Consider the following 56,084-nt stretch of genomic DNA (forward strand, 5'->3'; position numbering starts at 1 on the left):
AGCCCTGGACCTCGACGCGGCCGACGTTTGGCCGCCCTGATGTCCCTGATGTGTTTCGCCCTGGCCGCGCCGCTGATCGCCCAGGGTGCGGCTGCCGGCTCCGCACCGCTGAGCCCTCCCGCGCGTCCGGACAATCGCGCCTGTCTGCGCTGTCATGCCATGGCAACCCTGGCCTACCGGGATGGCGATACGGGCAAACTGGTCGATCTGTTTATCGATCCGCGCGATTTGGCGGAATCGGTCCATGGCCAACTGCCGTGCGTCAAGTGTCACGCGCAGGACTACCGGTACTATCCCCACCCGCAAACCGCCACCAGTGAGCAACTCGATTGCGTCGGTTGCCACACGCAGGACCCCACACGCAGCGACTACCCGTTTCAGGCCATCGCCGCACAATACGCCAAGAGCATCCACGCCAACTCGGACGACCCACAGGCGCGCGGCTTCGGCTGTTACTCCTGTCACGACCCGCACGGTTTTCGCGTCTCCACGGTCGGCAAACCGCTCAGCGAGATCGTCCAGGACGATAACCGGGTCTGCCTGTCCTGTCACGAGCAGGTCCGCGATCCGTTGAGCGATCTCCACCGCTGGCTGCCCAACCGCGAGGCCCATTGGCTGGCCGTGCGCTGTGTCGAGTGCCATACGCCGCCGGCGGTGGGCGCGGATGAGACGCAACGGGTGTCGCACCAGATCCTGCCGGCCAAGGAGAGCAATCTGACCTGCGTCAACTGTCATTCCGGGAATCAGCGTCTGCTCAGTCGGCTCTACGCCTATCGTTCCAGGGAGGACCTGGCCCGCGACGGGCTGTTCGCCAAGGCGGTGTTCAACGAGGCCTATGTGGTCGGCCTGAGCCGCAGTCCGCTGATCGACGCACTGGGCCTGGTCGTTATCGGCTTGACCGCGCTGGGGCTGATGGCCCATGGCGTCGGTCGTTATCGCGCCCATCAACGCTCAGGGGAGAGGCAACCATGAGTGCCGTTTATCTGTATCCGCGCTGGCTGCGACTCTGGCACTGGCTCAGCGCCCTGCTGTTTCTGGTGCTGATCGTCTCCGGTGCCAGTATGCACTATGCCGGCACCCCCTGGCTGCTGAGCTTCAAACGGGCGGTGCCGATCCACAATGCCGCCGGCATCGCACTGACGCTCGGCTGGATCGGCTTCGTCGTCGGTAATCTGGTGACCGCTAACGGCCGCCACTATCGCGTGCAGTGGCGCGGTCTGGCGGGACGGCTCAGCGCGCAGGTCCGCTACTATGGTTACGGCATCTTCCACGGTGCGCCGCATCCCTTCGCGGTGACTGCCGCGATGAAGTTCAACGTCCTGCAGCAACTGAGCTATCTGGGTGTGATGTATCTGCTGATGCCCTTGCTGATCCTCAGCGGCTGGGCCTTCCTGTTTGCAGCCTACCTGCCCGAGACACTGTTCGGAATCGGCGCCGTCTGGATCATTGCCATGACCCACCTGACGGTCGCCTATGGCCTGGTACTCTTTCTGATGGTGCATGTCTATATCATCACCACCGGGGAGACGCCCCTCACCAATCCGCGGGCGATGTTGACCGGTTGGCACCGTGAGACCGAGGCGCCGACGCACCGATGATCCGTCCGTCACCAGCCGCGGCCTTGCCGAAGGGGCCGCCGGGGATCGCACCATGACTACCTCCATGTACCGCTTGCGCCATTTCGCGACCAGCCGCCGCCTGCGCTTCGCCATCATCGCGTTGATCGGGCTGGCGCTGGCCTACCAGTTCATCTATCCGCCGCTGTTCGATGCCTATGTCGGCAAGACCAATGCCCTCCTGACCTATGCGAGCAGTCAGACGCTGACTGAACCGCAGTTCGAGGCCCTGGCCCGCGACCTCAGCCGGAAGGCGCGCTACGCCAGGGCCGCGGCCATCGTCGACGCCGATCAGGCGCCGCTCGCCCGCCAGGTCAAGATCGAGATGCTGATGAATACGCAGTCGCTCATCCGGGACACCCAGCCCCGGCATATCGACTATTTTCGCGATGCCGGCATCCGCCGTTACGAGGGGCCGCGCACCTGTCTGGGCTGCCACGCCACCATGACGGTGCGCGGGCCTGATGGCCGCCGGCGTACGGTCGACACCCTCGATAACCTGGTCAATACCGTCCATTTCAAGTTCCAGAGCGATTCCGGCGGCTTCTCGACCTATGGCTATGATGGACGCCAGGTCAACGCCGGGGGCTCGCGCAAGATCCCGGTCGGCAAGATCGACCGCGCCTGCGGTATCCCCGGCAGTTTCACCTGGACCGGCTGGGCCGCGCTGGTCGCCAGCCGTCCCGCGGCGGCGGGCGGCGCGGTCGAACTGCGCAGCGAGGGCTGCGGTCAATGCCATATCGGCGGCAATTATCAACCAGCCACCGAGAAGATGATGCCGATCGGCGACGTGCCGGACGACGCCAAGGACGGGATCGACTGTCTGATCTGTCATTCGACCGAGTACGACATGAATCAGCGCCATGTCATCCGCGACGCGCATGGTCAGCGGTGGAACCAGGATCGCAGTCTGCGCGCGGCGCTGGCGGTGGGACCGATTCGCAACGACCACTGTCTGCGCTGTCATCAGCACAACATGGGCGGCGATGCCTATCTGCACAATCAGGCCGCCCAGGCGCTCGGCACTGAGCATCAGCGGATCGTGCACCGCGGCGCCAAGCGCGGCAATCCCTTCAGCCCCCAGGATGATGTCCATGCCGCGGCACAGGTCCAGTGCACGGATTGTCATGTGCCCGAGGGGCACCGGATTCCCCGCGGGCGACTGGGCGTGGATCTGGTCGCCAACGACCTGCCCGACCGGGAGGTATCCTGTCGGACCTGTCACAGCCGCGCCCCGCACAACAGCTCGAAAGACAAGGCATTACTCAATGGCCATGTGGCCCGCCTGGCCTGCGAGACCTGTCATATCCAGGAGCTGCAGGCGAGCAATGTGGTGTTGCGTGATTGGGTTCATCCGACCTGGAACGCCGATGAGGGGATCTTCGAACCAACCGATATCTATCGCTCCGGGGCGGTCGGCAAGGGCTTCACCTTCCTCTGGTTCAACGGCAATGGGACCTTCCTGGCCAATGCGCTCGGCAACAATCCGAACGGGACGACCAACTACGATCCACTGATGCAGCAGATGGCACGCATTACGGACCCTGAGGTCATCGCCGCGGTGCGTGCGGCGGCGCTGACACTCAAGCAGACCTATCCCGATATCGAGGTCGAGTCGTACGTCAGGACCGCAACCGATCCACTGTCGCAACTGTCCCCGGCGATGCTTGAGCGGCGCCGCCAGATGATCGACCGGAATCTGCGCACGGCGATGACGACGGGGGACAGTCGGATCTATCCCTTCAAACTCTTCAACGCCATGATGTACGAGGACATGGGTAATCAGGGGCCGTTCGGCGCCATGATCCTGCCGTTCGACTATCCGGTGTATTATGAAACCGGCGACCCCCGGGCGGCGGTCGCGCAGGCGGTGCGTGATCCCATCATCCAGCGCATGTACCAGACGCCCTTCAAGCTGTACATGATGGACGAGTTCATGTCCTATTTCGGGGTGACCGGAGGCTGGCAGACCAAGTATCCGCTGGTGGACGGCAAGCTGGTGAACGTCGAGCCGCACTGGATGCGCCAGATGGGGACCCTCATGGTCAACCACGGCATCCAGCGCCGCGGCCGCGCCTGCCGGGACTGTCATGCGCGCGACGGCATCATGGACTTCAAAGGGCTGGGATATCCGCCCGAGCGGGTCGCCGAGTTGGAGACGTTGGAACAACTCGAAGCCCCGCCGCCGGCTGATGCGGGTGAGACGGGACCCGCCATGGCCCCATCGGTCTCACGCGCAGACCCATAGCGCGGGTGAAAGAACGCTCATCCATGAAGAGGAACGACCAATGACCAGGATAACCAACTACCTGGATTTCAAGAACCGCCTCGGTGCCCTACCGCTGCGGGCCCAGCGTCAACTGGCGGCGACATTTATCGGTGAGGTGCTGGATCTCGCGAAAGATCCGCGTATCCGCCACGCGGTGGAGGTAGCGGCCAAGGGTGACGCCACGGCGGAGGAACTGGCCGCGACCCATCACGCCGTTCATGCCATCTATGTGGAGAGCAATCCGCAGTCGGACCTGCTGGAGATGGACTTCGCGCGCCAGGCCGCCCACTTCGTGACGGCGGCCTGTCTGGTCAGCCTGTCCCCCGCCGACAGCAAGGCCGCGCCCGCCCACCTGGCGCAAAAGGTCGCCATGTACTGCCGCATGGCGAGGACCTGTTCGAGCATGCGCCACGACGACGACACGCCGGACTTTTCCGCCCTTGGGTCGGTCGTGGAGCGACTCGTGGAGGGGCAATATCGGCAGGCCGAGGCGTTTGAAGCGGCTCAGAACCTGGGCTTGGGCGTGTCCTTGGTCTCCACCGGAAGGATCGGGTAAGGCACCTGGGGCTGCTGGCCGGTGAGCGCGGTCAGGAAGGTGGCGATCAGCCCGGTGTCCTGCGCCGACATCTCGCTGCCGAGTTGGGCGGTGGACATGATGGCGACCGCCTGCTGCAGGTCCCAGACCTGACCCGAATGAAAGTAGGGAGCGGTGAGCGCGATGTTGCGCAGTGGGGCGGCGCGGAAGACGTATTCATCGGAGGCGGTCTTGGTCACGGCAAAGCGCCCCTTGTCGCCGGGCGGCAGGATGTCGGCGCCAGGCTTCTTGATCAGACCGAACGGGAAATAGGCCTGACCGCCGACGTTCACCCCGCTATGGCAGGCGGTGCAGCCCTTGCCGATGAAGAGCGCCAGGCCTTGCTTCTGTTCGTCGCTCAGGGCGGCATCGTCACCTTCGAGCCAGGTGTCGAAGGGCGCGGACGGGGTCACCAGGGTCGCCTCGAAGGCCTCGACGGCCTTGGCCACATTGTCGAAGGTCACGGGGTCCGGCTCACCGGGGAAGGAGCGGTGGAAGCGCTCCACATACTCCGGCATGCTCTTCAGCGTCTTGACCACCGCCTCCGGCTGGTTGGCCATTTCAACCCCCGCCTGGATCGGCCCCTTGGCCTGGGCCTTGAGGTCCGCGGCGCGACCATCCCAGAACTGGGCCTTGTTGTAGACCGCGTTCAGCACCGTGGGGGCATTGCGCGGACCCTTCTGCCAGCCGTGCCCGACGGAGGTCGGCAGATTGTCGTCGCCGCCGGTGCCCAGGTTGTGACAGGTGTTGCAACTGATCAGACCGCTGGCGGACAGGCGGGGATCGAAGAACAGCATGGCACCCAGGTCGATCTTCTCATGAATCAAGGGATTGTTCTCCACCTTACCGGCCCCGAAGGGTAAGGCCGCGAGTCCCGCCCCCTTGGCCTGGTCGCGCAGGGTGGTATCGTCGGCCAAGGCCGGGGCCACGGCAAGCAGCGCGGCGGAACAAGCGACGGCGATGAGGCGCAGTTTCATGGATCGACTCCCCAAGAGGTGTGAACGGGCGGGGGCAGATTAGCGGGCCGGGCGGGGAAGGTAAATGCGCTTTGGCAAGCCCTGAGGCAGACGGGGGGCCTGAACGATTACAGACGCTTACCAGGTGCTTACCCTTTCAGTCGCCAACCGAGAGCGTAACGCACTAATACTTAAGCGTTGTCGTCCGACTCGGGAAAGCCCTGAGGGGTGTGGGAGTGTGACCGGGTCGGCACTTTCCGAAACCCAGATTGACGTTTATTTGGTTATATACTAATATATTAACAATTCCCGTGACCGACCCATCGAGGGTCCCGAAGTCGGGTTTAAGACAGACCGCGCCCGTCGGGCGTCATCCTCCACAACATACAGGCAAGCCGCAATGAGATATCTGCTTAAGATGAAGGAACTGACGATCAGCGAGCTGCTGTCGATCGCCATCGTGTTTACCGCACCGTTCCTGATCCTCTACAACATCGTGACCTGAGACCGCGCCGCGGAGCCCCCGGCTTCCAGCATCAGGTCCCGCTCCACCAGCCCCCTCGGTCCCCTGACGACCGATCCCGAGGCGCCCCGTCGCCGACATGCCGTCGGCCGGGGACCTCGTCGGCGATCCTCCCGCACCGCCCTGTTACCAGACAACGGCCATCCTGCGCGTCCAGACCCCAAGGCTGAGGTCGCCCCCCCGAAAATCCGGTCGGCCAAGGTGCGAGAGCAGTTGGTCAGTCGCTTGCCACCGACAATTCCGCTCGCTGCCATTCCGGCCAGCCGTCGCGCAAACGACGCGCGGAGAATCCCGCCTCACGCAGCCGCGCCACCGCCTCGAACGAGAGCACGCACCAGGGACCGCGGCAGTAGGCAACGACCTCGCGATCCGGCGGCAGGTCTTGGAGCCGCGCCTGCAATTGATCCAGCGGAATGTTCAACGCACCGGCCACATGGCCTTGGGCGTACTCCTCGGGCGGGCGCACATCGAGCACCGTCACGAGCCCGTCGCGCACCGATGTCACCTGGAACGCACTGCGCCTGGCCGACACCCTGGTCGACGACGGACAGGCGGTGCGCTGCTTCTTGATGAACGATGCGGTCGACCTGGCCCGCGATGCCTGCCGTCCGCCTGAGGGCTACGACCAGGATCTTTCGCAGATGCTCAAGTCCTTGATCGGACGCGGCGTGGTAGTGAAGGTTTGCGGCACTTGCATGACGCGCTGCGGCCTTTACAGGAACCATCCCTATTTCGACGGCGCCGAGCACTCGACCATGAAGGCGCTGGCGCAGTGGGTCATCGACAGCGACAGGGTTCTGACCTTCTGAACCCATCCCTGGGCAGGGCCGCAAGCCTGGTGACCCGGCCCTGCCCCTCACAGCCACCAACGCGACGGTGCGCGATGCCATCGCTGTCGTTGCTGCCCCCCTCCCCTCCCCTCCCCTCCCCTGCCACGCGTTCGACTCACGGATCGACGCGCACTCCACCATATATAAGTAATTTATCATTTAGCTAGATAATTAATTAAGTTAATGATTCATTACTTGCATAAGATCCACTCGTTTTTCCAATAGCTCGTGCGCGCACTATGAGAAATAGCCGATGGCGCCGTATTTGGCCATTCACCTGACCTGGCTCAACCCAATCCGGCAATTTTTTCTGCTAGTATCGACCCGCAACGGCACCGTAACGAAACGATCCACCGAACTGACCGCCGGACACCCGTCCGGGCGACCACCAACCACGAACGCGGAGGCGCCTATTGCCAACGATTGCGAATTGTCAATTACTGTGACTTTGGCCGGTCACCACTCACCGGGCACGGCGCCGACGGCGCCGCGAGCGCAGGCCCCGCCTGCCGACGCCCGGTGAGAACATACTAATATAAGACGAGGAGGAACTCCTATGGCCCACAACTCCACCCTTGGCGAACTGCTGCGCAGCCAAGGGGTCAGTCGTCGTGCCTTTCTCAAATTCTGCACCACCACCGCCTCGGTGATGGCCCTGCCGGCGACCCTGGTGCCGGTGATGGCGGACGCCCTGGAGCAGGTCCGGCGCCCGTCCGTGATTTGGCTCTCTTTTCAAGAGTGTACCGGCTGCACCGAGGCCCTGACCCGGTCCCATGCGCCGACGCTGGAGAACCTGATCTTCAACTTCATCTCGCTGGACTACCATCACGCCCTGCAGGCGGCCTCCGGTCGGGCGGCCGAGGCGGCGCGCGAGGAGGCGATGCGCGAGAACGCGGGAAAGTACCTGTTGCTGGTCGACGGCTCCATCCCGACGGTGAAGGCCTATTCAACCATCGCCGGCATCAGCAACCTGGACATGCTGATGGACTCCGCCCCCAATGCCGCCGCCATCATCGCCGTGGGCACCTGTGCCGCCTATGGCGGACTGCCGATGGCCGCCCCCAATCCGACCAGCGCGGTCAGCGTCTCGGACCTGATCAAGGACAAGCCGATCATCAATATCCCGGGCTGTCCGCCGATTCCGCTGGCGATGACCGGGGTGCTCGCCCATTACCTTACCCTGGGCACCCTGCCGGCGCTCGACGCGCTGGGCCGCCCGCTCGCCTTCTACGGCGACACCATCCACGACCGCTGTTACCGCCGACCTTTCTATGACCGCGGGCTCTTTGCCAAGACCTTCGATGACGAGGGGGCGCGCAAAGGCTGGTGCCTCTATAAGCTGGGCTGCAAGGGCCCGGTCGCCTACAACGCCTGTGCCAACGTGAAATGGAATCAGGGGGTGAGCTTCCCGATCCAGTCCGGTCACGGCTGCATCGGCTGCTGCGAGCCCGGTTTCTGGGACAACGGCGGGATCTATGAGTCCATCGCCCGCGGTCAGTTCGGCACCGGCCCGACGATGGGCGTCGCGGCCATGGTCGGTGCCGGCGTCGGTGCCGGGGCGGCCTTGGCCGCCCGTTCCAAGAAGGAGCAGGCCGCGGCCGCACACCGGGCCGCGGAATAGCAAGACGACTGAAACCAAGACAAAAATAAAGAATCCACAGGAGGATTCCCGCTATGAATCTGTTGGAGTTCGCGCGCGGCCCGGTGATCCACTGGGCACTCATCATCCTCGTGGCCGGCACCATCTGGCGCCTGCTCGGGGTTCTCATTCTGACCCGCGGGGCCGACCTGTCCCGGCCGCGGGATGCCTTCGGAAACTTCAAAGGCTATCGCACCGTGTTCAGCCGCGCCTGGCCCAGCGGTGAGTTCACCGTCGCCACCCGCTATCAGACGATCATGGCCTATTTCTTCCATTTCGCCACCCTGATCGTCGTCATCGGCATCACCCCGCACATCGAGTTCATCACCAGCCTGACCGGGTATTCCTGGCCCGCGCTGCCCAATGCCGTCGGGGTGGCCGTCGGCACCATCGCCCTGGTCTCGCTGATCGCCCTGATCGGTCGGCGCCTGTCCATGCCCAAGATCTATTGCTCCAACATCGGCGACTACGTCACCTGGGTCCTGGTCGCCACGCCCCTGATCACCGGACTCCTGGCCTTCGCCCACCTCGGGGCCCGCTACGAGACCATGCTGGCGATCCATATCCTGAGCGTCGCCGCGCTGTTCGTGTGGTTCCCGTTCAGCAAGCTGATGCACTCCTTCTGGTTTATCTTCTCACGGGCCCAAAGCGGCCTGTCCTACGCCCACAAGGGGGTCCGGATATGAGCACACCAGCCACGATCACACCGATCTTTCCAACCTTTGAACAGGTCTGCCAGGGCTTCGGCAGCCAGATCGGGATGCTGCGCGAGATGGCGCCCAAGCCGACCCACAGCGCCGAGGTGCGCGTCGCGCGCGCCATCGATACCCTGATCGCCGAGACCAACGCAGACGAGGCGGTCTGGCTGGAGAGCTGCATCCACTGCGGCCAATGCACCACCGCCTGTCACTTCTTCCAGGCGACCGGGGAGACCAAGTACGCCCCGATGCGCAAGATGGAACTGTATCGGCGCATCTATCAGCGCGAGATCGGCCCCTTCCGCTGGTGGTACCAACTGATCACCAGCCCGATCAAGCTCCAGGACCTGGAAGACCTGCAGGAATTGGTCTATGACTCCTGCTCCGAGTGCGGACGCTGCACCATGGTCTGCCCCATGGGCATCGACACCGCCTCCCTGGTCCACCACCTGCGCAGCGCCCTGGTGGCCGCCGAACTGGTGCCGCCCGAACTCTCGGCCCTGCGCGAGGAACAGCGTCACCGGGGCACCGTCTTCGGCGCTTCCTCGGACACGCTGCTGCAGATGGTCAAGACCATCAGCGAGCACTACGGGGTCGCGATCCCGGTGGACAAGGCCAGTGCCGAGGTCATGGTGCTCAGTTCCGCGGTCGACCTGGTGGCCAACGGCAACGGGTTGCTCGCGACCGCCAAGGTGATGAACCACCTGGGGGTTGACTGGACGGTCTGCACCGACGGCTTCGAGAGCGCCAACTTCGGCCTCCTGTCCGGCGATATGACCCTGTGGCGCCAGCAGGTCGAACCCATCGTCGCCGCGGCCCAACGCATCGGCGCCAAGACCCTGGTCATCGCCGAGTGCGGTCACGCCTACCCGGCCCTGCGCTGGAACCCGATGCTCAAGAGCGAAGACCTGCCCTTCGACATGGTCTTCATGTCCGAGTACATGGGGCGCATGGCGAAGGAGGGACGCCTGCGCCTCTCGCCGCTCAAGGGCAAGATCACCTTTCACGACCCCTGCAAGACCGGGCGGCGCGGCGGCGCCTTCGATGAACCGCGGGCGGTGCTCAAGGCCATGGACGCGGACCTGGTGGAACTGCCCGCCAACCGGGAATACAACTGGTGCTGCGGCGGCGGGGCCGGCATCTTCCTGCTGGAGCGGGCCACCCGGCTGCGCGACGAATCCTTCAAGATCAAGCTCAATCAGGTCAATGCGACCGGGGCCAGTATGGTAGTGGTGTCCTGCGCGAGCTGCCGACTCAACTTCGAGGTCGGGCGCGTGAAGAACCATTGGGACAAAGAGGTAGCGAGCCTGGTGGAGTTGGTGGCCGACCACCTGATCGAGCCGCCGGCCGCGGCCACCGCGGGAGCACACGCATGAGCCAACGTATCGTCGTCGACCCCATCACCCGCATCGAGGGCCACCTGCGCATCGAGGCGCAGATGGAGGGGGGCGTCATCCAGTCCGCCTATTCCTCGGGCACCATGGTGCGCGGGATCGAGAACATCGTGCGCGGGCGCGACCCGCGCGACGCCTGGGCCTTCGTGCAGCGCATCTGCGGCGTCTGTACCCTGGTCCACGGCATGGCCGGGGTCCGGGCGGTGGAGGACGCCCTCCAGTACCCGATCCCGCCCAACGCCCAATTGATCCGCAACCTGATGATCGGGGCCCAGTATGTCCATGACCATGTCATGCACTTCTATCATCTGCATGCCCTGGACTGGGTGGACCTGATCTCGTCCCTGAACGCCGACCCCAAGGCGACCTCGGCGCTGGCCCAATCCATCAGCAGCTATCCGCGCTCATCCCCGGGCTATTTCGCCGACGTGCAAAAGAAGCTCAAGGGCTTTGTCGCTGCCGGGCAACTCGGGATCTTCGCCAACGGCTATTGGGGGCACCCCGGCTACAAGCTGCCGCCGGAGGCCAATCTGATGGCGGTGGCCCATTACCTGGACGCCCTGGCCTGGCAGCGCGATGTGGTCACCCTCCACACCATCTTCGGCGGCAAGAACCCCCATCCGAACCTGGTGGTGGGGGGAATGCCCTGCGCCATCAGCCTGGCCTCCGGCGCTCAGGCCGGTACGGCCCTCGATGTCGTGGGTCTGGAGTTGGTCAGCAACGTCATCACGAAGATGCGCGACTTTGTGGACCAGGTCTATGTGCCGGATACGCTCGCCATCGCCGGCTATTACAAGGACTGGTTCAAGCAGGGCGAAGGGGTGGGCAACTTCATGTGCTACGGTGACTTCCCGGCCAAGGGCTTCGGCGACCCGGACAGTTACCTGGTCCCGGCCGGCGTCATCCTCAACCGCGACCTCTCCCATATCGAACCGGTGGACCTGCACGACGAGGAGGAGATTCAGGAATTCGTCTCCCGCGCCTGGTACGACTACCAGGCCGGCAAGAACGCCGGGTTGCACCCCTACAAGGGCGAAACCAGCTTCGCCTTCACCGGCCCCGAGCCGCCCTACGAGCACCTCAATGTCGAGCAGGAGTACTCCTGGCTCAAGTCCCCGCGCTGGCACGGAAAACCGGTGGAGGTGGGACCCCTGGCGCGGGTGCTCATGCTCTACACCACCGGCCATGAACAGACCAAAGACCTGGTGGACTCGACCCTGAAGACCCTCGACCTGCCGATGGATGCGTTGTATTCCACGATGGGCCGCACCGCCGCCCGCACCCTGGAGACCAAGGTCATGGTGGACGCCATGGGCGGCTGGTACGCGCAATTGATCGCCAACATCCGCGCCGGCGACAGCCGCACCTTCAACGAGGCCCTGTGGGACCCCAAGACCTGGCCGCGCAAATGCCAGGGCGTCGGGCATCTGGAGGCCCCGCGCGGGGCGCTCGCCCACTGGATCGTGATCGAGGACGGCAAGATCGCCAACTATCAGGCGGTGGTCCCCAGCACCTGGAACGCCGGCCCTCGCGACCCCCAGAACCAGCGCGGACCCTACGAGGCCGCCCTGGAGGGCCACACCCTGCACGACCCCGAGCAACCGCTGGAGATCCTGCGCACGGTCCACAGCTTCGACCCCTGCATCGCCTGCGCAGTCCACCTGACCGACCCCAACGGAGAGGAGATGTTGCGGGTCAAGGTCCAATAGCCCGAGCGCGGCCACCCGGGACTCCGCCGCGCTCGCGACACCGCTCCAGCGGTGTCGGCCTTGATCGTCGTTCCGGCCACTGGAGGTCGAGGCTTTTGCCGGTCCGGTGTGCAGACGCCACGGATTTCTTCGGGCCGGACGGGGCATTCGCCCCGTCCGTCACGTATAATTCGCCACCGGCTAAAATCTGCGGCAAGCGACATCGCTGGAGGCCATGCACGAGCGCGTACTGCCGCTGCAGGCCGGTATCGAGCGGGCCCGCCAGTTGACCGAGCAACTCTTGAACCTCGCCAGGGCGCAGGCGGGCGGGGTGCCCATCTCCGAGGTGGATATCCCGGCGCTGGCCCGCGAGTTGATCGCGGACTATCTGCCGATGGCGGAGGCGAAAGGCATCGACCTTGGTCTCGATGAGGTCGCCTCGGTGCGGATCGAGGCCGCGCCGGAGACCCTGCGGCTGGTGCTCAAGAACGGGCTGGAGAATGCGCTTAAATTTACCCCCGCAGGCGGCGAGGTCACGCTCCGGCTCGCGGCGGATGACACGAGCGCCATCATCGACATCATCGATAACGGCCCCGGCCTGCCGGACTGCGAGTACGAGCGCGTGCTCGACCCCTTCTACCGCCTGCCGGGCGCCCTTGGCGAGGGCAGTGGACTCGGGCTCGCGATCGCCAGGGAGGCCGCCGCCGCTCAGGGTGGCAGCCTACGCCTTCATGCCCGGCCGCAAGGTTCCGGGCTGGTCTTCCACTATCGGCAACCGCGCAAGGTATGAGGGTCAACTCACGCGACGGAGAATATCGTAGATGGCACCAAGAGCGCCGGTGTGGCGATTGCCGTGTCGGCGGGTGAGTATCTGCACCACGTGTGTCCCTCGACCTGCACCTGGAGTTGCGGCTCCTGTGCCAGGAGGGCGGCCAATTGTTTCAAGCGGGCGGGCCCTGGGCTGGGCAGGGTACCCTTGCGTTGCGATCTCGCATCGCCGCGTCCCCGCGTTCGGGTTAAGATCGCCGACGGTCCACTTCGAGACCGTCGGCCCGCTCCTTCTAACTCACTGTCGCTTCTTGGGAAACCGCCATGCTGGACAGCACCATGATCGAGTTGTCGCGCTGGCAGTTCGCCGGCACGGCCCTGTACCACTTTCTGTTTGTGCCCCTGACCCTGGGCCTGTCCTGGATCCTGGTGATCATGGAGACGGTCTATGTCATGACCGGCCGGACCATCTACCGGGACATGACGAAGTTCTGGGGCAAGCTGTTCGGCATCAACTTCGCGCTCGGGGTAACCACTGGGCTGACCATGGAGTTTCAGTTCGGCACCAACTGGGCCTACTACAGCCACTATGTGGGCGACGTCTTCGGTGCGCCCCTGGCCATCGAGGGGCTCATGGCCTTTTTCCTCGAGTCCACCTTCATCGGGCTCTTTTTCCTGGGCTGGGAGCGCCTGACCAAGGTCCAGCATCTGGGGGTGACCTTCCTCACCGCCCTGGCCTCCAACCTCTCGGCGCTGTGGATCCTGATCGCCAACGGCTGGATGCAGAATCCGGTCGGCTCGGAGTTCAGCTTTGAGACCATGCGCATGGAGATGGTGAGTTTTTCGGCGCTGCTGCTGAACCCGGTGGCGCAGGTCAAGTTCGTACATACGGTCGCGGCGGGCTATGTCACCGGGTCCATATTCGTGCTGGGGTTGAGCGCCTGGTACATGCTCAAAGGGCGGGACCTGGCCTTCGCCAAGCGGTCCTTTGCCGTGGCGGTGGGCTTCGGGATGGCCGCGATCCTGTCGGTCATCCTGCTGGGCGACGAGTCCGGCTACGAGATCGGCGAGATACAGAAGGTCAAGTTGGCGGCGATCGAGGCGGAGTGGGAGACCGAACCGGCCCCGGCCGCCTTCACCGTCTACGGCATCCCGAGCAACGAGGATGCGGAGACCGCCGATGCGATCAAGATCCCCTATTTGCTGGGCCTGATCGCCACCCGCTCCCTGGATACCGAGGTGATGGGGCTCAAAGACCTGATGAAGGGGCACGAGGTGCGCATCCGCAACGGCATGATCGCCTACGGCTACCTCCAGCAGTTGCGCACCGGCGCCGACACCCCCGAGAACCGTGCGCGCTTCGCCGAACACAAGGCGGACCTGGGCTACGGCCTGCTCCTGAAGCGCTACACCGAGAACCCGGCGGCGGCGACGGAGGAACAGATCCAGTTGGCGACCAAGGACTCGATCCCCGAGGTGGCGCCGATCTTTTGGGCCTTCCGGGTCATGGTGGGTGCCGGGGTCTGGATGCTGCTGCTGATGGTCCTGGGCTTCTGGTTCAATGCCCGGCGTACCATCCAGAACCACCGCTGGCTGCTGTGGCTCTTCGTGCTCAGTATCCCGGTCCCCTGGCTGGCGGTGGAGACCGGCTGGTTCGTCGCCGAGTTCGGCCGCCAACCCTGGGCCATCGGCGAGGTGCTGCCCACCGCCATCGCCGCCTCCAGCCTGACCGCGACCGACCTGCGGATCAGCCTCGGCGGCTTCCTGGTCTTCTACACCATCCTGTTCCTCATCGAGATGTTCCTGATGTTCAAGTTCGGACGCATGGGACCGAGCGCCCTGCATACCGGCAAGTATCACCATGAGCGCCCGGCCGCGGGCCCGGACGAGGGGCGCGATGGTCCGCGCGGCGGCCATGGCGGCGGCACGGTACCGGCCACGGCACCCCAGCGTAATGAACCCTGAAGTGAAAGGCGGCACATCATGATTTTCGACTACGAGACACTGAAGTTCATCTGGTGGGTGCTGGTGGGCGTACTGTTGATCGGCTTCGCCGTCACCGACGGCATGGACATGGGCGTGGGTACCCTCTTGCCCTTCCTGGGTAAGAACGACCTGGAGCGGCGGGTCATCATCAACACCGTCGGTCCCCATTGGGACGGCAATCAGGTGTGGCTGATCACCGCCGGCGGGGCCATCTTCGCCGCCTGGCCCCTGGTCTATGCGACGGCCTTTTCCGGCTTTTATTTCGCTATGCTGTTGGCGCTCTTCGCCCTGTTCTTCCGGCCCGTGGGCTTCGACTACCGCAGCAAGATCGAGAACCCGCACTGGCGCAGCGCCTGGGACTGGGGGCTCTTCGTGGGCGGGGCCGTGCCCGCCCTGGTCTTCGGCATCGCCTTCGGCAACCTGTTGCAGGGCGTGCCCTTTCAATTGGACGAGTTCCTGCGGCCGTCCTATACGGGCGGCTTCTTCGGGCTGCTAAATCCCTTCGCCCTGTTGGCGGGGGTCGTGAGCCTGGGGATGCTGACGATGCACGGGGCGGTCTGGCTGCAATTGCGCACGGCGGAGCCGATCGCCTCCCGGGCCGCGGTCTGGGTCCGGCGCACGGGACTCGCGACCATCGGCGCCTTTGCGCTCGCGGGGGTCTGGCTGACCCTGGGGATCGACGGCTTCCGGGTGGTCGCGATGCCGGCCCTGGACGCGGTGGCGAACCCGCTCGGCAAGACGGTGGAGATCGCCGCCTGGGCCTGGCTCGGCAACTACAGTCAGTATCCCTGGACGCTCGTCTTCCCCCTCCTGGGCTTCGCCGGTCTGGGGTTGGCCGTCCTGCTGTCCGGGGCCAACCGGGCGGGCTGGGCACTGGGCGCGAGTGCGCTGGCGCTGACCGGGATCATCATGACGGCCGGGGCGGCCATGTTCCCCTTCATCATGCCGTCGAGTACGCACCCGGGGCACAGCCTGATTGCCTGGGATGCGGTCTCCAGCCGTCTCACCCTGACGGTGATGTTCTGGGCGACGGCCATCTTCATTCCGCTCATCCTGGGCTATACCGCCTGGACCTATACCAAGATGTGGCGGCGGGTGACGGTGGAGGAGATCCGCGAGCAGGAGCATTTGGCGTATTGAGGCGCGGCCTTGATCGTATACCCGGTCGACGACGCGATGCCGTAGGGTCCGCTGTGCGGACCAGCAACCTCGCGGCCGGCAGCGTGGCCGGTGTTATGCTCAATGCCCTTAGGTATCGTCGGTCCGCACAGCGGACCCTACGCATCGGTCCGCACCGCGGACCCGACAAAACGGGCCGCGGGGCGGCCCGCTGGGGAGTAACGAGAATGTGGTATTTCGCCTGGCTGCTGGGCGTGCTGTTGGCGGTGGCCTTCGGCATCATCAATGTCATGTGGTATGAGTCGGAGCAGTGCTTCGGCCAGGCCGACGACGAGGGGCTGTCCGCCTGAGCGTCACGCGTGGCCGTGTCACCGGGCCGCGCGGACCGCGGCGGGCGCTCTGACCGGCCCTGCCCCAGTGTCTGCCAAGGCCTGGCTCAAGGCACAACGGCCACTGGCCGGGCACTGGCTGACGCTCGCCGTCGCTTGCGCGGCAGCGGGCGGGTTGTTGACCATCCTCCAGGCCTGGCTCCTGGCGAACTGCGTCGATGCAGCGATCTTCCGCGGCGCGGACCTGCGGCAGGCGCAGGTCTGGCTCTGGCCGCTGCTCGGGGTCTTCGCGGCACGCGCGGTGCTCGCCTGGTGCGCCGAACTGACCGCGGTGCAGGGTGCGGGGCGGGTGAAGGTGGCCCTGCGCGCGCGGCTCTTCGCCCATATCCAGGCACTCGGCCCCCGCTGGCTGACGGGTGAGCGCAGCGGCGCCCTGGCCGAGGACCTGACGACGGGCATCGAGGGGCTGACCGCCTACTTCGCCCGCTACCTGCCCGCGCTGGCCCTGACCGCGACCCTGCCGGTCGCGATCCTGGTGTTCGTCTTCCCCCTGGACTGGGTCTCGGGGCTCGTGCTGCTGCTGACGGCGCCGCTGATCCCGTTTTTCATGCTGCTGATCGGAAAAAGCGCGGAGCATCTCAACCAACGGCACTGGCAGGAGTTGGCCCGGATGGGCGGGCATTTTCTGGATACCATCCAGGGGTTGACCACGCTCAAACTCTTCAACGCCAGCCGCCGCGAGGCGCAGGTCATCGCGCGTATCTCGGACGACTACCGGATGAGCGCCATGCGGGTGCTGCGGGTCGCCTTCCTCTCCTCGGCGGTGCTGGAACTGTTCGCGAGCCTGGGGATTGCCATCGTGGCCGTCTTCATCGGGTTCCGCCTCTATCACTTGAACCTGCCGCTACCCGACTGGGCCGCTCTGCCACAGATCGGTTTCCTGCACGGATTCGTCATCCTGCTACTGGCCCCTGAGTTCTATCAGCCGTTACGCAATCTGGGCACCCATTACCACGGGCGCATGCAGGCGGTGACGGCCGCCGAGCGGCTGCTGCTGATCCTGGCCACGCCTCTGCCTGAGCCCCTGCGCGAACAGGGCGCGGCGTCGCTCGGACTCGACCCCAAGGCGCCACTGCACATCCGCTTCAGCGCCGTCCACTTTGCCTACGAACCCGGTCGGCCGGCACTCGCCGGTGCCGACTTTGAGATCTGCCCCGGGGAGCGGGTCGCCCTGGTCGGCGCGAGCGGTGCGGGCAAGACCACGGTGCTCAACCTGCTGCTCGGGTTCATCCGGCCGGATGAGGGCGCGGTGCTGGTCAACGGACTCGACCTGGCCGGGTTGGACCTGGCCGACTGGCGCCGTCGCCTGGCCTGGGTGCCCCAGTCCCCGCGATTGCTGCGCGGCACCATCCTGGACAACATCCGGCTCGGCGCCCCGGAGGCTCCCATGACGGCGGTGCAGGAGGCCGCACGCCGCGCCGAGGCGGCGGACTTCATCGAGACGCTCCCCCTGGGCTATCTCACGCCGCTCGGGGAGCGCGGCGCCGGGCTCTCCGGCGGCCAGATTCAGCGCATCGCCCTGGCCCGGGCCTTTCTGCGCGACGCCCCCCTGGCGCTCCTGGACGAGGCCACCGCGAGCCTGGACCCCGCCAGCGAAGCCGCGGTGCAACAGGGCATCGAGGCCCTGGCCCGCGACCGCACCCTGCTGGTGGTAGCCCACCGGCTGAACACGGTCGAGCGGGCCGACCGCATCCTGGTGCTGGAGCACGGACTGGTGGTCGAATCCGGCCGTCATGCCGAGTTGCTGGCGCGGGACGGGCCCTACCGGCGGATGATCGCGGCCTATCGGGGAGCCTCATGAACCCGGGACCTGCGGGCGATCTGCGCACCCTGGCCCGGCTGCTGGGTCTCTTCGCACCCTATTCGGGTTGGGTCCTGCTGGGGTTCGGCGCGGCGCTCGTGACCCTGCTCGCTAACGTCTGCCTGCTGGCGGTCTCCGGCTGGTTCATCGCCGCCATGGCCTGGGCCGGCGCCGCCGGGGCGGCCATCAATTATTTCACCCCCGCCGCCCTGATCCGCGGCAGTGCTATGGTCCGCACCGGCGGGCGCTACCTGGAGCGGCTCGTCACCCACGAGGCGACCCTGCGCCTGCTCTCCCACCTGCGGGTCTGGTTCTACCGCCACCTGGAGCCCCTGGCCCCGGCGCGGCTCCAGCAGTTGCACAGCGCCGACCTGTTCAGCCGCATCCGTTCGGACATCGACTCACTGGAGCAACTCTATGTCCGCAGCCTGGTACCCCTGCTCACCGCGCTGGCCGGCGCGACGCTGCTGACCCTCTTCCTGGCCCATTACGACACGACACTGGCACTGACGGTGCTTGCCTTCCTCGCGGCCGGGGGCCTGCTGGTGCCGCTCTGGAGCGCGCGCGTCGGCGCCGCCCCCGGGCGCCGCCTGGTGGAGACCGAGTCCGCGCTGCGCGAGGCGGTGGTGGATGGTGTCCAGGCATTGCCCGAACTCCTGGTCTACGGCGCGGCCGCGGGCCAGGCACAGCGGCTCAACGCCGTGAGCGCGGACCTGACCGCCGCGCAGTTGCGCCTGGGGGGCTACGCGGGCGTCGCCCAAGGGGCGCTCGGCCTGTGCGCCAACCTGGCCCTCTGGTGCGCCCTGTGGCTCGCGATCCCGCTGGTACGCGAGGGGCGCATCGCCCCGCCCGACCTGGCCATGCTGGCGCTCCTGGCGCTGGCCGCCTTCGAGTCCGTCGCCCCCCTGCCCGCGGCCTTCCAGCAGTTAGGGGCGGCCCTGACCGCGGCCCGGCGGCTGTTCGCCATCGTGGATGCCCCGCCCGCGGTGACCGAGCCGCCGGGGCCCTCACCGCGGCCCATGGGCTTCGCGCTGCGCCTGCGCGGGGTGCGTTTTACCTATCCGGGGGCGGGGCGCCCGGCACTGGACGGGATCGATCTGGAGCTGCCGGCCGGGCGGCGGATCGCGGTGATCGGGCCCAGCGGGTCCGGCAAGAGCACCCTCTTCAACCTGCTCCTGCGCTTCTGGGCATCCGAGGCCGGGGAGATTCGACTGGGCGGCCACGCCCTCGCCGACTACGCGGGCGAGGAGGTGCGCCGGCAGTTCGCCCTGGTCTCCCAGCAGACCCACCTGTTCAACACCAGCATCCGGGATAACCTGCTGCTGGCCCGGCCGGATGCATCGCAGACGGAAATCGAGGCCGCCTGCCGGGCGGCCCAGGTCCACGATTTCATCGGTGCCCTGCCCGCCGGCTATGACACCTGGGTCGGCGAGACCGGTGTGCGCCTGTCCGGCGGCGAGGCGCGCCGCATCGCGGTCGCCCGGGCGGTGCTCAAAGACGCACCGATCCTGCTCCTGGACGAGCCCACCGAGGGCTTGGACGCCCCCGCCGAACGGGCGCTGCTCCAGGCCGTCGACCGCCTGATGGCGGGACGCACCGTACTGCTCGTCACCCACCGCCCCTGGGGCCTCGAGGCCATGGACGAGATCCTCGTGCTCGACGCCGGCCGGATCACGGCGCGCGGGACCTATGCCGAACTCATCGCGGGAGGCTGGCTCGCACCGGCCCCAAAGCGTCTGACACTCACAAGTCCGGGCCCGTGTGCTGCCGTACAGACCGCCCATCGTCAGCCGGCTATCCTCTCGGCAGGTTGCGATAGGGAGTCGGGCGCTCGGGATTGACACCGTCGCTTAGTTTCCCTGGCCTCGATCATCGTTCCCGCCACCGCGGTGTGTCGGTCGGCCTTCAGGCCGACCGACTGGGAGCGCCGCACCCCAGTGCGGCCCGGCCTGTCCGCAGCACGCAACGCCGCGGTCGCCAGCGAGATCGCGCCGCACTGGGGTGCGGCGCTCCCAGTGGCCGGGACTATGATCGAGGCCGTTTCCCGCTACTCACGCGCTGCCGATCAGCACCGATCGATCGGCAACGCGGCAAGGCCTGATGGTCGTCAACGCCCATTCCGACCATAAAACGCGACCTCTGACCCATGGTATTGCGCTATGAAGACCTACCTCGACTGCTATCCCTGTTTCCTGCGTCAGGCGTTGAGCGCGGCGCGCCACGCCGGGGCCTCGGTGGAACTGCAACGTCACATCCTGCTGGAGACCATGGAGCAGCTGCGCACCTTACCGGCGCAAGCCACGCCGCCCGTGATGGCGGAACTGATCCATCGGATGGTCCGGCGCGAGACCCACACCGCCGATCCCTATGCCCAAAGCAAGCGCGACGCCACCGCGCAGGCAATGACCCTGCTGCCCGCATTGCGCGAGCGTGTGCGGACCGCCCCTGATCCGCTGGAGACCGCCGTGCGCATCGCCATCGCCGGCAACATCATCGACGATGGCGCGGCGGATCATTTCGAATTGCAGGCGACCTTGGCGCGGGTCCTCGAACAGCCCTTTGCCATCGACGGCCTGACGCCGTTGCGCGAGGCGCTCCGGGGGGCCGGGACCATTCTCTACCTGGCCGATAACGCCGGTGAAACGGTCTTCGATCGGCTCCTGATCGAGACCATCGCCCGGCCGGTGACCTATGTGGTCAAGGCCGGTCCGGTCATCAACGATGCGACCCGGGAGGACGCCCTGGCCGCGGACCTGGCCGCGGTCAGTGACATCATCGACAGCGGATCGGATGCGCCCGGGACCTTGCTCGATCGCTGCTCCCCGGCGTTTCGCGAGCAATTTGCGCGCGCGCCGCTGATCATTGCCAAGGGCCAGGCGAACTACGAGACACTCAGCGAGATTCAGGCCCCGGTGTTCTTTCTCCTGCTGGTGAAGTGCGCGATCATTGCCGACGACTTGGGCGTACCCAACGGCAGTGTCGTATTGAAAGCGCCCGTCAGCATGAGCCGCTGGGTCAACGACTGAACTCAGGTTGGAGACCGAGACATGACCCGTACCGACAGTCGCCGCAACCACCCAGGACTACGCACATGATAACGCAAACCCCGGCCCTCGATCCGCAACGGCTGCGCCAGCTCGACGCCTGGTGGCGCGCGGCGAACTATCTCTCGGTCGGACAGATCTATCTCTATGCCAACCCGCTGCTGAAGGAACCGCTGACACTGGCCCACGTCAAGCCGCGCCTGCTCGGCCACTGGGGTACCACGCCGGGACTGAGCTTCATCTATGCCCATCTGAACCGCGCGATCACCGACCATGACCTCGACATGATCTATATCGCCGGACCCGGTCATGGCGGGCCCGCCCTGGTGGCGAACGCCTATCTGGAGGGGACCTACAGCGAGGTCTATCCGAACATCGCCCAGGACGAGGCCGGGATGCAGCGCCTGTTCAAGCAGTTCTCCTTTCCGGGCGGTATCCCGAGCCATGTCGCGCCGGAGACGCCCGGGTCGATCAACGAGGGGGGCGAGTTGGGCTATTGCCTGTCCCATGCCTATGGCGCGGCCTTCGACAACCCCGACCTGATCGTCACCTGCGTGGTCGGCGATGGCGAGGCGGAGACCGGGCCGCTGGCGACGAGTTGGCACTCGAACAAGTTTCTCAACCCGGTCCACGACGGCGCCGTGCTGCCCATCCTGCACCTGAACGGCTACAAGATCGCCGGCCCCACGGTCCTGGCGCGCATCCCGCGCGAGGAGTTGGAGGCCCTGTTCCGCGGTTACGGCTATCGGCCCTACTTTGTCGAGGGTGAGGACCCGGCGGCGATGCACCAGCTCATGGCCGCGACGCTCGATACGGTGGTCACCGAGATCCAACGCATCCAGCGCGAGGCCCGCGCCGACGGCTTCAAGACCCGTCCCGTCTGGCCCATGATCATCCTGCGCTCGCCCAAGGGCTGGACCGGCCCCAAGTTCGTGGACGGCAAGGCCACCGAGGGCACCTTCCGTTCACACCAGGTGCCGATGGCCGACATGACCCATCCGGGGCACCTCAAGATCCTGGAAGATTGGCTGAAGAGCTATCACGCGGAGGAGTTGTTCGACGCGCACGGGCGACTCAACGCCGAGTTGGCGGCCCTGGCCCCGCGGGGCGAGCGGCGCATGAGCGCCAATCCGCACGCCAATGGCGGCCTGCTGTTGCGCGACCTGCGGATGCCCGATTTTCGCGACTACGCGGTGGCGGTGCCGCGGCCCGGCAGCGTCGATGGCGAGGCGACCCGCACCCAGGGCGAGTTCATCCGCGATGTGATCAGGCTCAATCCGCAAAGCTTCCGGGTCTTCAGCCCCGACGAGACGGCCTCCAATCGCTGGGGCGCGGTCTTCGAGGTGACGGACCGTTGCTCGACCGCGGAAATCATCCCCGGCGACGACCACGTCGGACCCGCCGGGCGGGTGATGGAGATGCTGAGCGAGCATCAATGCGAGGGCTGGCTCGAAGGCTATCTGCTGACCGGCCGTCACGGGTTCTTTTCCTGCTATGAGGCCTTCATCCATATCGTCGATTCGATGTTCAACCAGCACGCCAAGTGGCTCAAGGTGTGCAACCAGATCCCCTGGCGCCGGCCGCTCGCCTCGCTGAATTACCTGCTGTCGTCTCATGTCTGGCGCCAGGACCACAACGGCTTCAGCCATCAGGACCCCGGCTTCATCGACCATGTCGTCAACAAGAAGGCGGAGGTGATCCGGGTCTATCTGCCGCCGGACGCGAACACCCTGCTCTCGGTCACGGATCACTGCCTGCGCAGCCGCAACTATGTGAACGTGATCGTGGCCGGCAAACAACCCTCACCCCAGTGGCTCGACATGGACGCCGCCATCAAGCACTGCACGGCCGGCATCGGCATCTGGCCCTGGGCCAGCAACGACCGTGGGGACGAGCCGGACGTCATCATGGCCTGTGCCGGTGACGTGCCGACGCTCGAAACACTGGCCGCGGTCGAATTGCTGCGCGAGCACTTTCCCGAGTTGAAGGTCCGGGTGATCAACGTGGTCGACCTGATGAAGCTCCAACCGGCGAGCGAGCATCCGCACGGGTTGAGCGACGCGGACTTCGATGTGCTCTTCACCCGGGATAAGCCGATCATCTTCGCCTATCACGGCTACCCCTGGCTGATCCATCGGCTCACCTATCGCCGCACCAACCACGCGAATCTGCATGTGCGCGGTTACAAAGAGGAAGGCACGACCTCGACGCCGTTCGATACGGTGGTCAGGAACGAACTGGACCGCTTCGATTTGGTCGCCGACGTGATCGACCGCGTGCCGCAATTGGGTCCCAGGGCCGCCTACGCCAAGCAGGCCATCCGCGATAAACTCATCGCGCACAAGCAGTACATCGCCGAGCATGGCGAGGACCTGCCGGAGATCCGGAACTGGAAGTGGCAAGGGGCCTGAGGTCAGGCTAGGTCGAAGTTGAAGTCTGCGCCTTGCGGGTCACTGCCATTAGGTGAAGCGCCACAGCCCAAGCGCCTGGAGTCCAAGGCTTTAGCCTTGGCACTGCGATTGGGTTGACAGGCGCCGTGTGGACGGCGCTCAGGTGAGGGTGGTGTCGAGCACCATCATCATCGCGAAGCCGCACATCAAGCCTAAGGTCGCCGAGGTTTGATGCCCGTTACGATGAGTCTGCGGAATCACCTCGTGCGACACCACGAACAGCATGGCACCGGCGGCCAGCCCCAGCCCGGCGGGGTAGGCCAGCGCCAGCCCGCTGGACAGGCCCACACCGAGCAGGGCACCCAGGGGTTCGAGCAGGCCGCTGGCCGCGGCGACCAGCACCGACAACAGCGGCGCGAAGCCGGCCCCGCGGAGCGCGAGCGCCACCGCCAAGCCCTCGGGGATGTCCTGCAGGGCGATCGCGCTGGTCAGCGGCAGGCCGACCGCCAGGTCGCCCTGCGCGAAGCTCGCGCCGATCGCCATGCCCTCGGGCAGGTTGTGCAGGGCAATGGCAAACACGAACAGCCAGATCCGGCCGCAGCGCTCGTAGCCCGGGCCGCAGGGACCGGTGTGGTCGTGCTCATGCGGCGTGAACTCGTCGAGCCCGAGCATCAGCAGCACGCCCAAGGCCATCCCGAACACCACCACCGCGGCGCCGAGCGGCTTGCTGCCCAGCAGGGCGGCACCGGCCTCAAGGCCCGGCAGCAGGAGCGAGAAGGCGCTGGCGGCGAGCATCATCCCGGCCGCCAGCCCCAGCAGGATGTCCTCCACGCGCTGCGGCAGGTCGCGCAGCACCAGCCCGGGCAAGGCCCCCAGTGCCGTTGCCGCCAACCCCGCGGCCCCGCCCAGCATGGCCAGGCGCAACCCCGGGGCGGCGGTGCCGGCCAGCACCTGTGACAGGCTCTGGACCAACAGGGCGAGCACGGCCAACAGGGCGATTCCCAGACCCAGCGCAGCGAACCCATGCCGACGCGCGTGACCGCGCAACAGCGGTATCCAACCGGGCCCAGGGTCCACCAGCGCTATCGTCAAGGGGGTACACCGGCCTCGCCTCGGTCACCGGGCGTGCCTTGGCGATGCAATGGATAAATTAAGGAGGAAAGACGGCCATGATACCAGCCCCGCCGGGGTCGGGCGACAAGCCCGACCCGCGCCCCCGGGCAGGCGCGGCTCGGCCGGTGCGCCGCCCGCGAATGGGCACTGCGATTGGGTTGATATGCTCGGCTCCGGTGACACTCCGCAATAGATCGGTCATAGCAGTCCAGGAGTCGGGTGCCGTTGGATCAGGGACAGGCCGGCCCTGTCCCCTGCCGGCTGCATCCTGTCCGGCGCCTGTCCTGTCGCCGGCGCCCGCGCTCGGCTGGAGGAGACCATCGCCAGGACCGCGACGGCCGACCGCCTGGACGCCCTGGAGCGGTTCCTCAGGGCCATCCTCCTGGCCTGTGCCGCCGAGGACGACGGCCTCGATCCCGGCCGTTGGCATCTGCACCATGGCGAGACCAAGGCCTGGCCCTTCCGGGCGATGATCGACCGGTCCCAACGGCTCGATGGGATGCGACTGGTCCGCGCGGCCCCGCACACCGCCGAGGCACGGCTCGACGACGGCCCTGACTCCACCCGCGCCGTGCGCTCCGGCAACGTCAGCCAGATCAGCGCCGATGCGCGACTGCATCAACTCGTCTGCGAGATCGCCGACACCCTCGGCACCGTCGATCAGGACCGGCCGGCGGCGACCGACGGCCAGGGCCTTGCCGGCTTTTGCCGGACCGTCAACAACGAGCTGTTCCGGCACAACAGCCGACACACCCATGTATTCGGCCTGTGGGAGCGCTGCACCTGCGAGGCGGACGAGGTCAGGCAGGCCCTGCTGCGCGCGCTTCCGAACCTGCGCCTGTTCGACTGCGGCGACCCGGCGCGCGCCAGCACCGTGCTGCGGGCCGACCGGGACACCCTGGAGACCTGGTACGCGTCCCACCTGCGCGCCATCGCCGAGCGCCGCAAGACCCTGGCAAGCACCCCGACGCCCGCGACCCCACCCGCCCAACCCACCGCCAAGCCGGAGCCGATACCAATGAACGACCCCCAGGGCGCCGCCCCGATCAACGTCAGCGTGAACGTCAACACCGGCAAGGGCCCGGCCAATCAGGCCGCCGGCCGGTCTGCGGCCCATCAGCACCATCTGAGCACCGCGCAAGCCGAGCTGCTGCCGCTGCTCGAACGGCTGCTCGCCGCAACCGGCACCGGCGAGCCGCACTACATCGAGCTGCGCAAGGCCTGCCGCGAGGCCCAAGGCGAGTTGGAGGAGAACGAGCCCCTGCCCGCGCCGGTCAAGACCCGCTTGCGGCGGGCCATCGACGCCTTGCCCACCGCGGACAGTGCACTCGAAATCGCCGCCAAGGTCGCCGAGGCGATCGGCCGGATCCCGGGGTTGGGGTTATGAGCGACGCACCGCCCCCCGCCAACGGCACCGCCCCGCAAGCCGACCGTTACGCCGCAATCGCCGCGCAGATCGGCACCGTGCTGCGGCTGCCCGCGACCGGTGCCTGGCCGGCGGTGCCGCACAAGCTCGATGCGGCCTCGGCCCACGCCATCGTCGCCGCGGCGGCGGCCGGCCGGCCGCTCCTGGTACGCGGCGAGCCCGGGGTCGGCAAGAGCCAACTCGCCCGCGCCGCCGCGCACCTGCTCGGGCGACCCTTCCTCGCCGCCGTGGTCCAGCCGGACAGCGAATACCAGGAGCTGCTCTGGTCGCTGGACCACACCGCCCGGCTCGCCGACGCCCAACTCGGCAACCGCGACGACACCCGCCAGTTGCCGGCCGCCCTGCTGCGCCGCTGCGTGGTGCTGCGCATGGAACTGCCGGCCGAACCGCTGCGTTGGTTCCTGGACCGCGGCGAGACGCATTTCCCGGACCTGGACCCGGGCGTCCTCAGCGCCGCCGTCCTGCAGATCCTGGCCGACCGCGCCGCCTGCGCTGCCACCGCCCGCACCGGGCTCGCCGAGTACCTGGACCTGCTGCGCGCCCTTTCCGAGGTCGCCGCCGATGCGCAGGGCCAGCTTGAGTGGCTCGCGCGGCTCTCGGTCTATTTCAAGAAGAGTCATGCGGGCTGAGACCGATGACATCTGAGATCTCGCGTGCCGACCTGCTGCGGGTCCTGGCCCGCGCCCCGGGCCTGCCGGCCGCGGCGCTCGCGCGCCTGCTCGGGTGGGAGGGCGCGGAGCACGCCGAGCCCGACGCCGCGCAGTCGACGGCCACTGGGACGGCTACCGCGGCGCCGTCCGTCGCTGGCGCGGCCGTCGCACCCGTGCGCTACCTCGCCCGACCGGCCCCGGTCTACTGGCACCTGGTCGGCTGCGAGCCGCTCCCGGGCGAGCCCGCAACGGATCGGCCAGAGGACCCGGCGCGGGTCGCGACCGATTCCGCTCAAGAGCCCGGCCCGCCCCCGGACCCGCGCATCGCCCCGCTGCTCGCCCCCGGGCAATGGCAGAACCTCTGGGACCGGCTGCCGCCCTCGCCGCGGCGCGGTCCCGCCGTCGATCTGCCCGCCTGTCTGCGCCGCCTGACCCGCGCCGAGCCGCTGCACGACCTGCCGCGCCGGCCCCGGCGCGGCTTCAATCGCGCGGTCACCCTGATCCTCGACCGCCCGGCCGCGCTGCGCCCGGTCTGGGACGATATGCGGCTTGCCAGGCGCAGCCTTGCGGCCCTGCTCGGCGACGCCTTGCAGACCTTTCTGCTCCCGGCTGGCCCGGACGGCCCCTGGCTCGAAGCGCCGGGCGCGGCCGATCCGCTCCAGCCCGAGGCCATCGACCCCGGCCCCGACGCCATCCCCGCCGCGGCCCCGGTGGTCCTGATCGGCGCCTTCGGTGCCCTGGACAGCGCCGAGATCGCCCCGGACTGGCAGCGCCTGCTCGCCCGCCTGGGCGCCGCCGGCCATCCGTTGCTGCTGGTGCCCGTGTGCCCGCTGCGTCAGACCGCGCTGTCGGCCGCGCCGCTCGACCCCGCCATCGACAGCGCCGACAGCGACTCGGCCGACCGGGTGCTCGGCACCCTGCTCGCCGCCCTGTCCCAGACCTGGCTCCCGACCCCGGCGCGCCTGCGCGGGCTGCGCCGGGCCATCCCCGGTGCCAGCCTGCACACGGAACTGCGGGTCTACAACGCGCCGGACATCGCCCGCGACGCCTTCCATCTGTGGCTCGCCCCGGACCAACTGCCCTTCCGGCTCGATCGCTTTGCGGAGCTCCCGCAGACCGACAGCGCGCCACTGCGGCGGGCCATCGACTCCTGGCGCCGCGGTCTCGATACCGGCGCCCAGGCCATCGAGCGTCTGCAAGCGAGCCTGAGCGACCCCGGTCCGCCGGGGCTTTACCCGGGCCTCGCGGAGCAGGCCGCCGCGGTCGCCGCGGGGCTCAACGGGCCGAGCACGATGGAGCGCGCCCAACTCGCCGCTTTGCTGCCGGTGCTGGCGCGGCTCGACGCCGCGCGTGCCCCGAGTTGGCGGCCGGTACTGCGCGATGCGGACCGCCTGGCCCGGGCGATCTGCCAGGGCGCCGTCGCCGACCAGGACTCCGCCGGACGCGATGCCCCGACCCATACCCTGGTCCAGCGCGGTGCCGATCTGCTGGTCCGCCCGGGCGACGGCGGTATCCTCCCCATCGGCCCCCGGGCCTACAGCCCCGAGACGGGCCTGCTGGTGGACGGCGCGCCGCTCGCCGGGCAACGCAGCCTCACGGTCATCGACCACGGCCACCGCTGGCGACTCGTGACCCTCACCCGCCCACGCTGGGCCGAGCGAATTTGGAGCGACGGTCGGGACCTGTTCGCGGCCCATGCGGACAACACCATTCTCCGCTGGCAGCCGGCGGCGCCGAAGCGGCCGGAGGGCACTTGGCGGCCGGAACTCAACCTCTGGCCTTGGGCTGCCGAGATCGGCGTCGACCGCTTCGGGCTCTGGGCGCTGCTTGATGTTCGCGGCGTACCGTACCTGCTTCGCTGGATCCCCGCGGGGCGTTTCCTGATGGGCTCGCCCGAGGACGAGCCTGAGCGTAACGATGACGAGACCCAGCACGAGGTTGAACTGACCCGCGGCTTCTGGCTTGGCGAGACCGCAGTGTCCCAGGCACTGTGGCACGCGGCGATGGGCAACAATCCGAGCCGACGAAAGGGCGCCGACCTGCCGGTGGAGCAGGTCCCTTGGGGCGAGTGCCAGATCTTCGTCGCCAAGCTGGCCGGTATGGCCCCGGGCCTCGGGCCCAGGCTCCCCACCGAGGCCGAGTGGGAATACGCCTGCCGGGCTGGCACGCGTACCGCATTCAGCTTCGGCGACATGCTGGACACCGGGCGGGCCAACTACAACGGCGACTATGCGTACAACAAGGGACCAAAGGGTGAATATCGCCAGCGCGCGCTGCCGGTATGGAGCGTCGCGCCCAACCCGTGGGGGCTGTATCAGATGCTCGGCAATGTTTATGAGTGGTGCGAGGACTGGTACGGTGCCTATCCGACCGGGCCGGTCTCGGACCCCGCTGGGCCGGCTGAGGGCAGCTACCGCGTCCTGCGCGGCGGCGCGTGGCTTAGCTTCGGGCGCTGCCTGCGCTCAGCGTTTCGCCGCCGCACGGGCTACAGCCACGCCGATATCGGCCTGCGTCTCGCCGGAGGTTTCGACCCCCAGGCAAGTCAGGCAGGCCAGGCCGAAGCCGGCACCATGACCGCCGACGGCCGGGCCTGACTCTTCGCGAGGCGACTATGCTACTTGACCCAAGCCCCCCGCTGTTTCCGGCCGACTGGGCGATCGCCTGGGGCGAGGACGCCTATGGATTGTGGCAGGCGTGCGCCATCGCCGGCGTGCGACAGGTTATGCGCTGGTGTCCGCCGGGGCGGTTCCTCATGGGCTCGCCGACGGACGAGCCGGAGCGCTTCGAGGACGAAACCCAGCACGAGGTGACCCTGACCCGCGGCTTCTGGCTCGCCGAGACCGCCTGCACCCAGGGCTTGTGGCAAGCCGTGACCAGCGACAACCCCTCCCATTGCCAGCGTAACTCCGAGCACCCGGTGGAGCGGGTCACCTGGTCAGCCTGCCAGGACTTCCTTGACCGGGCCAACCGGCTGCGCGACGACGGCCTGGTGCTTCGGCTGCCCACCGAGGCTGAGTGGGAATGCGCCTGTCGCGCCGGCACGCGCACGGCTTTCAGCTTCGGCGATGCGCTGGACACCGGGCGCGCAAACTACAACAGCGATTTTCCGTACAACCAGGGTCCGAAGGGCGAGCAACGCCGACGCACGCTGCCGGTGCGGAGCTTCGCACCCAACCCCTGGGGCCTGTACCAGATGCACGGCAACGTCTGGGAGTGGTGCGCGGACTGGTTCGGCGACTATCCGGCCCGGCTGATGTCGGACCCCACTGGGCCGGCTGACGGCACGTCCCGGGTGCTGCGCGGCGGCGCGTGGAATTTCAGCGGGCGCCGCTTGCGCTCGGCGTGTCGCCGCCGCCACCCGCCGAGCCACCGCCGAGCGAGCATCGGCCTGCGTCTTGCCGGAGATTGACCCTCAGGCAGGCGAGGCAGGATGGCCGACCCGCCCCCGAGTCACCGCCGATGCACTCCCCCGAGGCGGTCGGAACGACGATCCAGGCCGCCGCCGATTCCACGATTGCCCCGCCGGTGTTATCGTCGAGCCACGGGCCGCCGGCCGCCATCGCGCGCGGGGCCGCCAGTCAACCGGCGCTCGGTCGCCGACATTTCGAGAGTGCGAGGATATGCTCGACCAAGACACCATAAGTTCGGCAATCGACCGTCTCGTCGCCGCAGCCTCCTCGCCGCTGCGGGTGATCCTGTTCGGCTCTTACGGACGCGGTACGGCGGATCCGGGATCGGACCTTGATTTGATGGTGATCGAGCGGGAGGTGCCGGACCGGGGGGCGGAATACATGCGTCTGATGGATGCGCTGGGGTCGCTGGAACCGGGCGTTGGGGTCGATCTGCTGATCTATCCGCTGAGCGAGTTCGAGCGCCGCAGCCAAGTGCCGGGGACCCTGCTCTTTCGAGCGCGACAAGAGGGGCGGGTGCTGCATGACTCCCTGCATTGAAGAGGCCGAACGGCTGTTGCGGCTGGCCGCGCGGGACTACGGGACCTTTTCGATCCTTGCTCATCATCCGGACGCGGATTCCGCCGCGGCCGGCTTTCATGCGCAGCAATGCCTGGAGAAGGCTCTCCGCAACCCGGCTGAAGAGACTCAGGCTTAGTTCTACTTTGTAAAATTGCAATAGGCCATTGAATTTGATATAATTTTAGCAGCGGTAAAAATATATTCGGAGCGTGTAAGAGAAGCCTGGTGAATAAAACAAACTATGGTCAACCGGACTATGCTTTGAAAAGGATAGTAAAGCATCTATCAAATCATCTTGAAGGCTATCATGAATGCTTTCTGACCAAAACTTCCGATGGTTATGAGTTATGTCGAGGTTACATCAACGGCCTTCTGAAAACAGAGTCTGGTAAGCGTAACATCGAACGCCTTAACGAAGAGATCGAGATGCCGGATAACAGCTATCAGCAGCTTCAACACTTTATCACGGATTCCCCCTGGTCTTCAGAGAGAGTCATGCGCTTAGTTGCCCAAAATACATCTGATCTGTATGCCGACCAACACGACTATCGCTCTCGTGACGTCGGTTATATTATTGACGAATCCGCACATCTAAAGAAAGGCAACTATTCGGCGGGTGTTTCCAGACAATATGCTGGGGTGGTCGGAAAAGTGGATAACTGCCAGGTTGGCGTCTACGCGAGCTTAGTTTGGCAGTGTCACAGCACGTTGGTTAACTGTCGCCTCTTTCTACCAGAGTCATGGACCAGCAATCCAGAGCGTTGTGAAAGAGCGGGCATACCTCCTGACGCGCGTGCTTTCAAGACCAAGCTGGAACTGGCGCTCGATATGGTGACAGCAGATATGGCGGCAGGCGTGGAATTTGGCTGGGTCGGTGGAGACGGCGTCTACGGACATGGATGGGAATTAAGTAATGCTATAGATAACATGGGCTTAACGTTTGTTTTCGACGTTCATTGCAATCAGCTAATTTATACCGTTGAACCAACGATTTCAGTTCCTGAGAAGAAGCCTGGGCCGGGTCGCCAACCGACGAAGCCACAAACAGATATAGATCCCATAACGGTGAAGAACTATGGCACTTCTCTAAGTTCTCATGCATGGCGAAACGTTACAGTTCGCGATGCGGTTAAGGGGCCGTTGACGCTCTCAATTCATGCGGAAAGAGTGTGGGTCTGGGATGGCAAAGGTGATCGTGCAATAGAGCGAGTCTTGGTAATAAGCCGAAATCTGGCCGACAATAAGATCAAATACTCGCTAAGCAACGTTGACTACATGGAGACACCGATTGAAAGGCTAGCATACATGCAAGCCCAACGATATTGGGTGGAGCGTGCCTTTCAGGAGGCTAAATCCGAAATCGGGATGTCTGATTATCAAGTTAGGAAATGGAATGCCTGGCACCATCATATGGCACTTGTCATGCTCTCACTCTCCTTTATCGTAAAAGAGCGTATTACGCACAAACTTGAATACCCTTTATTAAGCTGCCGGGACGTTCGGCTGATGATTATCGCGTTACTAACGCAGGATGAGGCTATGGTTGAAAAGCGTATTGCACAAATGGCGGTCAGGCATGATCAACGGCGTAGCGATATCGAGCGGCGTTACAAGATAGCCTAGCCAGGCTAGTTGAAAAGCGGCCAGAATTCAAGTTAACAAAGTAGAATTAGTAATGACTCAAGAATAAGTTAAACACGAAGACAATTGTTCTCGTTGTTGTTGTCGGAGAAGCGATGCAATTTGGCGTGCGAGAGAATCCGGGGCGCTATGAAAACCTCGATTACGACAACGACAACGCCGCGAGAGGAGTCCTACCCATGCCCACCGTCATCGACCCACCCGCCACCGACAACCCGGTGCAGCGCATCCTGCTCGAAGGCCTCTCCTGGCAGCGCTTCGAGCAGTTGTCCGCCTGCTTCGAGGACAGCCGCGCGGTCCGCCTGACTTATCTGGATGGGAGACTGGAGATCCTATCGCCGATCGGACCAGGGCACGCAACGCTCAAGAGGACCATCGGCTATCTGCTCGATGCCGATTTGACCGTAAAAGGGATTCGCTTCTATGGCCGCGGCGGCTTCACCCTGAAGCAGCCCGGGCGGGCCGCCGGGGAGCCCGACGAGTCTTACTGCATCGGCGCCGACAAGCCCCTGCCGGACCTGGTCATCGAGGTCGTCGTCACCCACGAGGCGCTGAGCAAGCTCCCGCTGTATCAGGGGTTGGAAATCCCGGAGGTCTGGCTCTGGCGCAACCGCGATCTGGAGGTCTATGTACTCGATCCGGACGGCTATCGCCGCGGCACCCGCAGCCGACTGCTGCCGGACCTGGACCTGGCCCTGCTTGCCGCCCATGCGCGGATGCCGGACCAATACGATGCGGTGCAGGCGTTTCGGCGGGCGATCGGCCTTGATCACAATCCCGGCCAAGCCGCACCGGCGAGCGCACACGCTTGAGCCCACTCGGACGATGGGAGCGCCGCACCCCAGTGCGGCGCGGCTTCGCGAGCGACCGCGGCGTTGCGTTCTGCGGATAGGCCGCGCCGCACTGGGGTGCGGCGCTCCCGGTGGCCGGAATTTTATGATCAAGACCCGCGCGATCTTACAATGAAGACGGGTTCAGGTCGTAATCCCGGCCACCTGGCCGGTAGCGAGGCCGCTGGTCCGCGCAGCGGACCCTACGGATCGCGGTCTATGAAATCAGCGCCGCCGCCGTCATGGGCCAGGGGTCGCCCGCGCTGCCCGACCGCCCCCCATGACCGCGGACAGCAGCAGGACGCTCAGCACGATGAGACCGGTACCGACCATGGCCGAGAGGATGTAGCCGAAGTATTCGTTGTGCATGAACGCCGGTGCATAGTCCGGGATCGGGGCCGTCCAGAACGCGGACAGCCGCTCCAGGCCCTGCGGGACCGACTCCGGCGGCACGACGTTTCCCGAGGCCTGGGCAATCTGCTCGCGCACGGCCGTATCCTTGAGGTCATCCACACCCCATTCGCCCCAGGCAATCCCCGCGGCCAGCAAACCCAGGGGGCTCGCGATCAGGAGTGCCGCCAGCCCCGCCCACAGGGCGCGGGTGGGACGCCAACCGACCGGGGGCGTCGTCGCCGCCCCGCCGCCGGACTTGGCGAGGCCCGGCCCCGACAGGGACAGCAGTCGCGGGTCGACCTTCTGCACATAGGCCACGACCCCGCCGGAGATCACCGCCTCCGCGAGACCCGCAAAGGACAGGTGTCCGATCATCATGGCCGGAATGGCGATCGCCAGCGCATAGGGTGCGTAGAGCGGCGCACCCGCGGCGTCGTGAAAGAAGATCGGTTGGATACCGAACTGTACCGCGGCCAGCAGGGCCGCCACGTTGATCGCGACATAGCCGGCGGTCGCCGCTGCCACGACACGCCGCGGCGAGGTCAAGGGCGTATCGCCGGAAATCACTCGATAGACCCAGTAGGCGACCCAGGGGCCGGCGATCGCCATGTTGACGCAGTTCGCCCCGAAGGTGGTGATCCCGCCATCGCCGAAGAAGAGCGCCTGGATGAACAGGGCAATCGAGATGGCGAGCATCGCCGCCCAGGGACCCAGCAGGATCGGCGCCACCGCGAGTCCGACCGCGTGCCCCGTGGTACCGCCGGGCAACGGCAGATTGAACATCATGATGACGAATGAGAACGCCGAGACCACCGCCACCGTGGGCACCAGGCGCGTCTGCAGTTGGGCCTTGACCTTGCGCAGCGCGACGAACCAGAACGGTGCGGCCACCGCATAGGCGGCGGCGCAGGTCAAGGGACTCAGGTAACCATCGGGAATGTGCATGGTGCGGTGCTCCTCAAGTCAGAAATATGTTGTTGCACGGTCAAGTCACGCGGCCGGACGGCAGCAGCGCCGGGCGTCGGGGGTCAAAATTCCGCCACCGCCCGCAGGCCGAAGACCCAGCCGTCCACGTCGTCCCCCTCGCGGTACCTGTCCTTCATGTACTGGACATCCGCGCTGAGGGCCAGGTAATCGTTGAAGGCGAAGCGGTAATAGGCCTCGAAGACGTTGGTGCGGGCGAGCACCTGAGCGGCCTCCGCCGGCGCTTCGAGCGTCCCGTCGACCACCTGCGGATCGGGCGGCTCGACGATCGCGCCCTCGACCGCGGGACTCCAATTGGGTCCCTCCAGATAAGCAAAGGCGATGCCGATGTTGTCCGCCGCCCGGCCCCACGCGGACCCCTTGAAGTTGAAGCCGCCGGAGTATTCGCTCTGGAGGTCGATCAAGGCGTCATCGCTTTGCCAGCCCATCCGCAAGAAGACGCCGACCACGGGGCCGAACGCCTGGTCGAAGGACAGCACCCAACCGGCCCTCTTTTCGCGTTGTTCTCCCTGGGGGTCCAGGAAGGCCCGCGAGGTGCCGGAATACATGACCCGGTAGTTGCCCTCGCCCAGGGCGGTCGTCAAGCGATAGTCGGCCTCGGCGGCATAGTAGTTGTAGTTGTTGCCGTCGTCGTTCTCGCCCACGTTCATGCCGATGCCGCTGAAGGTCCAGTCCCGGAACTTCCACACCAGGACGCCGCCGCCATCGTAGGCGGGCAGAAAGGCGTTGCGGGCATTGACGAAGGCCTCGTTCATGAACTGGGTATATTCGCTGTTGGCGTAGGCGTTCTCGTTGACATAGAAGGCCGGGTCGATGATGCCGCCGGTGAGCTGGATGGTGTTATCCGCGGCGATCTTGAAGGTGTGGGCGTACCAGGCCTCCAGGAGATAGCTGCGGTCGCGCCCGTTGATGTCCTTCACGCCGTCCTCCAGGTCCGCCGACCAGGGCGCGAGGACGAAGGGGGAGTTTTCGTCGAGTCCGTTGCCGGCCGCGAATCCGAACTTGACGAAGAACTGGTCCTGCTCGGTCGGGTTGTAGAACAGTTCCGGCTGGAAGGCCATGGCGCCCCGGCACAGGTTCTCCGAGTCCGCGAAGCCTGAAACCTGTTGGCACTGGAAGGCCCCCGCCAGAAGGCCCCCGATGGTGAGCTTGTCGTTGACGTCGTAAGCGCGGGCGCCGCCGGTCGCGGTCACGGCGAGCGCCAGGGCCATGAGAGATGCCGGGTATCGGCGGGCTGAGTTGCAGTCGTACATATGCGTGGATTCGTCGTCCGGTGCCTGAAGGGTTGCCGGCACCGACCGCCCTCGCGGGGGCGAGCCGAAGCGCCGAGGGCGAAGATAACACGAAAGCAAAATTTGTGTTACCCCTTGCGGCTTCCGCAAGGGGCCCGGGCGCGCGGCCGGGCCGGGGGCTTGACCCCAATGCCATTAAGTCAAGCGCCGACGGTGCGGCCTGTCGTTCCCACGCTCCGCGTGGGAATGCCGGGCGGGCGCTCCGCGTCCGGTCTTGGCGCTGGACGCGGAGCGCCCGCACTTGCTCCCACGCAGGAGCGCTCTTCGTTATACACAAGTGTCACCGGCTCAACGTAAGTCTATGATTTTATGATGTGACGGCATTTTTTGGTACGCGTGACGAAGCTCGTAAAAACAGATACTTACGGACTTCTGTATAAGGTGGAGCGCAGGAGCGTGGGAGCCAGAATGGCTTAACTTAATGGCATTGGGCTTGACCCTGGGTCCGCGACTGTCGCGGCTCCGGCAGTCGATGCCCCTTGACCGTGATCAGGTCCCGGTCGCCGCGCCCGGCGCCGACGAACCACACGCGACCCTTGGGTCAGGCTGGGGCGGGCAGGTCGACGCAGTGGCGCAGCAACGGGCGTTCGGCATAGGGGCGAATGACCGTGACCAGGGACCAGGTGACCAGCGGCTCGAACATCACAATGACGAGATAGGAGGAGGCGAAGAGCGCCCAATCAGCGAGCGGCGTCGACTCACCCTGGAGGAGCCAGAAGCCGACCATCAGTGTGACCCCGGCGTAATAGACCCCATCCAACTTGAGGATGGTTGCGATAGTGAGCCGACTGAAACGCTGGCCCAGCGTGTAATGCACCGCCATCAACGGAATCACGAGGGACAGGGTATTCACACCCAAGTTGATCAGATCGGCCGGCTCAAACAACAGCCCCTGCAACAGCAGACCCAGACCGAAGCCAAACAGGGTGGGGATGAAGCCGAGGATGAGATACATCGGCATTGCACCCACGAAGTGCAGTTCCGATGGGCCGACCGGCATGTGGAACGACTGCATGAAGAGCGAGAAGAACAGCGCTGCGAGCAGGGTCCGCAGGATCAGCGTCGGCTGCTTGATCAAAGACGGCAGGTAGGCGGAGAGCACGCCAACGGCGGCCAGGTTGGCGACGGCGACCTTAGCGGCCGGCAGAAATCCAGGTTCGATATGCATAGCGACAGACCTCGTAGAGTAGGCAACACGAGGCGTAAGTCAGGGGTGGCCGATGTGCCTGCCGGCGCGCCCGACAACGGGCCCGCCGGCGACGAAAGCCGCGGCTAATAGGGCGGCCGGCACCACGTCGGCGGTGTGCGGAGGGCCCCATAGGCTCAAGCCCCACCCCGGGGCTCACACCAGTTCACGCCTTGGGCCGGTCTTCTGGCTCGCCCTCATCCGGGGTGACGCCGCCTTCCCGCGCGTGCCGCGCAGTGGCATGTGGCGATCCCGTCAGGCTTACAGCAGCGGGGGCTGCGCCGGAGTGTGCGGTCGCGCAATCGCGCCCGCGGTCACCGGACTTCCCGTTTCACCCCGCGGCACGGTCGCACCGCGGGACACCCAAAGCAGGCTAAAAAGGATACGCCAGGCAAGGCAGGGGCGACAAGCGAAACGAGGAATCCGTTCCAGGCCGCCGTCGCTAGCCGTCCCCGCTGGCGGCGGCGTGCGATCTTATGAGACTCGCTTCTCACTTGTGAGACATGATACTCTATTCTCAGTTGTGGTCAACGGGGGCACGGCATGAGCTACTCCACGCGGCAACGCGAGGCGATTCTGAACACCTTGCGGCGGGCGGACCGCCCCCTGACGGCGCAGGAAATTCGGGCGGGGGCGAATCACGACAGCGCGGGGATCGGGTTGGCAACGGTGTACCGCGCCCTGAAGACCTTCATGGCGCGTAATGAGGTCCTGCAGGTCGAGATTCCGGGCAACCCCCCCTGCTACGAACCGGCCGACCGCGGGCATCACCACCATGCCGTGTGTGAACAGTGTCGGCAGGTCTTCGACCTGCCCGGCTGTGTGCAGGGACTCGATGCCCTGGTTCCTCACAATTTCCGCGTCCAGCGGCACGACATCACGCTGTACGGGGTCTGCGCCGGGTGCGATGCGGCGGCGGCCGGATGAACGCGCCGTCAGCGTCGTTGCGTCAAGTCTCGCCAAGCGTCCAATCAGCGCGCGTGTTCCCGGAGCAGCAGATGCAGACCCACACCCACACCCTGCCCTTGGCCCATAAGGGGACCACCCCGCCGGGGTCGCCGCCCGGTCGCGAGCCGACCGCGCTGACCGGGATCCAGGACCCGGCCCGGAACCTGGCCCTGTGGCGACGCAACCTCGATCCTGAGCTCGTTGCTGAGCTTGCGCGCCTGCCCCGGCTCGCTGCCCAGTCCGCACGCGCCCGCCTGGCACCCGCGGCGGACTGGGACGCACGGCGGCGGGCCGTCGCCGCCCTGCTCGCGGACCATGGCCTGGACGCCTTGGATCTGCCCGCCTGGACGGCCGATCTCCTGGACCTGCTCGAGCGCTTCCTGCGTCTGGCTCCGGACTGGCCGGTGAAGCTCCGACTGGAGGTCGTCAACGATGACGCCTGCCGCCGCTTCCATGTCGACCGTACCCGTCTGCGCCTCATCTGCACCTATCGGGGACCGGGCACCGAATGGCTCGACGACGGCCAGGTGGACCGGGAGGCCCTGATGGGTCATCTGCCCAATGAGTCTATCCTCCGCCACGGGCACCCGGCGCGGATGGAGGCTGGCTGGGTTGGGCTGATGAAGGGCGAGCTCTTCCCTGGCAACCAAGGGCTGGGGCTGGTGCATCGCTCGCCGCCTATCCTCGACACCGGGGAGACCCGGGTGCTGTTTTGCCTGGACGGCTGAGGGGATGATGACCGCCGCCCGCACACTTGCACCGCCAGCCGTCGGCGTCGGGACCGTCTATTGGGCCGAGGGCTTGGCGGACCTGGTCGCGGTCTTCGAGCCGGAGGTCCAGATCCTGCTCCATCCCCGCCCGCCTGACCCGCAGATCGCGGCCTATCTGGATTCGGCGGATTCCAGGCGACTCGGATTCCGGCGGGTCTTGGACCACGCCCGGAGCCTCGTCGGGATCGGTCCGGCCGCCCCGACCTGGCCCGATCTGCCTGGGCGCGAGGCCCTGCTTGCGGACATCCGGCACCTGTGCGAGGTCTACCGGGAGCTCCTGGGCTGCGAGCGTCTGGGGCTGCGTTTCGAGTCCCTCAATGGGGCCATGTGCCCGGGTTTCCACCGCGACCACACGGGTATCCGACTGGTCTGCACCTATCGCGGACCCGGTACCGAGTGGTTGGAGGCTGAAGGCGAGGACCCGCAACCGCATCCGCGGCCCGGCGCCGCGCGGTCCTTTGCAGCCCCGGCGGATGCGTCCGCTATCGGCCGCGCACCCGCCTTCGCGCTGGTCTTGCTCAAGGGAAGCCTCTGGCAGGGCAACGCCGGTCGCGGGGCTGTCCACCGCTCACCGGTGCCGCCACCCGGGGGCGGCAGCCGCTATCTCCTGGCCCTGGATGCCCTGTGGTGAACCTTGCCCCCGCAGCGAAGCGCACGCGCCAGCGCCATTTGCCCAAGTCGCCAACCACACCAATGGGACACCGGGTATCCTACCATGCAACGACCTCTTGCCCTCAAGGACGGGGAGCGGCTGTTCGGGGCCTTTCCGGCCACCCAACGCCGGCGCGCCCAATTCGCCACCGCCACGGGCCAGTGGGGCTTTGATCTGACCGCAGCGCACCCGCGCTTCGAGCGATAACCAGGAGACTGCCATGACCTTGATCCAATTCGAGGCATTACCGCCGACAGCGCCGGGCCAGTCGAGCGCCGACGGCCCGGCAATTCACCCTGCCGGGTCCCCGCCGGCCGGCCAGTGAGGGCACCGGCGCCCGGCCCACGGCGGACCGTTTTCTGGCATCAAAAGGGCGGCACCGGCAAGACCACGCTCGCCATTGCCTATGCCGTCCGTCTGGCCATGGACGGCCACCGGGTCCTGCTGATCGACACCGATCCCCAGGGCACCGCCACCGCCTGGGGTGAGCGCTTTGCCGCGCGCTGGGGCCTGGTCGTGCGCGGCGCGTGCGGCGCCGCGATCTGGCGCAACCTCGCCGACCGGATGCCAGGTTTCGACCACCTGGTGCTCGACTGTCCCCCGACCATTACGACCGCGACCATGGACACCCTCATCGGCGCCGATCGACTGATCATCCCGGTGCGCCCCGCCATGCCGGACCTGTGGGCGTTGGAGGACGTGGCGCAGATCCTCGCCGATCTGCGCGCCGGTGCCGCGGCACCCCGCACCCGGGTCGTCTTCAATCAGCATCGCGGCGAGGACCTGAGGCCGCTCATCGGCGCCGTCGTCGGGCTCGGCCTTGAAGTCCTGCCCGCCCCCATCGCGGCGGCACCGGCCTGGTCGGCCTTGTTTTCCGGGGGCGTGCCACCGGTCGGCCTCGCCGCCTTGCTCGACGCGGCGGACTGATACCCGGGTGCGCCGCGGCGGCACCCCAACGCAAGCGCAACCGCTGCGCCTTGGGCTCGGGCGGCGATCCTTGCTATTGCCCGCCCTCCCGCCCGATCAGGTCCTCCGCGCTGCCCGCGTCGAAGATGCCGTCGAGCCACAGGTCCAATTGCGCGACCGGGGCCGCCTCGATGCGCCGCAGGGTCCAGTCAGGCAAGGTGCCGAAACGGCGGGTCAGTTGACGCTTGAGGGTGTCGGCCTTGCCCTCGGCCTTGCCCTCCGTCTTCCCCTCGGTCTTGCCCTCGGTCTTGCCCTCGGCAAAGATGGACTGATAGGCCATCGTTTCTTGGATAGGGGTTACCAGATTCAGCATCGCCCAGATCTCCTTCGCGGTCAGGCCGCGAAATCGCTCGAAAAACCAGAATTCCAAGACCTGCGCCAGCAAGTCGCGTTGCGCCTGCGGCAGCGGCGCGCCCTCGACCGTGCGCCACAGCGCCGGGGCCTGGGCTTGGAGTGTCGCGTCGTCCTTGATCGCCAAAGGCGCCAAGGCCGCCACATAGGGGTTGTCGGGCTCGCGCGCCAGCCAGTCGGGCAGGACCTGCTCCAGCGACACGCCAAAGGGCGTAGCCCCGGGCGCCCCGATCCAGCTCGGACAGGCCGGGCGGTCGCGCTCGCGCAGATAGATCAGGATCCCCGTGACCTCGCGCTCCGGATACTGCTCGCCGTAGAGACCAATCTTGGTCAACAGGTTATACCAGGCGCCGGGCGCGGGCTGCCCCATGAACTCGATGGCATAGACCGGAGCCTCATGCCCGTCGGGCTCGAGGATGCCGTCCAGCCGACGTTCCAATGTCTTGATCGTGAGGGAGCAGAACCGGTAGCCGCCCGCCAGGCGCAGGCCGCCGGTCAGGATGCGGAAGGCCTCGGGGCCGGCGGACAGGAAGAGATAGATGGGGTGGTCGGTTTTCATGGTGGCTCGGCAACAAGGATAGCCGGATCGGGCGAGAACCGCGGCGTCGATGATCGGCGGGGCTCATGCCGGCCCCTTCTGCGGGTCGGGCGGGGCATCGACCGGCGGGAGGCGGATAGGGCCATCGAAGCGTTCGATCTGGGCCGGGGGGGCATCGGCGAGCAGCTTGTCGCTGATCATATCGACCATGCCGTGGGCCTGGACCTCAAAGTTGTCCCGATAGAGCCTTCCGCCGTAAAGGACGTAGGCGGTCACTTCGGCACTGCCTTCCAACACGGCGACGACGCGGGGTGGCTCGAATCTGGCTTGAAAATCGGCTAAGCACGCGGGGTCGGCATCGGTGCGATTGGGTCGTGTCGAAGCCGGTCAGCGGGTGTTCGACGACGACCGGGGACTCGCCCGAGAACAGCGACACCAGACAATGCACCCGCTCGACCGGACCGACCTCGGGGGGCAGGCCGGCGAACCAGTCCGCCACCGCCCGCTCCAGGGCGCGGAGCTTCGCGTGACTGTCCAGCACCTTGAGCGGCTTGACGGTGCCGTGACCCTTGAGCGCATTGGCACGCTGGGTCAGGGCCTTGCGGCGGGCTTGCCGGTCTTTGTCCATGGTGGCCGATGGCCTGTAGTCGATGGGAGACAGAGGCGCCAAGGTTACCCGACGGTGGCCGGAATGACGATCAAGACACGACGCCCGGATCGACTGGAAAATATGAGACTCGCTTCTCACTCAAGAGACATGATACTGTATTCTCAGTTGTGGTTAACGCGAGCAACGCCCTGAGCAACGCCATGAGCTACCCCGCGCGGCAACGCGAGGCGATCGGCGCACCCGCACATCGCGCTGTGACAGAAGGCCGACAAGACCCGTATCGGAGCCGTCGCCGGCCCGCGTGGCGCCCGGTGCTCGGGCTCGTCCTGCTCTTGTTGATCGGCCAGGCGTTGGCCGGTGTCCATGCGGTGGGGCACCACTTCCAGGGCGAGTCCGACGGCTGTCCCACCTGTCACTTGGCCGGTGCCCCGGCCCTGCCGAACCCACCCCTGTGTCTGGCGCCGCCGCGCGCGACACGCGCCGCCGAGTCCCCGCTCCCGGTCCTTGCCGGTCCCCCCCGGCGCGCGCGGCGCGACCGGCACGCGCGCGCACCGCCGGTCTGACCGCCCATCGGTTTCACCGGTCGCCGCGCCCGGCAGTGGCGCGGCGGCCTTGTGTCCCCCTTTGATCGGAAGACCTCGCTATGCGTCATTCATTGCCGCAGGGTGCCTTGTGCGCGGCCCTGCTGACCCCCTTGCTCGCCCCGGACGCGGTGGCGGCGAGCACGCCGGAAATCGCCGAACTGCGCGCCACGCTGAACCAGATGAAGAACCAGTACGAGCGGCGCATCTCCGACCTGGAGTCACGCCTCGCGCGCGCCGAACGCGCGGCCAGCCGAACCGCGGACGGGGCTGTCTCCGGCACCGCGCCCGCCGCCTCCCGGCCCATGACCGCACCGAGCGCAGAACCCGTCGCAGCGTCCCCGGCCTCGACCAGCGGCCGGGTCTTGGGCGGCGGGGTCCTGGGCGCCCTGTCCTCGGGCAGCGCCTTCAACCCCCAGCTCGCCGTGATCCTGGACGGCAACTACTATCATGACGGGATCGGCGGGGCGGGCTCGGCCCTGGTGGGCGCGGCTTACCAGCCGTCTCAATTGGCCCCCCACACCCACACGGAGGAGGCCGTCGGCGCACACGAGGCCCACAGCCACGGGGCGGCGGAGAACGGTTTCAACTTCCGCGAGGCCGAGTTGTCCTTCACCGCCACGGTGGATCCCTATTTCGACGCGGCACTCTTTCTCGCCATCGACGGGGAGGGGACGGTCGAGTTGGAGGAGGGCTGGCTGCAAACCCGCGCCCTGCCGTACGGGTTGCGGATGAAGGCCGGCAAGTTCCTGAGCGACTTCGGCTATATCAATAAACAACATCCCCACCAGTGGGACTTCGTCGACCAGAACCTGCCCTATCTCAACCTGCTCGGCGCCCATGGGCTCCAGGACACCGGCGTGCAGTTGACCTGGTTGGCGCCACTGCCGTTCTACACCCTGCTCGGGGCTGAACTGGCCCAGGGCGACCAGGAGCGTTTCGGCGCCGTGGCGGATGCGGACCAGCGGGCGCTGTTGGCGGAGAACGCGGGCTATCTGGGCGAGGAGAACGAGGGACCGCGCCTGTGGACCGCCTTCGCCAAGGTCGCCCCGGACCTGCCGGAGCGGCACGCCCTGCAATTGGGTGCCTCCTATGCACGCAACAATCAACATCAGGAGGTCCAGGGCCACACCCACGCGGCCCCCGCGGCGGACGGGCAGGAGCACGCAGGCGACGCCCATGACCATGAGGCGATCGTCCATTACAACGGCCTCGCGGGATACGCCGACATCTGGGGCCTCGACCTCGTCTACAAATACGACGGCACCGGCGCCGAGGGTCATCGGGACTTCAAGTTCCAGACCGAATACCTGCGCTCCGCCAAGGACCTGTCGATCCGCTCCAGTCCCCACCCGGAGGCGCTGGGGGCGTCCCGTACCTTCACCAGCGACGGGCTCTATGCGCAGGCGGTCTACGGCTTTGCGCCCAAGTGGACCGCGGGTCTGCGCTACGACATCTTCGGGATGACCAACCAGGTCAGTGGCGGCGCGACCGACCAGGACTTCGGCTCATCGGACCGCTGGACCCTGGATATCACCTGGAATCTCTCGGAGTTCTCGCGCCTGCGCGCCCAGTATGCGAAGAACAATATCCTGGTGGAGCCGGGCGAGCGCGAGCGCTTCGACGCCTTCTATCTTCAGTTCCTGGTCAGCATGGGGAGCCACGGGGCTCACACCTTCTAGGCGACCCGGCAGCACATGAGGCAACAACACATGATCAGACGTTTTTGCGCAGCCCTGGGCGGGCTGCTGACCCTGGCCGCGGTCGCCGCCGCGCCCCCCGCGGCGGCCCTGGAGATCGTCGCCACCGCCCCGAGCCTGGGCGCACTGGCGCGCGAGATCGCCGGTCCCGGCGCCCGGGTAACCGTCCTGGCCGGGCCGCAGCAGGACCTGCATCGGCTCCAGGCCAAACCCAGCATGATGCGCCGACTGCGTGACGCGGACCTGGTCGTCGCCATCGGGGCGGAGTTGGAGATGGGTTGGCTGCCGGTCGCCATCGCCGGTGCCGCCAACCCCCGCATCCAGCCCGGCCAGCCGGGTTATTTCGAGGCCGCCGCCCAGGTGGACCTGTTGGATCGGGGCGGGTCCGCGGATCGCGCCCAGGGCGACGTACACCCGGTGGGCAATCCGCATCTCGACCTGGACCCGGTGCGGATGGCGGCGGTCGGCCAGGCCCTGGCCGGGCGTCTGGCCCAACTCGACCCGGCCGGTGCGGCCGACTATCGGGCCCGGGCGCAGGCCTTCGCGGACCAGGTGGACGCCCGGACGGCCACCTGGCAGGCGCAGTTGGCCGGGGCGCCCGGGGCCCTGCTCTATCACCGCGACGCCATCTATCTCCTGGAGCGCTTCGGCGTGCCCCTGCTCGGCACCATCGAGCCGGTGCCGGGGGTGCCGCCGACCGGTCGGCAGTTGAGCGCGCTGAAGGCGGCGCTGACGGGCCGGCGGGGCGTCATCCTCTACGCCCCCTACCAGTCGCCCCAGGCACCCCAGGCACTGGCGCGGGACCTGGGCTGGCCGGTCGTCCAACTGCCGCTGGAACCGCCGCTGGAGGCGGACGGCAAGGGCTACCTGGACCATCTCGGGCGCTGGGTCGCGGCGCTCGCGAGTGCCCGGTGAGCCGCGATCCGGCGGCCCCGCCCCGGGTCCTGCTGCGCCTGGAGGACCTGGTGGCGGGCTACGCGGCCCCGGTGGTGGGGCCGGTCTCGTGCCGCCTCCAGGCGGGTGAGGTCGTGGGTCTGTGGGGCGCCAACGGCAGCGGCAAGTCCACCCTGCTCAATGCCGTCGCGGGAGCCGCCCGGGTCTTCTCCGGGCGGATCGAGCGCGCACCGGGTCTGACCCTCGACTACCAGGAGCAACGCCCGGTGCGCCTGCCCATCATGCCGCTGACCGGACGCGACCTGTTGCGGTGCGCCGGGGTGACGGTCGACCGGCGGCCACCCGGATCACTGGGCGAGCACCTGAACCGACGGCTCGACCGGCTGAGCGGCGGACAGTACCAACTGCTGAGCGTCTGGGCGGCGCTCGCCGGGACGGCGGACCTGGTGCTGCTGGACGAACCCACCAACAATCTGGACCCGGCGCACGAGCGTCTGCTCGCGCAGGTCTTGACCGAACCGCGGGCGGAGGGGGGCGAGCGGCGCGCGGTCCTGCTGGTCAGCCACGAGCGGGCCTTTCTGGAGGATGCCTGCACGCGGGTTCTGGAGGTCGCCCCAGGCCGTCCCGCCGAACAGGTGTGCAGTCCACGCGGGTGTTGCGCATGAATTGGGAGATCTTCGCCGACCCGTTGTTCCGGCTGCCCTTTGTGGCCGGACTCCTGATTGCCGGGGTGCTGCCGGTCCTGGGCGCGCTCCTGATGTTGCGCGATGAATGGCTGGCGGCCCTCGGACTGGCGCATCTCGCCGCCGCCGGGGCCCTGCTGGGGCTCGCGCTCGGTGCGCCGGCCGTGCTCGGTGCGAGCCTGGGGGCCTTGGGCGGCGGCGCCGTGAAGTCCATCGGCGGGGCGCGCGGGAACACCGCCTACGGCTTCATGGTCCTGATCGGCTGGTCGGCGCTGCTGCTGGCGGCGGCCAACACCTCAGCGGGGGATGCACTGGGACAGGCGGTGATGGACGGTCAGCTCTATTTTGCCGGTCGGACTGAACTGGCCGCCGCCGTGGTGCTGGTCGGGCTGGCGGTGCCCGCCCTGCACCGGCTGATGCCGCAGTTGCTGCGCGCCCGCTTCTTCCCGCGCCACGCGACCGCTAACCGGCTGCCGGCCTGGCGTTGGCACCTGGCGTTCGATCTCCTGGCGGCCCTCGGCGTGGCGGTCGGGACCGCGACCCTGGGCTTGCTGGGCACCTTTGCCCTGATCCTGGTGCCCGCCTGGGCCGCCTTTCAGGTCGCAACCGGATGGGCCTGGACGCTCTGGCTCGCCGGCTTGCTCGGCGTCCTGGCGTATCTTGCCGCCTTCGTGCTCGCCCTGGGGCTCGATCAGCCGTTCGGTCCGCTGCTGGCGGCCCTGTGCCTGGCCTGCGGCGGCCTGATCGGCGCGCTACGCCAGTCGGGCTCCGGCCACGGCGCCGACCCTTGATGGGTTCCATCACTGCCCCTGATCTCATCCGACCAACCACCCACGGAGACTGCCATGACCTTGATCCAATGCTACCGTTCTCTGAATGCGCCGCTGCTGCTCGTCGCCCTGACCGCCCCCGCGGTCGGGCTGGCACCGAACCACGCGGTTGGTGCCGCCGACCTCGCCAACATGGAAGCCGAGCACTTGGTCTGGGCGGAAGAACACGCCCGCTGGGGTGCGGAGAATGCCGACGCCGAGACCGGGCACAGTGCCGCCGAAGCGGCGGCCTACAAGCTGCTATGGCTGATCAGCCGGCACCGCAGTGAGATCGCCGCGGCGGCCACCGAAATGCGCGCGCACGGTGAAGCGATCACCGCCCATGAGAAGGCGCTCGCTGCCGACACCGACAGGGTCGCGCTCGACGCGCAACATGCCCAGATGGCGGCCAAGCATGCCGTACAGGCCGCAGCCCATGCCCAAGAAGCCGACCTGCACGGCAAGATTGCGGCCATTGTCCGCCAGATCGAGGCATTACCGCCGACAGCGCCGGGCCAGTCGAGCGCCGACGACGCGGCAATTCACCCTGCCGGGTCCCCGCCGACCGGCCAGTGAGGGCACCGACGCCCGGCCCGCGGCGGACCGTCTTCCTTGGCGAACTTGGCGCCTTGGCGTGATCATTCCCTTTCTTCTTTGTGTCTTTGTGCCTTTGTGAGAGAACTCTTCTGCTTCCTGGTGCCTTGGTGTGAAGGCACCGCATGGGGCACGCCTGGAGTCCAAGGCTTCAGCCTTGGCGTCACCCATCCAAGGCTGAAGCCTTGGACTCCAGTATCCCCCGCGCCGATTGCGCGCGAACTGGAGGTCGAGGCTTCAGCCGGACGGGGGCGCCGCAGGCCCCTGGGGATTGCTCCCTCGTTCCCACGCTCCGCGTGGGAATGCAGTCCGGGACGCTCTGCGTCTCGTAGCCTTGCGTATTGGCCGGTCGCTATTCGGGACGCAGAGCGTCCGCAGAGGCATTCCCACGCGGAGCGTGGGAACGAGGGCTGACTCCCGCGTAGGGGCCGCGGAGCCAGATGGAGAAAGCAGTTCTCACGCCAAGGCGCCAAGCTCGCCAAGGTCTCAGACCCGCCTGTTAAACCCTGTGCTGTCGGGGCGGCGGCGCGGGTCGATACATGTTAGCCTCGCCAAGGATTCCCAAACCGCGGAGCGCCAACCATGGCCACTATGAACATCTCTCTGCCGGAAGACTTGCGCGACTTCGTGAATCGAAAGGTCGCCGTGCAGCGCTACTCCAGCACGAGCGAGTATCTCGGCGAGCTCATTCGGCGGGAGCGCGATATCGAAATGCTGCGTGAGAAGTTGCTGGCCGGGCGCGACTCCGGACCAGCGGAACCGATTGACGACGCCTGGCTTGCCGGCTTGCGGGCGCGAGCCGTCGGCGAGATCGCCGAATGACCGGCAAGCCCCTGGTTCTCCGACCGCTCGCACAAGCCGACATCGACGCGGTCTTTGCGTACTGCCGTGCCGAAGGCGGACCAAGCCTGGCCAGACAGCTTGCCGACCAACTCGAAGATGCGCTGCGTACCCTCGCCACCCATCCAGCCATCGGCTCTCGCCGCTACGCGGATCTGCTGGGTATCCCTGGCCTGCGCAGTTGGCCGATCAAGAAATCGCCGTACCTGATCTTCTATGTCGATGACGCCGGACAGATCGACATCTGGCGCGTCTTGCATGGTCGGCGAGACATCTCAGCACTGCTGGGCGAGGACGACCCTGGAGCAGGCGACCCCGACGGGGCATAGCTGTTGAGATAACCGACGTTAATCGCGGGGGCACCGTGGGCAGACCACAATTTTCCGGCAACGCCCGCGCGGCGAAAACCGCTGGGTTTTCCAAGGTGTTCCCCGTTTCCGCCAGAACCGCGGTCTGTCCAAGGTTTCCTCCATCAGCCAGCAAGAGCGACTCGAGCCTGGCCCCTTTACCTTTTATCAGCCGGAAAAACAATTCACGCAGGATGGGGTCAAATCTTGACTTGTGCCTGAGTCAAGACCTAACCCCATCCTCCAAGCCCTAGAAATCGCTAGAAAAACCAAAATTCCAGGACTTGCGCTGGCAGGTCGTGTTGCGCTTGCGGCGGCGGCGCGCCCTCGACCGTGCGCCACAGCGCGGGGGCTTGCGCCTGGAGCGTCGCGTCGTCCTCGATCGCCAAAGGCGCCAAGGCCGCCACGTAAGGGTTGTCGGGCTCGCGCGCCAGCCACTCGGGCAGGACCTGCTCCAGCGACACGCCGAAGGGCGTCGATCCGGGCGCCCCGATCCAACTCGGACAGCCCGGCCGGTCGCGCTCGCGCAGTCGCTGGTCCGCACAGCGGACCCTACGGTCGCGGGACCCTAGGGTCCGCTGTGCGGACCACAGACCTTGCAGTTGGCTGATTGGTTGGATTTCCAATCAAGGCCACCTGCGCAAGTGCAGGTAGCCCTTCAGTGCGATTGGGTCCTGTCGAATCCGGTCAGCGGGTGTTCGACGACGACCGGGGACTCGCCCGAGAACAGCGACACCAGACAATGCACCCGCTCGACCGGACCGACCTCGGGGGGCATGCCGGCGAACCAGCTCCGCCACGGCCCGCTCCAGGGCGCAGAGCTTTTCGTGGCTGTCCAGCACCTTGAGCGGCTTGACGGTGACGTGACCCTTGAGCGCATTGGCACGCTGGGTCAGGGTCTTGCGGCGGGCTTGTCGGTCTTGGTCCAGGCGTGCCGGTCAATCGCGCGCAGCGACGGACTGCGCGTCGCGCCGGGCCCGGTCTGAGTCCGGTTTGCGTCGCTGCGACTCACCCCGCCGCAGGCCGAGGTAATAGCCGAGCAGACCCGCCCCCAGGGCCGCCTGCAGGGCGAATAACAGACTTTCGATCTCACCGCTCGGCGGCTCCCACAGGGGACTGAACCAGGGCTGGTAGTCCGGATTCGCCGCGGTGATCGCCGCCTGCGCCTGGGCATCGGCCCCGGCGAAGGGCTCGGCGAGCCCCCGGGGCAGCGGCAGGATCAGGGGCAGGACGGCGAGCACCAGGACCGCCGCCACTAACCACAGGTTGATGCGTCTCATCGCACCACCCCCGGGGCAAAGGCCAGTTCGTCGAGGTCGTCACGGCTGTACTGGATCAGCAGGTTGACCACCAGCACCGTGAGCAGCCCTTCGATGACGGCCAGCGGGACCTGGGTCAGGGCGAAGATGCCCCCGAACTTGGTAAGCGCGCCCAGGAAGCCGCTGACCGGATCAGGGAAGGCCAGCGCGAGTTGGGTGGCCGTGACCAGATAGGTCGCGAGATCGGCCAGGCCGGCGGCCAGGAAAACCGCCAGACTCAGCGGTCCGCCCAGGGTGCGGGCGAGCCGGTACACCCCATAGGCGACCCAGGGGCCGACGATGGCCATGGAGAAGATGTTGGCGCCCAGGGTGGTCAGGCCGCCATGGGCCAGCAGCAGGGCCTGGAACAGCAGCACGATGGCGCCCAGCACCGCCATCACCGCGGGGCCGAAGAGGATGGCCCCGAGCCCGGTGCCGGTGGGGTGGGAACAGCTCCCGGTCACCGACGGGATCTTGAGCGCGGACAGGACGAAGGCGAAGGCCCCGGCGCTCGCGAGCAGCAGCTTGGCCCGCGGGTGTTCCCGGGTCACCCGGACGACGCTACGCGCGCCCATGACCAGAAACGGCAGGGACGCAAGGCCCCAGGCGGCGGCGTGAAGCGGGGGTAGGAACCCCTCCATGATATGCATTACAACGATCTCCCCACGACGAGGGGCGGATCATTCTGGGGAGAGACCACGGGACGGGCAGGTCGGCCGAGGGCCGGCCCCGGCAGTTCCAGGCAAGCGGAGCACTTGCGTCTCGCCACCGGAACACCCCGCCCGGATTGACTGATCGACACGCGACACCGGCAGGTCTCCTGGCTTGCAGGTCGGCATCGACACCCACCTTCCCGGCCCCGGCAGGCGGCCAGTGGTGATCTCGGGTGCGACTCGCTGCGTACAGTTGCGGGGGCAGCCATGGCTTTGAACCATGTTCCCTTTTCATCCCCCGGGGCCTGGCCGCGGGGGAACCGGTGTCGTTCGCCGGCCACTGTAGGACCTTTTCGCCGGGTGGTCAAATCGGCTTCCGGTCTTACCGATGGCGTTAAATTGAGCCCGATAGGCTCCTGCGCGCAAGCGGGGGAACGCGGGCGGTCGAGAGTCCGCTGTCGGGCCTGGGCGTCGGCGGCAGGTTCAGATCCTGGAGCGTCGTGCGGCGCTACGCCGCAGCGCCACGTGGCAATGCCTAACTGCCGGTATCGTTGCCCGCGACCAGCGCGATCAGAAAGCCGCCGCTCAGGATGCCGGCGATGATGCCGGTAATGGTCAGTGCGTCGAAGCACATGGTTTCGGTCTCCGGATAAGGCCGCTGCGACAGTGTAAGCAACAAATCAAACACCAACGCAATCGTTGTCGGTGTCGTTGTCGTTGTCGTTGTCGTAAAGGCGATACCCTAATTGGCACGCGAAAGAGTCCGGGGCACCACGATAACTTCGATTACGACACCGACAACGACAACGACGCCAAAAGCCATTCTCTAATGGACTTGTCTGACTTCCTAGTGGATTGCACCACCGGGGGCGATCAGCTCTTGCAGGTGTTGAGGCCGAACAGGGTATAGGCCGGGCACCAGCCGATCAGGGCGGTCGCCAGGGGGACGATGCCGATCCAGCCCCAGACACCCAAGTGTCCGGTGAGGGTCAGGGCGATCAGGGCAATCCCGACGATGGCACGCACCGCGCGATCGATGGTTCCGGCGTTCTTGGCAAAGTTCATGAGTCAGGGCTCCAACTGGGTTGTCGTTCGGTTTCCCAAGCGTCTTGGGGTCAGCCGTCAATGTAGCAGGACAGGGATGAGACCTCAGTGACTTGGTCACAGGGGATCGAAGGCGATTCGCTCCAGACCGCGGCGGTCGAGGATCTCGATGGTGGAGCGCCCGAGCCTGACCAGTCCCGCGGTCTCCAGGCGCTTTAAGTGGCGCGACACCACCTCGCGGGCGGTGCCCAATTCCACCGCGATCTCCTGATGGGTCGCCGCCAGCGGCGACCCCGGTGCCTCGCCAAGCCGCAGCAACAGGAAATCGATCAGCCGCCGGTCGATCGGCCGGAAGGCGAGTTCCTCCATGCGCGCGATCACCTGGGCAATGCGCCCCCCCAGGTTGGCGAACACGAAGCGGCGGAAGGCCGGCGCCTCCTCCAAGGCACGGTCGAAAACCGCCTTGCCGAAACTCAAGACCCTCACCGGGGACTCGGTGAAGGCCTCGGCGGGATAGTCGTCCCCGGAGAGGATGCAGCAGGTGGTCAGGACGCAGGCGTGACCGGGCAGCACCCGGTAGAGCAGTGCCTCGCGCCCGCCTTCGCCGATGAGCTGCACGCGAATACTCCCCGCCAGCACCAGGACATAGTTGGGGCAGGGCGAACCGGCGTGGAAGACCGGCTGGTCCGGCGGCAACTCCAGGGTGTGGGCCGCCGCGGCCAGGGCCCGGGTCGCCGGGTCGCCCGTCGCCAGGCTCGGGAACAGGCCGGGCCAGGTCGTTTCCTGCATATCAGCGTTCCCGCGGATAGGGCCAGGCCGCGACACCGCCTTCCATCACCTTGACATTGCGCCAGCCATACCCTTGCAGGATGGCCGCGCATTCATAGCCGCGCAGCGAGATCGCACAATAGACGATGATCTCGCGATCCTTGTCCGGCGGCAGTTCATTGAGACGGGCGCGCAGGGCGCCCTGCGGGATCAGGGTCTCGCCGATGCCGAGCCGCTGCTCCTCGAACTCGCGGGGGGTGCGGGTGTCGAGGATGAAGCAGTCGGCGCCGGCGTCGACGCGCGCTTTGACCTCGGTGACGGAGATACCCTTCATGCGCCCGAGTAGCTTGTTTTCCATGACGTGGGCGCAGACGATGACGTGATCGAGCGCCAGCGAGTAGGGTGGCGCATAGGGCAGGTCCGCGTTGGCCAGATCAGCGATGGTCAACTGACCCCGGATCGCCATCGCCATCGTCGCGACCCGCTTGCTGACATCCCCGGGACCGATACACTGAAAGCCCAGGACCCGGCCGGTCTTGCGGTCAGCGACCATCTTACTGACCAGCAGCTTGCCGTTCATATAGCCTGGGATATCCAGCCCGGCCACGGTCACTGTCTCGATGTCGGTCATCCCCGCGGCACGCGCCTGCTCCGCACTCAGTCCGGTGAAGCCGACCGTGTAATCGAAGATCTTGCAGATGCCGGTGTGGGTAACCCCGGGAAATTTCGCGCTGCCCTCCGTGATCAGATTCTCGCCGATGACCCGCCCCTGAAGGTTGGCCAGATCGCCATAGGGCGCACGCACCTTCGCGCCCGAGATGAGCGAGGTGCATTCCACACAATCGCCGCCGGCATAGATGTCCGGATCGGAGGTCTGCATGAACTCATTGACTGCGATCCCGCCCAGGGCGCCGATCGTGAGACCCGCCGCCGCGGCGAGCGTTGCGTTCGGTCTGACGCCGACCGCCACCACCGCCAGTTCGCACGGCAGTTCGGTACCGTTGTCGAGCTTGACCCCGGTGAGTTTTCCATCCTCGCCGAGGAAGGCGGCGACCCCATTGCCCTTGATGATGTCGGCACCGTGGGTGCGGACATAATTGGCGACCAGCTTGGACAACTCGGCGTCGAGGAAGGGGAGTATCGCGGCCGTCTTTTCGATCACCGTCGTCTGGATGCCGGCCAGATGCAGGGCCTCGCAGACCTCGAAACCGATCAGCCCGCCGCCCACGACGACGGCGTTGCGGACCTGCTTGGCATCGCGCACCGCACGCAACGCATCGGCATCCTCCAGCGAATGCAGGCTCAGAATACCCTCGAGATCCGCGCCCGGTACGCTCGGATAGAGCGTGGTGGCGCCGGTGGCGATGACCAGCTTGTCATAAGGCAGGGTGCGGGTAGCGCCGCTCGGCAGGTGCTTGCAGGTGACGGTCTTGGCCGCCCGGTCGATCGACAGGGCCTCGGTCAGTACCAGCGCCTCGATGCGCTTGGCCTTCTCGAAGAAGCCGGAGTCCCGCACGATCCCGGCCGGGGTGCAGATCAGCAGATTGCGGTCATCGAAGACCCCGCCGGCATAATAGGGGTAGCCGCAGGAGGCCATGGACAGATCGGCCTCCTTCTGGATGATGGTGATGGCCGCGTGTTCATCCAGGCGGCGGGCCTTGGCCGCCGCCTTGGGGCCGGCCGCGGAGCCGCCGATGACAACGATTCTGATCGGTTGCGACGACATACTGGAAACCCTCAGTTTAGGAAGGATGCACAAAAGGGACTGTCTGGAGCACCGTTTTCGTTGTCGTTGTCGTAATCGAGGTTATCGTAGCGCCCCCGGATTCTCTCGCACCCCGCAGTGCGTCGCTTCTTCGATTACGATTACGATTACGACAACGACAACGACAACGATCGCGTCTAGCCTGGTCTTAGCTCGCTATTTAAGGCTTTGGTCAAGGCCGGTGAAGCTCAGGAGTGTGCGTGCTCATGCCCGTGGCCGTGCGCCACGCTCTCGTCGCAGGGCGCGGCGGACGTCAGCGCCCCGCCCAGGTATTTCTCCAGCGATTGGCGCACCGTGCCGCTCGCGCCGGTGGCGGCCTTGATCCCCGCCTGGGCAAAGAACTCGATGGCCCGCCCGCCCATGCCGCCGCTCAACATCACCTCGGCATGTTGCTGCTTGATGAAGTCGGGAATCTCCCCGGGCTGGTGGTTTTCGGCAAAGGGATTGGCAATGGTCTGCGCCGCGCGCACCGCCCCGTTGTCCACCTCTACCAAGACAAAGAAGGGGGCATGACCGAAGTGCTGCGCGACCTGGCTGTCGAGACCCTGATCGGTTTCAGCGGTAATAGCGATTTTCATTTCAGACGTCCTGATTGATGGGTGTTTCGAAGTTCATGAGGGCCGCGCTGATCCGCTCCCACACGGCGGCAATGGCAACTGCGGCCGGGGCGGCGGGGCGAAAGGCGGTGACCGCCTCGCCCGCCACCATGGCGTCGGCGACCGTAAGATCGAACGGGATAGTGCCGACGGTCGCGATATCGCTCACGCGACACTGCGCCGCAATGGCGTCCACCCCCGCGGGATAGAGGTCGGCCTTATTGATGCAAACCAGCGCCCGCACGCCGAAATGCCGAACCGTCTCGAGGGTGCGGATCAGGTCGTGGATGCCGGCGACCGTCGGCTCGGTCACGATCAGCGCCAGGTCGGCACCGGAGACCGCCGAGATGACCGGACAACCGATACCGGGCGGTCCGTCCACCAGGAGCAGCAGCCGGTGCTCGTCCAAGGCACGCTGGCGGGCATGCTGTTTGACCAGGGCAACGAGCTTGCCGGAGTTCTCCTGTCCCGGAAACAGGTCGGCATGGTAGAGGGGGCCATAGCGGCAATCCGACACGAAGAAGTTGCCGACCACCTGGTCGTGCATGGCAATGCCCCCGGTAGGGCACTGATAGACACAGGCCGCGCAGCCGTCACAGGCAATGGGGTCCACCACGTAGTACCCATCGCGCTCGATAATCGCGTCGAACCGGCAGACGGACTCACACTCGCCGCAGAATGCACAGCGATCCTGGTCGATCTCGGCCACCTGGCCGCCGCGAAATTCCTGCTGTTCCAGAATCCGCGGCTTCAGGACCAACTCCAGATTGGCGGCGTCCACATCCGCATCGGCCAGCACCACCCGGTCGGCGAAGGGCCCCAGGGATGCCAGGTGGGCAAAGGCGGCCGTGACACTGGTCTTGCCGGTACCGCCCTTGCCACTCAAGATGACGAGCTGCTTCATGCGTTCACCCGATTGATAATAGCCTCCAACAGGTCCCGGAATCCGGGGCGGAACTGCGGTTCGGCAGCGACCAGTGTGGTGCCGCGGGCGATGGCCTCGGCAATACGCCGCTGCATCGGGATCCGCAGCAGAATCGGCAGGTCGTGCGCGGCGCACCAGGCGGCGACGGCCTCGTCACCGATCCCGTCGCGGTTGATCACGACCCCCGCGGGCAGACCCAGGTCATGCGCAATGGCGGCCACCTGCTTCAGGTCGTGCAGGCCAAAGGGTGTCGGTTCAGTGACGAGCAGGACAAAATCCGCCCCGCGTAGGGTCTCCACCACCGGGCAGGAGGCCCCGGGTGGGGCATCGCGGATTTCGATGTCCCGGGCCTGGGCGCCGCGAGCGGTGGGTGGGGGCGCGGGGCACCAGTTCTTCAGTTCGCGCAGGATCGGCACGGCCATCGGTTGTCCGACGTTCATCACCCCTTGGGCAAAGGCGATGCCCTGCGCCGTCGCGCCGCTGTCGATCACGCCCAACACGGCGAGCCGCTCGCTGATTGCCTGTTCCGGGCAGACCAGGGTGCAACTGCCGCAGCCGTGACAGAGTTCGGGAAAGACCAGC

At 66.6% G+C, this 56,084-nt stretch carries 55 protein-coding genes and 2 riboswitches (2 of these 57 running past the window's edge); of the genes, 38 read left to right on the plus strand and 17 right to left on the minus strand.

Translation table 11 applies throughout. The annotated features are described in order from the left end of the window. The 4 genes in view from THSYN_RS18995 to THSYN_RS19010 are tightly spaced (at most 52 nt apart) and all read left to right on the plus strand, a layout consistent with a single transcriptional unit that may run on beyond the window. Positions 1-972, plus strand: the 3' portion of a protein-coding gene (locus tag THSYN_RS18995) for a cytochrome c3 family protein (protein ID WP_100920501.1). It extends 12 nt beyond the left edge of the window; the window shows 972 of its 984 coding nt (coding positions 13-984); the start codon falls outside the window, past its left edge; its stop codon occupies positions 970-972. Beyond that, the gene (locus tag THSYN_RS19000; RefSeq protein WP_100920502.1) at positions 969-1,598 is read left to right on the plus strand and encodes a cytochrome b/b6 domain-containing protein; all 630 of its coding nucleotides are present in this window, start codon (positions 969-971) and stop codon (positions 1,596-1,598) included. Before THSYN_RS18995 ends, THSYN_RS19000 begins: the two co-directional genes overlap by 4 nt. Before the next feature lie 52 nt (positions 1,599-1,650). Then, the gene (locus tag THSYN_RS19005) at positions 1,651-3,864 is read left to right on the plus strand and encodes a multiheme c-type cytochrome (RefSeq protein WP_157817784.1); all 2,214 of its coding nucleotides are present in this window, start codon (positions 1,651-1,653) and stop codon (positions 3,862-3,864) included. A 40-nt stretch (positions 3,865-3,904) separates the two neighbouring features. Further along, positions 3,905-4,441 carry a hypothetical protein gene (locus THSYN_RS19010; protein ID WP_100920503.1) on the plus strand — a complete coding sequence of 179 codons (537 nt, stop codon included), beginning with the start codon at positions 3,905-3,907 and terminating at the stop codon, positions 4,439-4,441. On the opposite strand, the gene THSYN_RS19015 is transcribed toward THSYN_RS19010, so the two are convergent. Both THSYN_RS19015 and THSYN_RS19020 read right to left on the minus strand, forming a co-directional pair. Then, positions 4,390-5,436, minus strand: coding sequence for a cytochrome-c peroxidase (locus THSYN_RS19015; RefSeq protein ID WP_100920504.1), 1,047 nt, complete (start codon positions 5,434-5,436; stop codon positions 4,390-4,392). The two genes, THSYN_RS19010 and THSYN_RS19015, sit on opposite strands and share 52 nt — an antisense overlap. Before the next feature lie 719 nt (positions 5,437-6,155). Continuing rightward, positions 6,156-6,470 (minus strand): rhodanese-like domain-containing protein, encoded by a 315-nt coding sequence (locus THSYN_RS19020; RefSeq protein WP_418219890.1) that lies wholly within the window; start codon positions 6,468-6,470, stop codon positions 6,156-6,158. On the opposite strand from THSYN_RS19020, the gene THSYN_RS19025 reads away from it, so the two are divergent. The 13 genes from THSYN_RS19025 to THSYN_RS19085 all read left to right on the plus strand — a co-directional run bounded on the left by THSYN_RS19025 (position 6,352) and on the right by THSYN_RS19085 (position 23,705). Beyond that, the gene (locus THSYN_RS19025) at positions 6,352-6,747 is read left to right on the plus strand and encodes a DsrE/DsrF/TusD sulfur relay family protein (RefSeq protein ID WP_100920505.1); all 396 of its coding nucleotides are present in this window, start codon (positions 6,352-6,354) and stop codon (positions 6,745-6,747) included. The two genes, THSYN_RS19020 and THSYN_RS19025, sit on opposite strands and share 119 nt — an antisense overlap. Before the next feature lie 577 nt (positions 6,748-7,324). Then, a complete protein-coding gene (locus THSYN_RS19030; RefSeq protein ID WP_100920506.1) occupies positions 7,325-8,389 on the plus strand; it encodes a hydrogenase small subunit in 1,065 nt (354 codons plus the stop codon). A 53-nt stretch (positions 8,390-8,442) separates the two neighbouring features. Next, positions 8,443-9,093 (plus strand): nitrate reductase, encoded by a 651-nt coding sequence (locus THSYN_RS19035; protein ID WP_100920507.1) that lies wholly within the window; start codon positions 8,443-8,445, stop codon positions 9,091-9,093. Further along, the gene (locus tag THSYN_RS19040) at positions 9,090-10,481 is read left to right on the plus strand and encodes a (Fe-S)-binding protein (protein WP_100920508.1); all 1,392 of its coding nucleotides are present in this window, start codon (positions 9,090-9,092) and stop codon (positions 10,479-10,481) included. The genes THSYN_RS19035 and THSYN_RS19040 overlap by 4 nt, the downstream gene beginning before the upstream one ends. Then, the gene (locus THSYN_RS19045) at positions 10,478-12,208 is read left to right on the plus strand and encodes a nickel-dependent hydrogenase large subunit (RefSeq protein WP_100920509.1); all 1,731 of its coding nucleotides are present in this window, start codon (positions 10,478-10,480) and stop codon (positions 12,206-12,208) included. Before THSYN_RS19040 ends, THSYN_RS19045 begins: the two co-directional genes overlap by 4 nt. 214 nt (positions 12,209-12,422) lie before the next feature. Then, positions 12,423-12,977 carry a sensor histidine kinase gene (locus tag THSYN_RS19050; protein ID WP_100920510.1) on the plus strand — a complete coding sequence of 185 codons (555 nt, stop codon included), beginning with the start codon at positions 12,423-12,425 and terminating at the stop codon, positions 12,975-12,977. Positions 12,978-13,279: 302 nt separating this feature from the next. Beyond that, complete coding sequence (locus THSYN_RS19055; RefSeq protein ID WP_100920511.1) at positions 13,280-14,920, plus strand: cytochrome ubiquinol oxidase subunit I; 1,641 nt, start codon at positions 13,280-13,282, stop codon at positions 14,918-14,920. An 18-nt stretch (positions 14,921-14,938) separates the two neighbouring features. Continuing rightward, positions 14,939-16,081 (plus strand): cytochrome d ubiquinol oxidase subunit II, encoded by a 1,143-nt coding sequence (cydB, locus tag THSYN_RS19060; RefSeq protein ID WP_100920512.1) that lies wholly within the window; start codon positions 14,939-14,941, stop codon positions 16,079-16,081. Positions 16,082-16,287: 206 nt separating this feature from the next. Beyond that, the gene (gene cydX, locus THSYN_RS19065) at positions 16,288-16,410 is read left to right on the plus strand and encodes a cytochrome bd-I oxidase subunit CydX (protein WP_100920513.1); all 123 of its coding nucleotides are present in this window, start codon (positions 16,288-16,290) and stop codon (positions 16,408-16,410) included. 67 nt (positions 16,411-16,477) lie between these two features. Continuing rightward, a complete protein-coding gene (gene cydD, locus THSYN_RS19070; RefSeq protein WP_100920514.1) occupies positions 16,478-18,250 on the plus strand; it encodes a thiol reductant ABC exporter subunit CydD in 1,773 nt (590 codons plus the stop codon). Next, entirely contained in the window at positions 18,247-20,091 is a 1,845-nt protein-coding gene (cydC, locus tag THSYN_RS19075; RefSeq protein WP_100920515.1) for a thiol reductant ABC exporter subunit CydC, read from the plus strand. The genes cydD and cydC overlap by 4 nt, the downstream gene beginning before the upstream one ends. 318 nt (positions 20,092-20,409) lie before the next feature. Beyond that, a complete protein-coding gene (locus tag THSYN_RS19080; RefSeq protein WP_100920516.1) occupies positions 20,410-21,276 on the plus strand; it encodes a damage-control phosphatase ARMT1 family protein in 867 nt (288 codons plus the stop codon). A 65-nt stretch (positions 21,277-21,341) separates the two neighbouring features. Further along, positions 21,342-23,705 carry a phosphoketolase family protein gene (locus THSYN_RS19085; RefSeq protein ID WP_100920517.1) on the plus strand — a complete coding sequence of 788 codons (2,364 nt, stop codon included), beginning with the start codon at positions 21,342-21,344 and terminating at the stop codon, positions 23,703-23,705. 138 nt (positions 23,706-23,843) lie between these two features. On the opposite strand, the gene THSYN_RS19090 is transcribed toward THSYN_RS19085, so the two are convergent. After that, positions 23,844-24,776, minus strand: coding sequence for a ZIP family metal transporter (locus THSYN_RS19090; RefSeq protein WP_100920518.1), 933 nt, complete (start codon positions 24,774-24,776; stop codon positions 23,844-23,846). A 490-nt stretch (positions 24,777-25,266) separates the two neighbouring features. Here THSYN_RS19090 and THSYN_RS19100 point away from each other — a divergent pair, with 490 nt between their 5' ends. From THSYN_RS19100 to THSYN_RS19130, 8 genes are all read left to right on the plus strand, one after another. Further along, positions 25,267-26,184, plus strand: coding sequence for a hypothetical protein (locus tag THSYN_RS19100; RefSeq protein ID WP_100920520.1), 918 nt, complete (start codon positions 25,267-25,269; stop codon positions 26,182-26,184). Further along, a complete protein-coding gene (locus THSYN_RS34115; protein WP_157817785.1) occupies positions 26,181-26,852 on the plus strand; it encodes an AAA family ATPase in 672 nt (223 codons plus the stop codon). Before THSYN_RS19100 ends, THSYN_RS34115 begins: the two co-directional genes overlap by 4 nt. A 5-nt stretch (positions 26,853-26,857) precedes the next feature. After that, positions 26,858-29,467, plus strand: a complete 2,610-nt coding sequence (locus THSYN_RS36840) for an SUMF1/EgtB/PvdO family nonheme iron enzyme (RefSeq protein ID WP_261341373.1) — start codon at positions 26,858-26,860, stop codon at positions 29,465-29,467. 17 nt (positions 29,468-29,484) lie between these two features. After that, the gene (locus THSYN_RS19115; protein ID WP_100920521.1) at positions 29,485-30,282 is read left to right on the plus strand and encodes a formylglycine-generating enzyme family protein; all 798 of its coding nucleotides are present in this window, start codon (positions 29,485-29,487) and stop codon (positions 30,280-30,282) included. A 211-nt stretch (positions 30,283-30,493) separates the two neighbouring features. After that, on the plus strand, positions 30,494-30,823 hold the full coding sequence (locus THSYN_RS19120; RefSeq protein WP_100920522.1) for a nucleotidyltransferase domain-containing protein: 330 nt from the start codon (positions 30,494-30,496) through the stop codon (positions 30,821-30,823). Continuing rightward, positions 30,807-30,980, plus strand: coding sequence for a hypothetical protein (locus THSYN_RS34120; RefSeq protein WP_157817786.1), 174 nt, complete (start codon positions 30,807-30,809; stop codon positions 30,978-30,980). The genes THSYN_RS19120 and THSYN_RS34120 overlap by 17 nt, the downstream gene beginning before the upstream one ends. Before the next feature lie 89 nt (positions 30,981-31,069). Continuing rightward, positions 31,070-32,467, plus strand: a complete 1,398-nt coding sequence (locus tag THSYN_RS19125; RefSeq protein ID WP_157817576.1) for an IS701 family transposase — start codon at positions 31,070-31,072, stop codon at positions 32,465-32,467. 113 nt (positions 32,468-32,580) lie between these two features. Beyond that, positions 32,581-33,297, plus strand: coding sequence for a Uma2 family endonuclease (locus tag THSYN_RS19130; RefSeq protein WP_100920523.1), 717 nt, complete (start codon positions 32,581-32,583; stop codon positions 33,295-33,297). 258 nt (positions 33,298-33,555) lie between these two features. On the opposite strand, the gene cbiM is transcribed toward THSYN_RS19130, so the two are convergent. The 3 genes from cbiM to THSYN_RS19145 all read right to left on the minus strand — a co-directional run bounded on the left by cbiM (position 33,556) and on the right by THSYN_RS19145 (position 37,152). Beyond that, positions 33,556-34,653 carry a cobalt transporter CbiM gene (gene cbiM, locus THSYN_RS19135; RefSeq protein WP_100920524.1) on the minus strand — a complete coding sequence of 366 codons (1,098 nt, stop codon included), beginning with the start codon at positions 34,651-34,653 and terminating at the stop codon, positions 33,556-33,558. A gap of 83 nt (positions 34,654-34,736) precedes the next feature. After that, on the minus strand, positions 34,737-35,903 hold the full coding sequence (locus THSYN_RS19140; RefSeq protein WP_100920525.1) for a carbohydrate porin: 1,167 nt from the start codon (positions 35,901-35,903) through the stop codon (positions 34,737-34,739). Between the two features lie 622 nt (positions 35,904-36,525). Next, positions 36,526-37,152 carry an energy-coupling factor ABC transporter permease gene (locus THSYN_RS19145; protein WP_100920526.1) on the minus strand — a complete coding sequence of 209 codons (627 nt, stop codon included), beginning with the start codon at positions 37,150-37,152 and terminating at the stop codon, positions 36,526-36,528. A 177-nt stretch (positions 37,153-37,329) separates the two neighbouring features. After that, positions 37,330-37,552, minus strand: a riboswitch (cobalamin riboswitch). Positions 37,553-37,713: 161 nt separating this feature from the next. On the opposite strand from THSYN_RS19145, the gene THSYN_RS19150 reads away from it, so the two are divergent. The 5 genes from THSYN_RS19150 (at position 37,714) to THSYN_RS19165 (ending at position 40,467) form a co-directional block, all read left to right on the plus strand. After that, positions 37,714-38,097, plus strand: coding sequence for a Fur family transcriptional regulator (locus tag THSYN_RS19150; RefSeq protein ID WP_100920527.1), 384 nt, complete (start codon positions 37,714-37,716; stop codon positions 38,095-38,097). Positions 38,098-38,168: 71 nt separating this feature from the next. Then, positions 38,169-38,846, plus strand: a complete 678-nt coding sequence (locus THSYN_RS19155) for a DUF1826 domain-containing protein (RefSeq protein ID WP_100920528.1) — start codon at positions 38,169-38,171, stop codon at positions 38,844-38,846. 4 nt (positions 38,847-38,850) lie between these two features. Then, the gene (locus THSYN_RS19160; RefSeq protein WP_100920529.1) at positions 38,851-39,519 is read left to right on the plus strand and encodes a DUF1826 domain-containing protein; all 669 of its coding nucleotides are present in this window, start codon (positions 38,851-38,853) and stop codon (positions 39,517-39,519) included. A gap of 84 nt (positions 39,520-39,603) precedes the next feature. Then, on the plus strand, positions 39,604-39,747 hold the full coding sequence (locus THSYN_RS34125; protein ID WP_157817787.1) for a hypothetical protein: 144 nt from the start codon (positions 39,604-39,606) through the stop codon (positions 39,745-39,747). 114 nt (positions 39,748-39,861) lie between these two features. Beyond that, complete coding sequence (locus tag THSYN_RS19165; protein ID WP_100920530.1) at positions 39,862-40,467, plus strand: ParA family protein; 606 nt, start codon at positions 39,862-39,864, stop codon at positions 40,465-40,467. Between the two features lie 73 nt (positions 40,468-40,540). Here THSYN_RS19165 and THSYN_RS19170 read toward each other — a convergent pair whose 3' ends face one another. Both THSYN_RS19170 and THSYN_RS19175 read right to left on the minus strand, forming a co-directional pair. Beyond that, on the minus strand, positions 40,541-41,416 hold the full coding sequence (locus THSYN_RS19170) for a DUF2887 domain-containing protein (RefSeq protein WP_100920531.1): 876 nt from the start codon (positions 41,414-41,416) through the stop codon (positions 40,541-40,543). Between the two features lie 63 nt (positions 41,417-41,479). Next, positions 41,480-41,671 carry a hypothetical protein gene (locus THSYN_RS19175; RefSeq protein ID WP_157817788.1) on the minus strand — a complete coding sequence of 64 codons (192 nt, stop codon included), beginning with the start codon at positions 41,669-41,671 and terminating at the stop codon, positions 41,480-41,482. A gap of 645 nt (positions 41,672-42,316) precedes the next feature. Here THSYN_RS19175 and THSYN_RS19185 point away from each other — a divergent pair. The 8 genes from THSYN_RS19185 to THSYN_RS19225 all read left to right on the plus strand — a co-directional run bounded on the left by THSYN_RS19185 (position 42,317) and on the right by THSYN_RS19225 (position 48,435). Next, on the plus strand, positions 42,317-42,568 hold the full coding sequence (locus THSYN_RS19185; protein ID WP_100920534.1) for a DUF2946 family protein: 252 nt from the start codon (positions 42,317-42,319) through the stop codon (positions 42,566-42,568). An 80-nt stretch (positions 42,569-42,648) separates the two neighbouring features. Beyond that, positions 42,649-44,268 (plus strand): TonB-dependent receptor, encoded by a 1,620-nt coding sequence (locus THSYN_RS19190; RefSeq protein WP_100920535.1) that lies wholly within the window; start codon positions 42,649-42,651, stop codon positions 44,266-44,268. 30 nt (positions 44,269-44,298) lie between these two features. Further along, the gene (locus THSYN_RS19195) at positions 44,299-45,201 is read left to right on the plus strand and encodes a metal ABC transporter substrate-binding protein (protein WP_100920536.1); all 903 of its coding nucleotides are present in this window, start codon (positions 44,299-44,301) and stop codon (positions 45,199-45,201) included. Further along, entirely contained in the window at positions 45,198-45,845 is a 648-nt protein-coding gene (locus THSYN_RS19200; RefSeq protein ID WP_100920537.1) for an ATP-binding cassette domain-containing protein, read from the plus strand. Before THSYN_RS19195 ends, THSYN_RS19200 begins: the two co-directional genes overlap by 4 nt. After that, positions 45,842-46,654, plus strand: coding sequence for a metal ABC transporter permease (locus THSYN_RS19205; protein WP_100922498.1), 813 nt, complete (start codon positions 45,842-45,844; stop codon positions 46,652-46,654). The genes THSYN_RS19200 and THSYN_RS19205 overlap by 4 nt, the downstream gene beginning before the upstream one ends. Before the next feature lie 54 nt (positions 46,655-46,708). After that, positions 46,709-47,248 (plus strand): hypothetical protein, encoded by a 540-nt coding sequence (locus tag THSYN_RS19210; RefSeq protein WP_100920538.1) that lies wholly within the window; start codon positions 46,709-46,711, stop codon positions 47,246-47,248. A gap of 600 nt (positions 47,249-47,848) precedes the next feature. Then, the gene (locus tag THSYN_RS19220) at positions 47,849-48,088 is read left to right on the plus strand and encodes a ribbon-helix-helix domain-containing protein (RefSeq protein WP_100920539.1); all 240 of its coding nucleotides are present in this window, start codon (positions 47,849-47,851) and stop codon (positions 48,086-48,088) included. Continuing rightward, the gene (locus THSYN_RS19225; protein WP_100920540.1) at positions 48,085-48,435 is read left to right on the plus strand and encodes a type II toxin-antitoxin system RelE/ParE family toxin; all 351 of its coding nucleotides are present in this window, start codon (positions 48,085-48,087) and stop codon (positions 48,433-48,435) included. Before THSYN_RS19220 ends, THSYN_RS19225 begins: the two co-directional genes overlap by 4 nt. Before the next feature lie 278 nt (positions 48,436-48,713). Here the strand turns inward: THSYN_RS19225 and THSYN_RS34135 are convergent, their stop codons facing one another. The 9 genes from THSYN_RS34135 to THSYN_RS19275 form a co-directional block, all read right to left on the minus strand. Beyond that, positions 48,714-49,079, minus strand: a complete 366-nt coding sequence (locus THSYN_RS34135) for a hypothetical protein (protein ID WP_157817790.1) — start codon at positions 49,077-49,079, stop codon at positions 48,714-48,716. A 312-nt stretch (positions 49,080-49,391) separates the two neighbouring features. Beyond that, positions 49,392-49,733 carry an energy-coupling factor ABC transporter substrate-binding protein gene (locus tag THSYN_RS19240; RefSeq protein ID WP_100920543.1) on the minus strand — a complete coding sequence of 114 codons (342 nt, stop codon included), beginning with the start codon at positions 49,731-49,733 and terminating at the stop codon, positions 49,392-49,394. Next, positions 49,730-50,401, minus strand: coding sequence for an energy-coupling factor ABC transporter permease (locus THSYN_RS19245; protein WP_100920544.1), 672 nt, complete (start codon positions 50,399-50,401; stop codon positions 49,730-49,732). Before THSYN_RS19245 ends, THSYN_RS19240 begins: the two co-directional genes overlap by 4 nt. A gap of 143 nt (positions 50,402-50,544) precedes the next feature. Then, a riboswitch (cobalamin riboswitch) is annotated at positions 50,545-50,744 on the minus strand. Between the two features lie 533 nt (positions 50,745-51,277). Further along, positions 51,278-51,469: a YgaP family membrane protein gene (locus THSYN_RS19250; protein ID WP_100920545.1), complete on the minus strand. Its 192-nt coding sequence runs from the start codon at positions 51,467-51,469 to the stop codon at positions 51,278-51,280. A gap of 96 nt (positions 51,470-51,565) precedes the next feature. Further along, positions 51,566-52,237, minus strand: a complete 672-nt coding sequence (locus tag THSYN_RS19255) for a Crp/Fnr family transcriptional regulator (protein WP_100920546.1) — start codon at positions 52,235-52,237, stop codon at positions 51,566-51,568. 1 nt (position 52,238) lies between these two features. Further along, positions 52,239-53,942 (minus strand): FAD-dependent oxidoreductase, encoded by a 1,704-nt coding sequence (locus THSYN_RS19260; RefSeq protein WP_100920547.1) that lies wholly within the window; start codon positions 53,940-53,942, stop codon positions 52,239-52,241. Positions 53,943-54,169: 227 nt separating this feature from the next. Continuing rightward, entirely contained in the window at positions 54,170-54,559 is a 390-nt protein-coding gene (locus THSYN_RS19265) for a NifB/NifX family molybdenum-iron cluster-binding protein (protein ID WP_100920548.1), read from the minus strand. A gap of 1 nt (position 54,560) precedes the next feature. Beyond that, a complete protein-coding gene (locus THSYN_RS19270; protein WP_100920549.1) occupies positions 54,561-55,481 on the minus strand; it encodes an ATP-binding protein in 921 nt (306 codons plus the stop codon). Next, a protein-coding gene (locus THSYN_RS19275) for an ATP-binding protein (RefSeq protein ID WP_100920550.1) crosses the window boundary here: on the minus strand, positions 55,478-56,084 show its 3' portion. It continues 272 nt past the right edge of the window; 607 of the gene's 879 nt are visible here — the last part of the coding sequence; the start codon falls outside the window, past its right edge; its stop codon occupies positions 55,478-55,480. The genes THSYN_RS19270 and THSYN_RS19275 overlap by 4 nt, the downstream gene beginning before the upstream one ends.

Source organism: Candidatus Thiodictyon syntrophicum, from assembly GCF_002813775.1.
Classification (GTDB): domain Bacteria; phylum Pseudomonadota; class Gammaproteobacteria; order Chromatiales; family Chromatiaceae; genus Thiodictyon; species Thiodictyon syntrophicum.

Excerpts from the sequence above, each read along its gene's own strand:
- THSYN_RS19000 (WP_100920502.1), top strand. The coding sequence starts at position 969 with ATGAGTGCCGTTTATCTGTATCCGCGCTGGCTGCGACTCTGGCACTGG.
- THSYN_RS19005 (WP_157817784.1), top strand. The coding sequence starts at position 1,651 with ATGACTACCTCCATGTACCGCTTGCGCCATTTCGCGACCAGCCGCCGC.
- THSYN_RS19010 (WP_100920503.1), top strand. The coding sequence starts at position 3,905 with ATGACCAGGATAACCAACTACCTGGATTTCAAGAACCGCCTCGGTGCC.
- THSYN_RS19015 (WP_100920504.1), bottom strand. The coding sequence starts at position 5,436 with ATGAAACTGCGCCTCATCGCCGTCGCTTGTTCCGCCGCGCTGCTTGCC.
- THSYN_RS19025 (WP_100920505.1), top strand. The coding sequence starts at position 6,352 with ATGTTCAACGCACCGGCCACATGGCCTTGGGCGTACTCCTCGGGCGGG.
- THSYN_RS19030 (WP_100920506.1), top strand. The coding sequence starts at position 7,325 with ATGGCCCACAACTCCACCCTTGGCGAACTGCTGCGCAGCCAAGGGGTC.
- THSYN_RS19035 (WP_100920507.1), top strand. The coding sequence starts at position 8,443 with ATGAATCTGTTGGAGTTCGCGCGCGGCCCGGTGATCCACTGGGCACTC.
- THSYN_RS19040 (WP_100920508.1), top strand. The coding sequence starts at position 9,090 with ATGAGCACACCAGCCACGATCACACCGATCTTTCCAACCTTTGAACAG.
- THSYN_RS19045 (WP_100920509.1), top strand. The coding sequence starts at position 10,478 with ATGAGCCAACGTATCGTCGTCGACCCCATCACCCGCATCGAGGGCCAC.
- THSYN_RS19050 (WP_100920510.1), top strand. The coding sequence starts at position 12,423 with ATGCACGAGCGCGTACTGCCGCTGCAGGCCGGTATCGAGCGGGCCCGC.
- THSYN_RS19055 (WP_100920511.1), top strand. The coding sequence starts at position 13,280 with ATGCTGGACAGCACCATGATCGAGTTGTCGCGCTGGCAGTTCGCCGGC.
- cydB (WP_100920512.1), top strand. The coding sequence starts at position 14,939 with ATGATTTTCGACTACGAGACACTGAAGTTCATCTGGTGGGTGCTGGTG.
- cydX (WP_100920513.1), top strand. The coding sequence starts at position 16,288 with ATGTGGTATTTCGCCTGGCTGCTGGGCGTGCTGTTGGCGGTGGCCTTC.
- cydC (WP_100920515.1), top strand. The coding sequence starts at position 18,247 with ATGAACCCGGGACCTGCGGGCGATCTGCGCACCCTGGCCCGGCTGCTG.
- THSYN_RS19080 (WP_100920516.1), top strand. The coding sequence starts at position 20,410 with ATGAAGACCTACCTCGACTGCTATCCCTGTTTCCTGCGTCAGGCGTTG.
- THSYN_RS19085 (WP_100920517.1), top strand. The coding sequence starts at position 21,342 with ATGATAACGCAAACCCCGGCCCTCGATCCGCAACGGCTGCGCCAGCTC.
- THSYN_RS19100 (WP_100920520.1), top strand. The coding sequence starts at position 25,267 with ATGATCGACCGGTCCCAACGGCTCGATGGGATGCGACTGGTCCGCGCG.
- THSYN_RS34115 (WP_157817785.1), top strand. The coding sequence starts at position 26,181 with ATGAGCGACGCACCGCCCCCCGCCAACGGCACCGCCCCGCAAGCCGAC.
- THSYN_RS36840 (WP_261341373.1), top strand. The coding sequence starts at position 26,858 with ATGACATCTGAGATCTCGCGTGCCGACCTGCTGCGGGTCCTGGCCCGC.
- THSYN_RS19115 (WP_100920521.1), top strand. The coding sequence starts at position 29,485 with ATGCTACTTGACCCAAGCCCCCCGCTGTTTCCGGCCGACTGGGCGATC.
- THSYN_RS19120 (WP_100920522.1), top strand. The coding sequence starts at position 30,494 with ATGCTCGACCAAGACACCATAAGTTCGGCAATCGACCGTCTCGTCGCC.
- THSYN_RS34120 (WP_157817786.1), top strand. The coding sequence starts at position 30,807 with ATGACTCCCTGCATTGAAGAGGCCGAACGGCTGTTGCGGCTGGCCGCG.
- THSYN_RS19130 (WP_100920523.1), top strand. The coding sequence starts at position 32,581 with ATGCAATTTGGCGTGCGAGAGAATCCGGGGCGCTATGAAAACCTCGAT.
- cbiM (WP_100920524.1), bottom strand. The coding sequence starts at position 34,653 with ATGCACATTCCCGATGGTTACCTGAGTCCCTTGACCTGCGCCGCCGCC.
- THSYN_RS19140 (WP_100920525.1), bottom strand. The coding sequence starts at position 35,903 with ATGGCCCTGGCGCTCGCCGTGACCGCGACCGGCGGCGCCCGCGCTTAC.
- THSYN_RS19145 (WP_100920526.1), bottom strand. The coding sequence starts at position 37,152 with ATGCATATCGAACCTGGATTTCTGCCGGCCGCTAAGGTCGCCGTCGCC.
- THSYN_RS19150 (WP_100920527.1), top strand. The coding sequence starts at position 37,714 with ATGAGCTACTCCACGCGGCAACGCGAGGCGATTCTGAACACCTTGCGG.
- THSYN_RS19155 (WP_100920528.1), top strand. The coding sequence starts at position 38,169 with ATGCAGACCCACACCCACACCCTGCCCTTGGCCCATAAGGGGACCACC.
- THSYN_RS19160 (WP_100920529.1), top strand. The coding sequence starts at position 38,851 with ATGATGACCGCCGCCCGCACACTTGCACCGCCAGCCGTCGGCGTCGGG.
- THSYN_RS34125 (WP_157817787.1), top strand. The coding sequence starts at position 39,604 with ATGCAACGACCTCTTGCCCTCAAGGACGGGGAGCGGCTGTTCGGGGCC.
- THSYN_RS19170 (WP_100920531.1), bottom strand. The coding sequence starts at position 41,416 with ATGAAAACCGACCACCCCATCTATCTCTTCCTGTCCGCCGGCCCCGAG.
- THSYN_RS19190 (WP_100920535.1), top strand. The coding sequence starts at position 42,649 with ATGCGTCATTCATTGCCGCAGGGTGCCTTGTGCGCGGCCCTGCTGACC.
- THSYN_RS19195 (WP_100920536.1), top strand. The coding sequence starts at position 44,299 with ATGATCAGACGTTTTTGCGCAGCCCTGGGCGGGCTGCTGACCCTGGCC.
- THSYN_RS19205 (WP_100922498.1), top strand. The coding sequence starts at position 45,842 with ATGAATTGGGAGATCTTCGCCGACCCGTTGTTCCGGCTGCCCTTTGTG.
- THSYN_RS19210 (WP_100920538.1), top strand. The coding sequence starts at position 46,709 with ATGACCTTGATCCAATGCTACCGTTCTCTGAATGCGCCGCTGCTGCTC.
- THSYN_RS19220 (WP_100920539.1), top strand. The coding sequence starts at position 47,849 with ATGGCCACTATGAACATCTCTCTGCCGGAAGACTTGCGCGACTTCGTG.
- THSYN_RS19225 (WP_100920540.1), top strand. The coding sequence starts at position 48,085 with ATGACCGGCAAGCCCCTGGTTCTCCGACCGCTCGCACAAGCCGACATC.
- THSYN_RS19240 (WP_100920543.1), bottom strand. The coding sequence starts at position 49,733 with ATGAGACGCATCAACCTGTGGTTAGTGGCGGCGGTCCTGGTGCTCGCC.
- THSYN_RS19245 (WP_100920544.1), bottom strand. The coding sequence starts at position 50,401 with ATGCATATCATGGAGGGGTTCCTACCCCCGCTTCACGCCGCCGCCTGG.
- THSYN_RS19250 (WP_100920545.1), bottom strand. The coding sequence starts at position 51,469 with ATGAACTTTGCCAAGAACGCCGGAACCATCGATCGCGCGGTGCGTGCC.
- THSYN_RS19255 (WP_100920546.1), bottom strand. The coding sequence starts at position 52,237 with ATGCAGGAAACGACCTGGCCCGGCCTGTTCCCGAGCCTGGCGACGGGC.
- THSYN_RS19260 (WP_100920547.1), bottom strand. The coding sequence starts at position 53,942 with ATGTCGTCGCAACCGATCAGAATCGTTGTCATCGGCGGCTCCGCGGCC.
- THSYN_RS19265 (WP_100920548.1), bottom strand. The coding sequence starts at position 54,559 with ATGAAAATCGCTATTACCGCTGAAACCGATCAGGGTCTCGACAGCCAG.
- THSYN_RS19270 (WP_100920549.1), bottom strand. The coding sequence starts at position 55,481 with ATGAAGCAGCTCGTCATCTTGAGTGGCAAGGGCGGTACCGGCAAGACC.